Annotated in this window: 52 protein-coding genes, 7 tRNA genes and 1 pseudogene (1 of these 60 running past the window's edge); 50 read left to right on the top strand and 10 right to left on the bottom strand. The window is 39.5% G+C overall.

What is annotated here, in order from left to right:
- The first annotated feature begins 41 nt into the window (after nucleotides 1-41).
- From ACNO7B_RS00855 to ACNO7B_RS00870, 4 genes are all read left to right on the top strand, one after another.
- Nucleotides 42-116, top strand: a tRNA-Asn gene (locus ACNO7B_RS00855).
- A 1-nt stretch (nucleotide 117) separates the two neighbouring features.
- Nucleotides 118-190, top strand: a tRNA-Thr gene (locus tag ACNO7B_RS00860).
- 760 nt (nucleotides 191-950) lie between these two features.
- Entirely contained in the window at nucleotides 951-2390 is a 1440-nt protein-coding gene (locus tag ACNO7B_RS00865; protein WP_417901042.1) for a SulP family inorganic anion transporter, read from the top strand.
- 61 nt (nucleotides 2391-2451) lie between these two features.
- A complete protein-coding gene (locus tag ACNO7B_RS00870; RefSeq protein ID WP_417901043.1) occupies nucleotides 2452-3417 on the top strand; it encodes a bile acid:sodium symporter family protein in 966 nt (321 codons plus the stop codon).
- A gap of 41 nt (nucleotides 3418-3458) precedes the next feature.
- On the opposite strand, the gene ACNO7B_RS00875 is transcribed toward ACNO7B_RS00870, so the two are convergent.
- From ACNO7B_RS00875 to murQ, 6 genes are read right to left on the bottom strand one after another with little or no spacing between them, the layout of a single operon-like run.
- Nucleotides 3459-4667: an exo-beta-N-acetylmuramidase NamZ domain-containing protein gene (locus ACNO7B_RS00875; RefSeq protein WP_373368009.1), complete on the bottom strand. Its 1209-nt coding sequence runs from the start codon at nucleotides 4665-4667 to the stop codon at nucleotides 3459-3461.
- 50 nt (nucleotides 4668-4717) lie between these two features.
- Nucleotides 4718-6637 carry a glycoside hydrolase family 3 protein gene (locus ACNO7B_RS00880; protein ID WP_417901044.1) on the bottom strand — a complete coding sequence of 640 codons (1920 nt, stop codon included), beginning with the start codon at nucleotides 6635-6637 and terminating at the stop codon, nucleotides 4718-4720.
- Between the two features lie 13 nt (nucleotides 6638-6650).
- Nucleotides 6651-8006: a penicillin binding protein PBP4B gene (gene pbp4b / locus ACNO7B_RS00885; RefSeq protein WP_417901045.1), complete on the bottom strand. Its 1356-nt coding sequence runs from the start codon at nucleotides 8004-8006 to the stop codon at nucleotides 6651-6653.
- Between the two features lie 12 nt (nucleotides 8007-8018).
- Nucleotides 8019-9398 (bottom strand): PTS transporter subunit EIIC, encoded by a 1380-nt coding sequence (locus tag ACNO7B_RS00890; RefSeq protein WP_113747568.1) that lies wholly within the window; start codon nucleotides 9396-9398, stop codon nucleotides 8019-8021.
- Nucleotides 9395-10264 (bottom strand): MurR/RpiR family transcriptional regulator, encoded by an 870-nt coding sequence (locus ACNO7B_RS00895; protein ID WP_242731429.1) that lies wholly within the window; start codon nucleotides 10262-10264, stop codon nucleotides 9395-9397. Before ACNO7B_RS00895 ends, ACNO7B_RS00890 begins: the two co-directional genes overlap by 4 nt.
- A 12-nt stretch (nucleotides 10265-10276) precedes the next feature.
- On the bottom strand, nucleotides 10277-11188 hold the full coding sequence (murQ, locus tag ACNO7B_RS00900; RefSeq protein ID WP_268360540.1) for an N-acetylmuramic acid 6-phosphate etherase: 912 nt from the start codon (nucleotides 11186-11188) through the stop codon (nucleotides 10277-10279).
- 220 nt (nucleotides 11189-11408) lie between these two features.
- Between murQ and ACNO7B_RS00905 the strand changes: the two genes are divergently transcribed.
- The 32 genes and pseudogenes from ACNO7B_RS00905 to ACNO7B_RS01060 all read left to right on the top strand — a co-directional run bounded on the left by ACNO7B_RS00905 (nucleotide 11409) and on the right by ACNO7B_RS01060 (nucleotide 39804).
- A tRNA-Glu gene (locus ACNO7B_RS00905) sits at nucleotides 11409-11483 on the top strand.
- 6 nt (nucleotides 11484-11489) lie between these two features.
- Nucleotides 11490-11565: transfer RNA gene (locus ACNO7B_RS00910), tRNA-Val, on the top strand.
- Between the two features lie 3 nt (nucleotides 11566-11568).
- Nucleotides 11569-11641, top strand: a tRNA-Thr gene (locus tag ACNO7B_RS00915).
- 28 nt (nucleotides 11642-11669) lie between these two features.
- A tRNA-Tyr gene (locus ACNO7B_RS00920) sits at nucleotides 11670-11754 on the top strand.
- Between the two features lie 4 nt (nucleotides 11755-11758).
- Nucleotides 11759-11830, top strand: a tRNA-Gln gene (locus ACNO7B_RS00925).
- A 136-nt stretch (nucleotides 11831-11966) separates the two neighbouring features.
- The gene (rocF, locus tag ACNO7B_RS00930; RefSeq protein WP_039170230.1) at nucleotides 11967-12878 is read left to right on the top strand and encodes an arginase; all 912 of its coding nucleotides are present in this window, start codon (nucleotides 11967-11969) and stop codon (nucleotides 12876-12878) included.
- Between the two features lie 184 nt (nucleotides 12879-13062).
- Nucleotides 13063-13626 carry an RNA polymerase sigma factor SigW gene (sigW, locus tag ACNO7B_RS00935; RefSeq protein WP_007498553.1) on the top strand — a complete coding sequence of 188 codons (564 nt, stop codon included), beginning with the start codon at nucleotides 13063-13065 and terminating at the stop codon, nucleotides 13624-13626.
- A 14-nt stretch (nucleotides 13627-13640) separates the two neighbouring features.
- Nucleotides 13641-14267, top strand: coding sequence for an anti-sigma-W factor RsiW (gene rsiW, locus ACNO7B_RS00940; RefSeq protein WP_008344028.1), 627 nt, complete (start codon nucleotides 13641-13643; stop codon nucleotides 14265-14267).
- Between the two features lie 204 nt (nucleotides 14268-14471).
- The gene (cdaA, locus tag ACNO7B_RS00945) at nucleotides 14472-15293 is read left to right on the top strand and encodes a diadenylate cyclase CdaA (protein ID WP_060780693.1); all 822 of its coding nucleotides are present in this window, start codon (nucleotides 14472-14474) and stop codon (nucleotides 15291-15293) included.
- Nucleotides 15286-16692, top strand: a complete 1407-nt coding sequence (locus ACNO7B_RS00950) for a YbbR-like domain-containing protein (protein WP_035704327.1) — start codon at nucleotides 15286-15288, stop codon at nucleotides 16690-16692. Before cdaA ends, ACNO7B_RS00950 begins: the two co-directional genes overlap by 8 nt.
- 25 nt (nucleotides 16693-16717) lie before the next feature.
- On the top strand, nucleotides 16718-18064 hold the full coding sequence (gene glmM / locus ACNO7B_RS00955) for a phosphoglucosamine mutase (protein ID WP_007498543.1): 1347 nt from the start codon (nucleotides 16718-16720) through the stop codon (nucleotides 18062-18064).
- A 579-nt stretch (nucleotides 18065-18643) separates the two neighbouring features.
- The gene (gene glmS / locus ACNO7B_RS00960) at nucleotides 18644-20446 is read left to right on the top strand and encodes a glutamine--fructose-6-phosphate transaminase (isomerizing) (protein ID WP_007498541.1); all 1803 of its coding nucleotides are present in this window, start codon (nucleotides 18644-18646) and stop codon (nucleotides 20444-20446) included.
- A 500-nt stretch (nucleotides 20447-20946) separates the two neighbouring features.
- The gene (locus ACNO7B_RS00965) at nucleotides 20947-22377 is read left to right on the top strand and encodes an Eco57I restriction-modification methylase domain-containing protein (protein WP_249855964.1); all 1431 of its coding nucleotides are present in this window, start codon (nucleotides 20947-20949) and stop codon (nucleotides 22375-22377) included.
- A 2-nt stretch (nucleotides 22378-22379) separates the two neighbouring features.
- Entirely contained in the window at nucleotides 22380-24668 is a 2289-nt protein-coding gene (locus ACNO7B_RS00970) for a sensor histidine kinase (RefSeq protein WP_249855963.1), read from the top strand.
- 12 nt (nucleotides 24669-24680) lie between these two features.
- Nucleotides 24681-25346: a hypothetical protein gene (locus ACNO7B_RS00975; RefSeq protein WP_249855962.1), complete on the top strand. Its 666-nt coding sequence runs from the start codon at nucleotides 24681-24683 to the stop codon at nucleotides 25344-25346.
- A 6-nt stretch (nucleotides 25347-25352) separates the two neighbouring features.
- The gene (locus ACNO7B_RS00980) at nucleotides 25353-25964 is read left to right on the top strand and encodes an HNH endonuclease (protein WP_249855961.1); all 612 of its coding nucleotides are present in this window, start codon (nucleotides 25353-25355) and stop codon (nucleotides 25962-25964) included.
- Between the two features lie 557 nt (nucleotides 25965-26521).
- A pseudogene (locus ACNO7B_RS00985) lies at nucleotides 26522-26876 on the top strand (DUF2200 domain-containing protein).
- A gap of 161 nt (nucleotides 26877-27037) precedes the next feature.
- The gene (locus tag ACNO7B_RS00990; protein WP_025206634.1) at nucleotides 27038-27229 is read left to right on the top strand and encodes a PLD nuclease N-terminal domain-containing protein; all 192 of its coding nucleotides are present in this window, start codon (nucleotides 27038-27040) and stop codon (nucleotides 27227-27229) included.
- A gap of 14 nt (nucleotides 27230-27243) precedes the next feature.
- Nucleotides 27244-28161, top strand: coding sequence for an ABC transporter ATP-binding protein (locus ACNO7B_RS00995; protein ID WP_417901046.1), 918 nt, complete (start codon nucleotides 27244-27246; stop codon nucleotides 28159-28161).
- Nucleotides 28158-28922: an ABC transporter permease gene (locus tag ACNO7B_RS01000; protein WP_417901047.1), complete on the top strand. Its 765-nt coding sequence runs from the start codon at nucleotides 28158-28160 to the stop codon at nucleotides 28920-28922. Before ACNO7B_RS00995 ends, ACNO7B_RS01000 begins: the two co-directional genes overlap by 4 nt.
- A gap of 155 nt (nucleotides 28923-29077) precedes the next feature.
- Entirely contained in the window at nucleotides 29078-29797 is a 720-nt protein-coding gene (locus ACNO7B_RS01005) for an ABC transporter ATP-binding protein (RefSeq protein WP_008343922.1), read from the top strand.
- Nucleotides 29766-32231, top strand: coding sequence for an FtsX-like permease family protein (locus ACNO7B_RS01010; RefSeq protein ID WP_417901048.1), 2466 nt, complete (start codon nucleotides 29766-29768; stop codon nucleotides 32229-32231). Before ACNO7B_RS01005 ends, ACNO7B_RS01010 begins: the two co-directional genes overlap by 32 nt.
- 5 nt (nucleotides 32232-32236) lie before the next feature.
- Entirely contained in the window at nucleotides 32237-32749 is a 513-nt protein-coding gene (locus tag ACNO7B_RS01015) for a PadR family transcriptional regulator (RefSeq protein ID WP_007498534.1), read from the top strand.
- A 126-nt stretch (nucleotides 32750-32875) separates the two neighbouring features.
- The gene (locus ACNO7B_RS01020; RefSeq protein WP_417901049.1) at nucleotides 32876-33274 is read left to right on the top strand and encodes a RidA family protein; all 399 of its coding nucleotides are present in this window, start codon (nucleotides 32876-32878) and stop codon (nucleotides 33272-33274) included.
- Nucleotides 33275-33525: 251 nt separating this feature from the next.
- Nucleotides 33526-33693 (top strand): sporulation killing factor, encoded by a 168-nt coding sequence (skfA, locus tag ACNO7B_RS01025; protein ID WP_017366484.1) that lies wholly within the window; start codon nucleotides 33526-33528, stop codon nucleotides 33691-33693.
- 64 nt (nucleotides 33694-33757) lie between these two features.
- Nucleotides 33758-34993, top strand: coding sequence for a sporulation killing factor system radical SAM maturase (skfB, locus tag ACNO7B_RS01030; RefSeq protein ID WP_417901050.1), 1236 nt, complete (start codon nucleotides 33758-33760; stop codon nucleotides 34991-34993).
- Nucleotides 34986-36476, top strand: a complete 1491-nt coding sequence (locus tag ACNO7B_RS01035) for a CPBP family intramembrane glutamic endopeptidase (RefSeq protein WP_270109821.1) — start codon at nucleotides 34986-34988, stop codon at nucleotides 36474-36476. Before skfB ends, ACNO7B_RS01035 begins: the two co-directional genes overlap by 8 nt.
- Before the next feature lie 17 nt (nucleotides 36477-36493).
- Entirely contained in the window at nucleotides 36494-37216 is a 723-nt protein-coding gene (locus ACNO7B_RS01040; protein WP_019744076.1) for an ABC transporter ATP-binding protein, read from the top strand.
- On the top strand, nucleotides 37209-38630 hold the full coding sequence (skfF, locus tag ACNO7B_RS01045; protein ID WP_417901051.1) for a sporulation killing factor system integral membrane protein: 1422 nt from the start codon (nucleotides 37209-37211) through the stop codon (nucleotides 38628-38630). Before ACNO7B_RS01040 ends, skfF begins: the two co-directional genes overlap by 8 nt.
- A gap of 18 nt (nucleotides 38631-38648) precedes the next feature.
- A complete protein-coding gene (locus tag ACNO7B_RS01050) occupies nucleotides 38649-39164 on the top strand; it encodes a HEAT repeat domain-containing protein (RefSeq protein ID WP_268449869.1) in 516 nt (171 codons plus the stop codon).
- On the top strand, nucleotides 39164-39583 hold the full coding sequence (locus ACNO7B_RS01055; protein WP_039963282.1) for a TlpA family protein disulfide reductase: 420 nt from the start codon (nucleotides 39164-39166) through the stop codon (nucleotides 39581-39583). The genes ACNO7B_RS01050 and ACNO7B_RS01055 overlap by 1 nt, the downstream gene beginning before the upstream one ends.
- A gap of 23 nt (nucleotides 39584-39606) precedes the next feature.
- Nucleotides 39607-39804 (top strand): hypothetical protein, encoded by a 198-nt coding sequence (locus ACNO7B_RS01060; RefSeq protein ID WP_041091718.1) that lies wholly within the window; start codon nucleotides 39607-39609, stop codon nucleotides 39802-39804.
- A 118-nt stretch (nucleotides 39805-39922) separates the two neighbouring features.
- Here the strand turns inward: ACNO7B_RS01060 and ACNO7B_RS01065 are convergent, their stop codons facing one another.
- Entirely contained in the window at nucleotides 39923-42925 is a 3003-nt protein-coding gene (locus ACNO7B_RS01065; protein WP_417901052.1) for an amino acid adenylation domain-containing protein, read from the bottom strand.
- A gap of 386 nt (nucleotides 42926-43311) precedes the next feature.
- Here ACNO7B_RS01065 and ACNO7B_RS01070 point away from each other — a divergent pair, with 386 nt between their 5' ends.
- From ACNO7B_RS01070 to ACNO7B_RS01135, 14 genes are all read left to right on the top strand, one after another.
- The gene (locus tag ACNO7B_RS01070) at nucleotides 43312-44439 is read left to right on the top strand and encodes a DUF418 domain-containing protein (RefSeq protein ID WP_417901053.1); all 1128 of its coding nucleotides are present in this window, start codon (nucleotides 43312-43314) and stop codon (nucleotides 44437-44439) included.
- A 175-nt stretch (nucleotides 44440-44614) separates the two neighbouring features.
- Entirely contained in the window at nucleotides 44615-44986 is a 372-nt protein-coding gene (locus ACNO7B_RS01075) for a GntR family transcriptional regulator (protein WP_417901054.1), read from the top strand.
- A 5-nt stretch (nucleotides 44987-44991) separates the two neighbouring features.
- A complete protein-coding gene (locus ACNO7B_RS01080; RefSeq protein WP_417901055.1) occupies nucleotides 44992-45867 on the top strand; it encodes an ABC transporter ATP-binding protein in 876 nt (291 codons plus the stop codon).
- Nucleotides 45851-46456: an ABC-2 transporter permease gene (locus tag ACNO7B_RS01085; RefSeq protein WP_008343909.1), complete on the top strand. Its 606-nt coding sequence runs from the start codon at nucleotides 45851-45853 to the stop codon at nucleotides 46454-46456. The genes ACNO7B_RS01080 and ACNO7B_RS01085 overlap by 17 nt, the downstream gene beginning before the upstream one ends.
- Before the next feature lie 184 nt (nucleotides 46457-46640).
- Entirely contained in the window at nucleotides 46641-46859 is a 219-nt protein-coding gene (locus ACNO7B_RS01090) for a helix-turn-helix transcriptional regulator (protein ID WP_017358703.1), read from the top strand.
- Nucleotides 46856-47155, top strand: a complete 300-nt coding sequence (locus tag ACNO7B_RS01095) for a hypothetical protein (RefSeq protein WP_017366494.1) — start codon at nucleotides 46856-46858, stop codon at nucleotides 47153-47155. The genes ACNO7B_RS01090 and ACNO7B_RS01095 overlap by 4 nt, the downstream gene beginning before the upstream one ends.
- A 55-nt stretch (nucleotides 47156-47210) precedes the next feature.
- On the top strand, nucleotides 47211-48155 hold the full coding sequence (locus ACNO7B_RS01100) for an alpha/beta fold hydrolase (protein ID WP_410685385.1): 945 nt from the start codon (nucleotides 47211-47213) through the stop codon (nucleotides 48153-48155).
- Between the two features lie 105 nt (nucleotides 48156-48260).
- A complete protein-coding gene (locus ACNO7B_RS01105) occupies nucleotides 48261-49151 on the top strand; it encodes a helix-turn-helix domain-containing protein (protein ID WP_410685386.1) in 891 nt (296 codons plus the stop codon).
- Between the two features lie 394 nt (nucleotides 49152-49545).
- Nucleotides 49546-49845, top strand: coding sequence for a circular bacteriocin, circularin A/uberolysin family (locus ACNO7B_RS01110; protein ID WP_017366497.1), 300 nt, complete (start codon nucleotides 49546-49548; stop codon nucleotides 49843-49845).
- Between the two features lie 41 nt (nucleotides 49846-49886).
- The gene (locus ACNO7B_RS01115) at nucleotides 49887-51377 is read left to right on the top strand and encodes a hypothetical protein (protein ID WP_410685387.1); all 1491 of its coding nucleotides are present in this window, start codon (nucleotides 49887-49889) and stop codon (nucleotides 51375-51377) included.
- Complete coding sequence (locus ACNO7B_RS01120) at nucleotides 51367-51975, top strand: ATP-binding cassette domain-containing protein (protein ID WP_051626190.1); 609 nt, start codon at nucleotides 51367-51369, stop codon at nucleotides 51973-51975. Before ACNO7B_RS01115 ends, ACNO7B_RS01120 begins: the two co-directional genes overlap by 11 nt.
- Nucleotides 51953-52468: a stage II sporulation protein M gene (locus tag ACNO7B_RS01125; protein ID WP_017366500.1), complete on the top strand. Its 516-nt coding sequence runs from the start codon at nucleotides 51953-51955 to the stop codon at nucleotides 52466-52468. The genes ACNO7B_RS01120 and ACNO7B_RS01125 overlap by 23 nt, the downstream gene beginning before the upstream one ends.
- A 30-nt stretch (nucleotides 52469-52498) precedes the next feature.
- A complete protein-coding gene (locus ACNO7B_RS01130) occupies nucleotides 52499-53008 on the top strand; it encodes a hypothetical protein (RefSeq protein WP_017366501.1) in 510 nt (169 codons plus the stop codon).
- A 573-nt stretch (nucleotides 53009-53581) separates the two neighbouring features.
- Complete coding sequence (locus tag ACNO7B_RS01135) at nucleotides 53582-54970, top strand: amino acid permease (RefSeq protein ID WP_039169359.1); 1389 nt, start codon at nucleotides 53582-53584, stop codon at nucleotides 54968-54970.
- A gap of 40 nt (nucleotides 54971-55010) precedes the next feature.
- Here ACNO7B_RS01135 and ACNO7B_RS01140 read toward each other — a convergent pair whose 3' ends face one another.
- From ACNO7B_RS01140 to ACNO7B_RS01150, 3 genes are all read right to left on the bottom strand, one after another.
- Nucleotides 55011-55892, bottom strand: coding sequence for a glycerophosphodiester phosphodiesterase (locus ACNO7B_RS01140; protein WP_065459717.1), 882 nt, complete (start codon nucleotides 55890-55892; stop codon nucleotides 55011-55013).
- Between the two features lie 92 nt (nucleotides 55893-55984).
- Complete coding sequence (glpT, locus tag ACNO7B_RS01145; protein ID WP_008343899.1) at nucleotides 55985-57319, bottom strand: glycerol-3-phosphate transporter; 1335 nt, start codon at nucleotides 57317-57319, stop codon at nucleotides 55985-55987.
- Nucleotides 57320-57537: 218 nt separating this feature from the next.
- A protein-coding gene (locus ACNO7B_RS01150; RefSeq protein WP_008359353.1) for a SurA N-terminal domain-containing protein crosses the window boundary here: on the bottom strand, nucleotides 57538-57671 show its final stretch. Its footprint extends 637 nt past the window's final position; the window shows 134 of its 771 coding nt (coding positions 638-771); the start codon falls outside the window, past its right edge — the gene reads right to left on this strand; its stop codon occupies nucleotides 57538-57540.

Consider the following 57671-nt stretch of genomic DNA (forward strand, 5'->3'; position numbering starts at 1 on the left):
TTTGTTTATATCCTTCCAATGGAAGAAGTTACTTTATCCATTCCGCAGTAGCTCAGTGGTAGAGCTATCGGCTGTTAACCGATCGGTCGTAGGTTCGAGTCCTACCTGCGGAGCCATGCTTCCATAGCTCAGTAGGTAGAGCACTTCCATGGTAAGGAAGAGGTCAGCGGTTCGAGCCCGCTTGGAAGCTTTCCTCTAAATATTGTTCTGACAAGGTTTCTCGATTATGAGAAGGCTTTTTTTTATGTCTTTTTTAATTGCTAGGGGACGCAATGGGGACGCATTATCGAATTTGCAATAAGTTTGATATAGCTTCTGCATAACCTAAACGATGATAGACAGATTTGATATTAAACCCAGATATTTTGCCGATTTGATTTATTAGCATAGTAGCATGAGTGTGACGCATATCATGCAAATGAATTTTCTTATGTCGTGCTTTTTTGCGAATCGCTCCCACTATTTATTTAAATACAAAAAGGTAGTTGAGAACGTACAATGCTAATTCGTCTAGTTGATGACAGAGCAAGGCATTCTATTGGTCAACGTTGTGCCATATAAAAGATGGAACGGTTCGAAGATAAAAGCAGCTCTTCAAAAAGCATTGAAAAAGTGAAAAAGGTAAAGCCTCTGATCATAGAGAACAGGAGCTTTTGTTGTTTGCTTTAAATGTTGGACATGCTCAGTGACAAATAGACTCATGAATGGAATAAATCGATTGGTAAGTAAGCTTTGTATCAATTTTCTACACATTCCTTCTTTTTGTGCTTGATTCCTTAGTTCCTTTCCTATATTCTTACTAAAGTGATGATTATCCTCTCTAACAAAAGACTCTGTACGTTCCTCTTTTTCCCCGAAAGTGAAGCATTGTTTATTTTCCTTTCCTCATCTCCAGGTTTGAATGATCTTCTTTTCCGTGTACGGTATGTATATAAAAAGGAGTAGATGGTTTGAAAGATTTATTTGTAAAGCAAGAATGGTTTGGATATGTGCGTCAGGATGTGCTGGCGGGTATTTTAGTGGCTCTGGCTTTAATTCCTGAGGCGATTGCGTTTTCGATTATTGCGGGCGTTGATCCAAAGATTGGGTTGTATGCTTCGTTTTGTATTGCCATTGTCATTTCGTTTGTTGGTGGACGGCCAGGTATGATTTCGGCCGCTACAGGGGCTATGGCTCTGGTTATGGTTAATTTGGTAGCCGATCATGGATTGCAGTACTTGTTTGCGGCTACGATTTTAACAGGACTGATTCAAATTTTGTTTGGACTTTGCCGAGTGTCTCGTCTGATGAAATTTATTCCGAGGTCTGTGATGGTTGGTTTTGTCAATGCGTTGGCAATTATGATCTTCATGGCACAGCTGCCGCATTTCGTTGGGGAATCCATGGCTATGTATATCATGACAGGTGGAGCATTGTTGATCATTTATGTATTGCCGATGGTCACAAAAGTTATTCCCTCTCCACTTATTGCAATTATTGTGATGACGATGATTGCTGTATTTGGGCATATTGATGTCAGAACGGTTGGAGACATGGGAGAGTTGCCTAGCTCTTTGCCAACTTTTCTTATTCCCAATGTACCGTTTAGCTGGGAAACACTTGCTATCATTTTTCCTTATTCCTTAGCACTTGCGATGGTTGGTTTACTTGAATCTTTATTAACAGCACAAATTGTAGATGATATGACGGAAACGTCTAGTCGTAAAAATAAGGAAGCGAGAGGCCAAGGAATTGCCAATGTGGTGGCAGGATTTTTTGGCGGTATGGCTGGCTGTGCGATGATTGGTCAATCTGTGATTAATACAAAGGCAGGGGGACGAGGCCGGCTTTCTACCTTTGTGGCTGGTGCATTTTTAATGGTATTGATTTTTGTGCTCGGTGATGTGGTTGTTCAAATTCCGATGGCTGCTCTTGTGGCTGTCATGATCATGGTTTCTATTGGTACCTTTGATTGGAGTTCATTCCAGCAGCTGAAAAAGAACCCAAAAACAGATTCTCTTGTGATGCTTGTCACGGTCGTGACGGTGGTGTTCACTCATGATTTATCCAAGGGTGTTTTTGCAGGGGTGCTGCTTAGTGCCGTATTCTTTGTGGCTAAAATATCAAAACTCCATATTACCTCTACAGAAAGCCAAGCTGGTACATGGGTTTATCGAATTAAGGGTCAAATTTTCTTTGCTTCCGTGACTGAATTGATTCAAGCCTTCCATCATGGAAACGACCTGAACACGGTTGTGATTGATTTGTCTGAAGCGCGTATATGGGACGAATCAGGTGTGGCCGCAATTGAACGTGTGAAGGAAAAATATCGTACAGCTGGTGTAGAGGTGGACGTAGTTGGAATGGATACGTCTAGTCAAAAACTTATGAAACAAGTGATCGGATCTTAAAAAGACTTTTCTGTTTGTTACAATAGAACAAGGAAGAAAGTGAAGGATGGAGGTGGCCGGCATGCTTGTCCGTTTGAATCAGGTGCTCGGCCGGATGATGCCGCTCATTACGCCTGTCAGCGTGCTATTTGGTGTATTATTGGCGGCGTATTTAAAAGATTTCACCTTTTTGGTGCCTTGGGTGTTTGCTGTGATGACATTTTCAGGGAGCTTGTCATCTACTTTTTCAGCTTTAAAACATACGGTGATGCATCCATTGCCTTTGATTTTATCGTTTATGATTTTGCATGTGCTGATGCCCCTTTATGCATGGTCAGCGGGGCATTTGATATTTGCGGGCGATTCTATGACGATCACCGGTTTGACGCTTGCGATGGTGATTCCGACAGGTGTGTCTAGTTTAATATGGGCGGCAATGTATAAAGGGAATGTGGGGTTAACGTTATCTATCATATTAATTGATACATTGCTTTCGCCATTGATTGTACCAGTAAGCTTGTCAATCTTCGTTGGTACACAGGTCCACATGGACATGGTGGCGATCATGAAAGGACTATTCGGTATGGTGGTGCTGCCCTCTATTTTAGGGATGCTCGTTCGTCAGTATGCAAAGCCATCGGTGATAAAAGCAATGAGTCAGACCTTGGCTCCTTTTTCAAAATTAGGCTTGTTTGTTGTCGTATCGATTAACAGTTCTGTTGTCGCCCCATATTTGCGTGAACTGGATGCTGCATTTTTTAGCAAAGCAGCGACTGTCTTTTTCATTGCAATGAGTGGGTATGCGTTTGCGTGGTTGATTGGAAAGGCGATGAAATGTACCCAAGGAGAAATTGTGGCGATTGTGTATACGGGCGGTATGCGGAACATTAGCGCGGGTGCTGTGCTTGCCATTAGCTTTTTCCCGCCTGCTGTTGCTGTTCCTGTCGTGATTGGCATGCTGTTTCAGCAAGTGCTTGCAGCCTTGTTTGGCTTTTTACTTCATCGTTTCGAGCTGAAAGTACCTGCTGTGACTAAGTCTTTATCATGAAAAAACCTCCAACCTTTAAGAAGGTGGAGGCTTTTTTGCGATTAATAGATGAGGTATTTCTTCCGTTTCTTTTCGAATGTCTTTAGATCATGGTGGTATTGTTTCATGATGTGTTTGATGGAAGTGCCTTTATTGATTTCTTCTTTGATCCAGCTATTCCCGATGAGTTTATCAAAGCTGCCTGTTTGTAGGAATTGAAAGTCATTAGGATACAAGTCATGTATTGCTTTGATGATGGATAGACCTGTTTTGACTGCTTCGAATGATTTTCGGTCTGTGACATAAAGCTGTACCCCGTGAGACAAAGTCCCGGCATGTTTTGAAAAGGTAGGGGTAAATGAGACAGGTCTAAATTGAACGCCTTTTAGTTTTAACCCATTTAAATGATCTGCTAGCTCATTGCTATTGATATATGGAGCGCCAATGAGTTCGAACGGTTTTGTCGTTCCTCTGCCTTCAGAAACGTTTGTACCTTCGATTAACCCTGTTGCTGGGTAAACAAAGGTACTATCAACGGTCGGCATGTTAGGTGAAGGGAGGACGAACGGCAGCTTCGTGTCATCGAACGTCATGGATCGTTTCCAATGTTTCATTTTGATCACTTTTACATCAGCGTTGATATGAAACTCTTTGTTAAACATGTATGCAAGTTCTCCAGTTGTCATCCCATGTCTTAATGGGATGGGATAGAGACCTACAAATGAGGCGTGTTCTGGTTCTAATACAGGTCCTTCTACTTTTAGCCCGCCTATTGGGTTTGGACGATCTAAGACAACAAATGGAATATTGTTTTCCTTAGCTGCTTCCATTGCATACGCCATCGTGTAAATATAGGTGTAATAACGAGTACCAACGTCTTGAATATCAAATAGCAGGACATCTACATTTTTGAGCATTTCAGGAGTTGGCTTTCTTGTTTTTCCATAAAGAGAATAAACAGGCAGGCCCGTTTTTTCGTCGGTATACGATTCGACGCCTTCTCCTGCTTGTGCATCACCACGGACGCCATGTTCAGGCCCATACAAGGCAGTCAGTTTAATATCGGGGTGTTCAAATAGCAGATCGACACTGCTTTTCATGTTTGCATCAATGCCTGTAGGATTCGTAATAAGCCCTACTTTTTTCCCTTTAAGCCAAGAGAGGTTACTTGAGAGTAATGTTTCGATACCTGTTTTGACTGTTGCTTTTTTTCCTTTTGTATCTGTTCGTTCTGAATCTGCGGGGGAGGCGGCGGTCAATGTGCTGATCATGAGAATGCTAGCGAGTATCAAGCTTGCTGTCTTTTTCAAGAGAATCCCTCCTATTTGATCTGTTTGCCTTTTAAATTGAGTCCATAGCCAAATGGGTAAAGGGTTTGATTAGGATGAGTGACTGATGGGATAGCGACGGGCAATTTTCCTTTAGGTGAGGCCGCTCCAAAAATCACTTCTAGTCCCGCAGGAATATTTGGTTGATTGAATTGTCCGTTTGAGTACCCTTTAAAACCGTAAACAGCCAGTAAGGCGTCGGCTTCCTCGAAATTTGCAGCATCATATGGGTTTCTAAGACTCATGATGACCAATTTTTTGTTTTGTGCTGCTGCTTCATTCATGACAGCACGAGGGAAGGCCGTTGCCCATTTTTTCGGATCCTGTACACCGTCATCAATGACGCCATCATTCACAGCCGGGTCATTTTGGACAACGTAAGAGCCGGTAATGACATAGTCAGCATCTTGAATGAGTTTGGCTGTTTCTTTGGAGAAGCTCTTATCTGCAAATGCGTATGATTGAATTTGCACAGGTTTGATCTTTTTCTGTTTGATCAGAGATTCAATTGTGACGGACATTGCTTTTGTTTGATCTTCGTATGGTGCCATGAGTACGATTTTGTCATTCTTTTTAGGCTTAAAAGGCAAGGTTTTGTCGTTGTTTTTAAGTAGAGTGATTCCTTCACGTGCCATTTTTTGTTCTGCTTTTCGGTGCGACTTTTGACCAACGAGCTGTGTGGCTTTTTTGATTTTCTTCTCAAGGCTTACTGATTTATTGGCGGAAATGATGCCGCGTTTGATCTTTAATTGAAGGATTTTTTCGACAGATTGATTGATCTGAGATATCGGGATTTCTTTTGTGAGAACTGCTCTTTTTAAAGCATTGAACACATTCTCTAGGTTTTTTTCTGTCTTTAAGGACGTGACAGGTGCTGGCATGAGGGCAATGTCGACGCCTGCTTTAATAGCCATTACCACAGCTTCTTCCTGTCCGAAGTTATCTGCAATCGCTTTCATATTGAGGGCGTCTGTGACAACCACTCCATGAAAGCCCATGTCTTCTTTTAATAAGTTTGTGATGACTTTTTTTGATAAGGTTGCTGGAACCATAATGTCCTCGCCATCTTTTTTGCTTTTATACGTTGTGTCATCAATGGCTGGGAATTGAACATGAGCAGTCATGACCATATCTGCCCCTGCGTTGATTGCTTGTTGAAACGGATACAGCTCCACCTTTTTAAGACGATCTAGATCATGTTCGACAAGCGGAAGTCCGTAGTGACTATCAACAGCTGTATCACCATGTCCCGGGAAATGCTTTAATGTGGAAATGGTCTTTTCCTTTTGAAGTCCTTTCATGGTTTGCAGACCAAGCCTCGTGACAAGTTCAGGGTCAGAGCTAAAGGAACGGACACCAATGACGGGGTTATTCGGGTTATTATTTACATCAAGAACAGGAGAGAAATTTGTATTGATACCTAGAGCGTTTAATTCTTTGCCGATGATTTTTCCAGTGTCATAAGCATTTTTCTTACTTCGAGAGGCACCAATCGACATATTTCCTGGGAAATGTGTTCCCTTTTGTAGTCTTGTGACGATTCCGCCTTCTTGATCAATGGAAATGAGTAAAGGAATGTTGGGTGATACTTGTTGAAATTCATGTGTGAGTTTGACGGTTTGTTTCGTATCAACGACATTTTCTGCAAATAAGATGACACCGCCTAAATGATATTTCTCTACAAGGTGAGAGACTTCTTTATTCATTTTTGTGAAGCCTGTAGGAGCGGATTCACCTTCTGCTTGCCAATTGCGAAAGTCTGGCATGAGCATTTGGCCAATTTTTTCGTCCAAGGACATGTCCTGAACCATTTGTTTGGCAGTTGGGAGAGGGGCGGAGCTCACCTTTTCCGTTGGAATGGAAGAGGTGAGCAGGGCCAAAACGAGTGCAGCGGGGAACAGAGCTTTTAACATCAAATTCCTCCTTTTACTTAAAAGATTCGTAGATTGCGGTCATGATGCTTCCATAAGTACCAGTTGGGAAAAGGTCACCTTCAAATTGATTTGGGTTGACTTCAGGTGAAACGACGGGTGAATGTTTTTTATTTGTCAGCAAGACGACGCCTAGATTGTGTTTTGGATCAATCAAAGTCATCGTTCCGGTCCAGCCTGTGTGTCCATACGCTTCTTTACTTGCGTATTTCCCAAACATCCATTCCATGTCAGTATTGCCGTTTTTCCGCCAGCCTAGCCCGTAAGTTGGGTTCGTGTCTGATGATTCCGTAAAGAGATCGATAGAAGCTTGGTCAAAGATGGTTGTTTTCCCATAGCCTCCTTTATTGAGCATCAGCTGAAGCAGTACGGCCATATCTGATGTATTAGAGAAAAGTCCAGCATGTCCGGAGACACCTGCCATTGAGTAATAGGCTTTCTCATCGTGGACTTCACCTAGCAAGGTATACCTGCGAATGTTTTCAAAATCAATGACACCATCTCTTGTATTGCCTAGACGCTCGGTTGCTGCAAAATGCTTTGGCTTGAATCCCTTTTTCAGCGGATTGAACATGGTATGTTTGAGACCAAGCGGTCGATAAATCGTCGACTCTACATATTGATCAAGTGGCATACCGGTTTTTTTCTCAATGATCATGCCTAACAGCATGTAATCAATATCACTATAAATATGCTGAGTACCTGGCTTGTATTGCAGAGGCACCTTTGGTAGCCATTTCATGGTTGTTTGTCTATCTTGAGAGAAAAAAGAGCCCGCTTGCTCTTTGCTATAAAATAAAACACTGGAAGGCAGTCCGGCAGAATGGGTGAGAAGATCCTTGACTCGAAGCTGATCTTTGCCGGTTACCTTTGCATCTGGTTCATCTTGAAAGTCAGGCAGGATGGTTTGTATTTTTTCATTTACATCTAGTTTTTGTTCATATACTAGCTTTTGCAGGGCATAGTTGGTGGCATACATTTTTGTATTGGATGCCAAATCGAACAGTGTGTTCTTTTTCATTTTCTTATAGAATTGGAGTTCTGTTGTCCCTTTATATTTTTGTCTGTAGCCATAGGCTTTTTGATGGACGATCTGACCATCCTTGATAATGATGAGTGCTGCCCCTGGAAATCCTGCTTTGATATCGTTTTGAATCATGTGATCAACCTTCCTAAGCTGCCTAGAAGAAAAACCTACTTGTTCCGGTCGTTTTGCTTTTTTTAAGACGGGATATTCTTCAGGTGCTGTTTTAGACAAAGACGATACAGGATGGGAGCTAGTTGCAAATGTTTGTACTGGTAACCCAAGGAGCATGAACAGACTTGTGATGATGAGAAAATATTTCTTCAAGAGCTAGACCTCCTATTGCTTATTTTCCTCGAATTCAACAGCCATATCATCATGAAATCCAAATAAGTATGTGAAGATAAATCCAGCGACATATGCAATGAAGAGTCCTATTAAGTAAAGTAGCATTTGATGTGTGTGAACGATAAAGGTTAATGGGAGACCTGATACCCCGATTGCTTTAGTGGCGATTTGGAAATAGGCTTGAAATGCTCCGCCGATTCCAGCGCCTAGACAAGCAGTGAGGAAGGGTCTTCCGAGCGGGAGTGTGACACCGAAAATGAGCGGTTCCCCAATTCCAAGCATTCCTGAAGGAAGTCCGCCTGCAATGGCTCTTTTCAGCTTTTTCTTTTTTGTTTTCATATAAATGGCAAAGGCAGCACCGACCTGTCCTGCGCCTCCCATAGCGAGGATTGGCAGAAGCGGGTCATCTCCAATTGAATTAATCAGTTCCATATGAATAGGTGTTAGGCCTTGGTGAAGTCCAGTGACAACAAGAGGAAGGAAGGTCGCACCAAGAACAAATCCGGCAAAAATACCGCCAATGTTTAATAGATAAGTAAGTCCAGAGGTGATGGCATCAGATATAAATCCGCCGACTGGCATGAAGATAACGTACGTGAAAATGCCTGTAATGAGTAGTGTGATGGTTGGTGTGACGATGATATCGAGTGATTGCGGGACGAAGCGTCTGATCCGGGTTTCAACAAGTGCCATAAAAATAGCTGCAAGAAGAACACCGATAAGTCCGCCTCTGCCTGGTAGAATATTAGTGCCAAATAACATAATATCAGCGGCAGCTGGGTTAATGATGAGAATACCTGCTAATGCGCCTAATGCAGGAGAGCCACCAAATTCTTTTGCGGCGTTTGTTCCTACTAATATACCGAGATAAGCAAACAAGCCTGAGCCTATAACGGTTAGGATAATCGCAGCTTGAGATTTTTCATCGAGCCAGCCTGCTTGCACGATCGCTTTTGTAATACCCGTAATAAGACCCGATGCAACGAGTGCTGGAATAATGGGAATGAAAATGCTGGCGATCCGCCGTAAGAACAGCTTGAATGGTGTGCGGTTCTTTTGTGAAATGGCTTGTTTGTTTTTCTGTGCTTCGTTGTTTAAGTCATATGAACCTGAGGCATTGAGCAGCTGTTCAAACGCACTTGATACTTGGTTGACAACACCTGTGCCTAAAATGATTTGCAGTGTTTCCGCTTCGACGACGCCAATGACGCCATCGAGTTCTTTGATCGCGGTGGTTTGCACTTTTTCACGATCAATGGGTGTAATTCGGAGACGTGTCATACAATGTGTGTGGGAAGAGATGTTTTCAGAACCACCACAGAGTGAAAGGATTTCTTTCGCCAACTGCTGATATTTTTTTTGATGACTCATGTTGAATCCCCCTTTGTTTTTCGTTTCATGGAGCGGATGGCATGCCTTGTTTTGTCAATATATTGTGCTGTCTGTTCATATTGACGGGAGGCTAAACTGAGGAACAAGACATCGATTAAATAGAGCTGTGCCATTCTAGAGGAAGTGGCAGCACTGCGAAAAGGTGCTTCATTGGAACCGGACGTTGATAGATGGACATCACACAATGCAGAAACGCTTGTATGCCCTGGATGCGTTAAAGCAATGGTTTTCACTTCGTTTTCTTTTGCGAGCTGTAGGGCTTGGATGATGTCTAATGTTTCTCCTGAGAAGGATATACCGAACACAATGTCATTCTTTCCAGCATTTGCGATGACCGTAGATGCGATGTGCATGTCAGTGAAGGCTGTGGCTGCATAATTGATTCTGAGAAATTTCTGCTGGGCATCAGCTGCGACGATGCCAGATGCACCCACACCGATAAAATGGATTTGGTTTGCATTCAGTAGCAGTTGAACAGCTTTTTCTAAAGCTTCTACATTTAAAATAGAGGCTGTATCTTTGATCGATTGAATGGTGTTTCCTGCTGTCTTTTGAATAATGGATTGAAGTGGTTCATCTTGTTCGATATCCCGGTAGCCTTGTTTATCAGTGTGCATTAAGTCTCCAGCGATCCGCATTTTCAAATCGTGATAGCCATCCAGCCCGAGAGACTTACAGAGACGGATGACGGCAGAGCTGCTTGCGCCGGCAGCCTGACTGATTTCATTCACTGTGCTTTTAATGACTTTGTCAGGATGGGCAAGGATATAGTCTGCAATGATTTTTTCAGATTGGGGAAGCTTTGATTTCATTGTGTGTAGTAGGGTGAGTCCGCCTGCTGACATGAGTTACCTCCTTTAAGATTGATGACGTAAGATAGCTTTGTCGATGTGACCATCTGCTTTGTTGAGCAGGTCTTTGGCTGTCTTTTTATCTGTTTTGGTTTGGAGCATGACGATGGCTGTTTTAACTTCTAAATCGGCTGCTTCAAGGGCTTTTACGGCTTGTTCGTAGGAAGCATTGGTCACATGCTGAATGATGGTGATGGCGCGTTCTTTTAGTTTATGATTGCTTACTTTTACATCTACCATCAGGTTTTCATATACTTTGCCTTGTCTGATCATGACAGAGGTGGAAAGCATATTTAAAATCATTTTATGAGCGGATGCGGCTTTCATTCGTGTTGACCCAGTGATGACTTCTGGTCCTACGACGACTTCAATGGCGCAGTCTGCTAGTTCGCTAATCTCTGCTTGTTCATTGCAGCTGAGGGCTACTGTTTTTGCTCCAATGGTTCTAGCATAGTTTAAAGCGCCAATGATATAGGGTGTTCTACCGCTCGCCGCGATGCCGACAACCGTATCTTTTGATGTCAGGTGGATGTGTTCTAAATCTTTTTGACCAGCTTCTTCACTGTCTTCCACATCTTCTGCTGCATGTGAAAAGGCAGAGTCTCCACCGGCCATGATGCCTACGATGACATCAGGTGAAATGCTATAGGTAGGTGGACATTCGACCGCATCCATTACCCCAATTCTGCCGCTTGTTCCAGCGCCTAGATAAATGAGTCTGCCCCCATTCGAGATGGATTCAAAGGCAAAGTCACTTGCTGTCTTTACGTCTGGAAGGACACGGTTGACGGCTTGAGCGACCTTCATATCTTCCGCATTTATCATTTGGAGTATTTCTAGCGGGCTTGCTTGTGAAATTCTCATGGTGTTAGGGTTTCTTGATTCTGTTGTCAAAGAACGCAGTTGAGATGGTTGCATGTGACATACCTCCTTATTTCTTCATTTTCAGTATATTGAGTATGACATGAAATTTCAATATTATATTTAAATACTGAAATTATATTTCAATTGAAATGTTGTGCTGATGAGGGTTGAATAGTTAGAAAATAAAAAAAATAAAAATCCCCTTTACAAAAGGGGGACAACCTGTATATAATAACTTTTGTCAGCTTCACGGAAACAGTAAACTTGACAAACTGGCCCGTTGGTCAAGCGGTTAAGACACCGCCCTTTCACGGCGGTAACACGGGTTCGAATCCCGTACGGGTCACCATCATGTGGAGGATTAGCTCAGCTGGGAGAGCATCTGCCTTACAAGCAGAGGGTCGGCGGTTCGAGCCCGTCATCCTCCACCATATGCCGGTGTAGCTCAACTGGTAGAGCAACTGACTTGTAATCAGTAGGTTGGGGGTTCAAGTCCTCTTGCCGGCACTGTTTTTCTTTTATCAATTCCATATGTGGAGGGGTAGCGAAGTGGCTAAACGCGGCGGACTGTAAATCCGCTCCCTCCGGGTTCGGCGGTTCGAATCCGCCCCCCTCCACCATTTTTGGGCTATAGCCAAGCGGTAAGGCAACGGACTTTGACTCCGTCATGCGTTGGTTCGAATCCAGCTAGCCCAGTTAAGACACCTTTTTTAAAAAGGTGTCTTTTTTTATTTTGACGATTGGAATGTATAACTATTCAAAATATTGTTGAGTTGAGTCAGAAGGCACCGAGAAAGTAAAATATAAGCATGAACGGAAAGGGGATGTACATATGGGAGATCAAAAGAAGGTCACGATTGTTGGGGTGCCGATGGATCTCGGTCAAATGAGAAGGGGCGTCGATATGGGGCCGAGTGCCATTCGCTGTGCTGGTGTAAAAGAAAAATTGGAATCGCTTTCATTTGATGTCGAGGATCTAGGGGATATTCCCGTTGAGCAAAGAGATGATGAGAAAGGTCTCTATACAAGTGAAAAACTGAAAAACTTAACGGAGAATGCTGGCGCGAACCAGCTTCTTGCTGAAAAGGTTAGCAGTATTGTGCAGTCAGGTTCGTTTCCGCTGATTTTAGGCGGGGATCATAGCATTGCAATTGGTACACTAGCCGGTGTAGCCAAGCATTATGAAAATTTGGGTGTCATTTGGTATGATGCACACGGTGATTTAAATACAGAGGAAACCTCTCCTTCTGGAAATATTCATGGGATGCCGCTTGCTGTCAGTCTCGGATTTGGGCATGCTGATCTAATCAATATTGGCGGTTATACACCTAAAGTAAAGCCTGAGAATGTGATCTTGATTGGTGCTCGTTCTTTAGATGAAGGAGAGCGGGCATTAATTAGAGAAAAAGGCATTAAAGTGTATACGATGCATGAAATAGATCGATTAGGGATGACGAGAGTAATGGAGGAAGCCATTGCGTATTTAAAAGAAAGAACAGATGGTGTTCATTTGTCGCTTGATTTAGACGGCCTTGATCCAGCGGAGTGCCCTGGCGTGGGAACGCCGGTTGCTGGCGGCATCAGTTATAGAGAGAGTCATCTTGCAATGGAGCTTTTAGAGGAAGCAGGTATTTTGACATCTGCTGAGTTTGTTGAGGTGAATCCGGTATTAGATGAGAAAAATAAAACAGCAGAAGCGGCAGTTGCATTAATTGGTTCTTTAATGGGTGAAAAGCTATTATAGAGCGGGACTTGTTCCCGTTCTTTTTTAATTTTGGGGAAATTTAAGGATATGTTAAGGTTTTTACCGGCTGATAAGCGTAACATGCTGTCAAAAATTTGTTACACTATTTTTTAGAGGAGAATGAAACCTTTTGGAACGAGGTTCGTATACATAAAGACCGGTGAAGGCAGAGGTTGAATATACTATGGAAACAATGATTAAAAAGAGAATTAAGCAAGTGAAAAAAGGCGACCAGAACGCATTTGCAGACATCGTAGACCTGTATAAAGACAAAATTTATCAGCTGTGCTATCGTATGCTTGGGAATGCACATGAAGCAGAAGATATTGCGCAGGAGGCGTTTATTCGTGCCTATGTGAATATTGAGAGCTTTGATGTGAATCGTAAGTTTTCCACGTGGCTGTACCGCATTGCAACCAACCTGACCATCGACCGTATTCGTAAAAAAAAGCCGGATTATTATTTAGATGCAGAGGTTGCAGGGACAGAAGGACTGAATATGTATTCTCAAATTGCGGCTGACGGCATTTTGCCAGAGGACGAGGTGGTGTCGCTTGAATTATCGAGCACCATTCAGCAAAAAATTTTAAGATTACCCGATAAATATCGCTCGGTCATCGTATTAAAGTATATTGATGAACTCTCGTTAAAAGAAATTAGTGAGATTCTGAATATACCAGTTGGTACGGTGAAAACGAGAATACACAGGGGTAGAGAGGCTCTCCGGAAACAGTTGAGAGACCTTTGAGTGAGGTGATTTTGATGAGCTGTCAGGAAAAAATCGTCCTGCTTATGCATCAGTATTTAGACGGGGACATAGAGCCCGAAGATGAAAAAGAATTAAAGAGCCATCTGCAATCGTGTGAGGAATGCCGTACTCATTTTCAGCAAATTGAGAAATCCATCGCGCTCGTGCAGAGTACATCTCATATAGAAGCACCATCTGATTTCACTGCAAAGGTGATGGCAGGTCTTCCAAAGGAGAAAAAGCGTGTGTCGATTCAAAGATGGATCAAAGCTCATCCGCTAATGGTCGCCGCTGCCCTCTTTGTCATATTGATGGGAGGCAGTCTGTTTACAAGCTGGAATACGGATCATAATTTCAGTGTGTCAAAGCAGCCGAATCTCGTGGTTGAAAATGATACAGTGACGGTACCTAAAGGGGAAACCGTCAAAGGTGATGTCACTGTGAAAAATGGCAAGCTGATTGTAGAAGGCAAGGTTGATGGGAACGTAACAGTCGTCAATGGAGAACAGCTGACTGCTTCTGCCGGACAAGTCACTGGTCAAATCAATGAAATTAATGAAGTGTTTGATTGGGTTTGGTACAAAATGAAATCTACAGCACAAGATGTGATGCGGGTCATTGGTCCAGAGGAGCAAAAGTAAATCAAACAGTTTGAGAGCAGTCTCTAAGGGGACTGCTCTTTTTCTATTGATGAACAGACTTGAATGCCAGCCAGATATGGCAACTATTTTCCTTGCTGAAACAAAATGTGGTATAATAGCCACGCTATGTACTTACACATAGGCTCTTTTTTTATAAAAAATAAATCGAACGAAGAATAACTGAAAATTCTGGAGGACGAGGAAATGGCTTTAGGGGATATTCCTTTTTTGCAGTACCTCGGTAATGCTGTTGATATTCTCGTTGTTTGGTATGTGATATATAAATTAATGATGGTCATCCGCGGAACAAAAGCGGTTCAGCTTTTAAAGGGAATTGTCGTCATTGTTCTCGTCAGGATGGGAAGTGCGTATCTCGGTCTTAACACACTTCAATGGCTGATGGATCAAGCGATTACGTGGGGGTTCCTTGCGATCATTATTATTTTTCAGCCAGAGCTAAGGAGAGCGCTTGAGCAGCTTGGGCGCGGCCGTTTCTTCTCTAGAAGCGGAACACCTGTAGAGGAACAGCAGCAGAAAACGATCGAGGCAATTACAAAAGCAATTAACTATATGGCAAAACGAAGAATAGGCGCGCTAATAACGATTGAGCGCGATACTGGAATGAATGATTACATAGAGACCGGAATTCCTTTAAATGCAAAGGTCAGTTCTGAGCTGCTGATTAATATCTTCATTCCGAATACACCGCTTCATGACGGCGCTGTGATTATGAAGCGTGATGAGATTGCAGCTGCAGCGTGTTATTTACCGCTGTCTGAAAGTCCTTTTATCTCTAAGGAGCTCGGTACACGTCACCGCGCGGCAGTTGGTATTAGTGAAGTAACGGACAGTTTAACCGTCATCGTCTCCGAGGAGACAGGCGGCATTAGTGTCGCAAGAAATGGTGATCTCCATCGAGAATTGACAGAAGAAGCGCTTGAAGAAATGCTGATTGCTGAGTTTAGTAAGAACAGCAAAGATGCTTCCTCGACCAAATGGTATTGGAGGGGCAAGAAAAATGGATAAGATTTTGAATAATCGCTGGGCCGTTAAGTTTCTTGCATTGGTCTTCGCTTTATTGCTGTATGGTGCAGTTAATTCAGCGCAAGCGCCCACGCCGAAAAAAATCGGTGAATCCTTTTTCCCAACATCGACAACAGACGAAGCAACCTTAACGGACATTCCTGTTAAAGCATATTATGACGACGAAAAGTATGTAGTCACTGGTGTGCCGCAGACAGTCAATGTCACGATTAAAGGATCAACTAGTGCTGTGAAAACAGCAAGACAAACGAAAAATTTTGAAATTTACGCAGATATGCAAAACCTGACGACAGGTACACATAAAGTCGAATTGAAGGCAAGAGATGTATCGAAAGGAATCACGTTAACGATTAATCCGTCTGTGACGACTGTGACGATACAAGAAAAAACGACAGCTGAATTCCCTGTTGAAACGGAATTTTATAATCAAAATAAAATCAAAGACGGCTATTCACCAGAGCAGCCTATTGTGAATCCGAAAAATGTCACGGTTACTGGCTCAAAAGACGTGATCGACAAAATTTCTGTCATTAAAGCATTTGTGAACTTAGAGGATGTCGATCAGCAAATTGAGAAAGAAGCGAAGCTCACTGTGTATGATAGCAGTGGGAATGAGCTACCAGTCGAAGTGAGTCCGTCTGTGGTAGATATTACGGTCCCGATTACGAGTCCAAGCAAGAAAGTTCCGTTTAAGATTGAGCGGACGGGCAGCTTGCCAGATGGGATCAGTATCTCAAGCATCGAGACAAGCCCAAGTGAGGTGACAGTCTACGGTTCTCAAAAGGTGCTGGATGCACTTGATTTTATTGACGGCGTTAAGCTCGACCTAAGCAAGATTAAAGATGATACAGAGATTGATGCCGACATTCCACTGCCAGATGGTGTGAAAAAGGTATCGCCTGAAACTGTTAAGATCAAAGTGAAGGTTGCAACAGCTGAAGAAAAAAAGATCGATAATGTCCCAATTTCTGTCGTGGGTCTGAGCAAGGATCTTAGCTCTGCATTTGTGAGTCCGTCTTCAGGGCGTCTCACACTAACAGCAAAAGGTTCAAAGAGTGCAATCGATAAACTAAAGGCTTCAGATATTGAAGCCTATATCAATGTCGGGGACTTAAACGAAGGAACACATGAGGTCAAAGTACAAGTGAATGGCCCTCAAAATGTGACATGGACTTTATCTAGATCGAAGGTCAAAGTGAAACTGACTTCTACTGATACAGAAGATCAGCCGGCTTCTACGAATGATCGGAAAGATCAATCATCCGATGATGATCAGGAAGAGAAGAGTCAAAAGGAATCTACACAAGATAAAGCAAAAAAAGAATCAAGTCAAAGACAGCGGGTCAAAGAAGATAACAAAGAGGACGCAGCGTCCTCTTGAATGGTAAAAAAGGAGCGATTGAAACATGGGCAAGTACTTTGGAACTGATGGTGTAAGGGGTGTGGCTAATAGCGAATTAACGCCAGAGCTCGCATTTAAAATTGGGAGATTTGGCGGCTATGTGCTCACGAAGGATAAAGAACGTCCAAAGGTACTCGTTGGACGAGACACGCGTGTATCTGGTCATATGTTAGAAGGAGCACTCGTAGCAGGCTTACTTTCAATTGGGGCTGAAGTCATGCGTTTAGGTGTGATCTCAACACCTGGTGTGTCTTATTTAACGAAGGCAATGGATGCAGAAGCAGGTGTCATGATTTCAGCTTCGCATAACCCAGTTCAAGACAACGGAATTAAATTTTTCGGTGGTGATGGTTTTAAACTGTCAGATGAACAGGAAAATGAAATTGAGCAGCTAATGGATCAGCCAGTTGATGAATTGCCACGTCCAGTGGGAGCCGATCTTGGAACCGTGAATGACTACTTTGAAGGCGGTCAGAAGTACTTGCAATTCTTGAAGCAGACAGCGGACGAGGATTTCACAGGCATTCACGTAGCGCTTGATTGTGCACATGGTGCAACATCTTCTCTTGCAACACATTTATTTGCAGATTTAGATGCAGATGTGTCAACAATGGGAACATCACCAAACGGATTGAATATCAACGATGGCGTAGGTTCTACTCATCCAGAGGCACTTTCTGCTTTTGTGAAAGAAAAAGGAGCCGATATTGGTCTTGCGTTTGATGGCGACGGCGACCGCTTAATTGCAGTCGATGAAAAAGGTGATATTGTAGACGGCGATCAAATTATGTACATATGCGCACGTTATCTAAAGGGTGAAGGCCGATTAAAGGATGACACGGTCGTGTCAACGGTCATGAGTAACCTTGGTTTCTATAAAGCGCTTGAGAAGCAAGGCATTAAGAGCATTCAAACCGCTGTTGGTGACCGCTATGTGGTCGAAGCGATGAAAAAGGATGGCTATAATGTCGGAGGCGAGCAGTCAGGCCACTTGATTTTCCTTGATTATAATACGACAGGTGACGGCATGCTTTCAGCGATCATGCTGGTGAATACACTCAAAGCAACAGGAAAAACATTGTCAGAGCTTGCAGCTGAAATGGAGAAATTCCCGCAACTTCTAGTGAATGTGAAGGTATCTGATAAATATAAAGTGGAAGAAAATGAAAAAGTAAAAGCTGTGATCCAAGAGGTTGAAAAAGAGATGAACGGTGACGGACGCATCCTGGTTCGTCCATCTGGAACAGAGCCGCTTGTACGTGTCATGGCAGAGGCGAAAACAAAAGAGTTGTGTGATGAATACGTGGCTCGCATTACGGCTGTTGTCAAAGAAGAAATGGGTATTGAGTAATTGATCAAAGCAAATCGCAAAGTAGCGGTTTGCTTTTTTTTCGAATAAACGTCATAAGAGGAAAGTTCTATACGAATCATATAAGCGAGGGCAATTTGCTGTTTGCTTTCATACATAAGAGAGCACATCAAAGGTAGAACGTGACAAGCCTCATCGCATATAGTGTAGGGAGGTCTCACTTTCTCACATGAAAGGGATCACCCGCTAAATTGTGATTGACGGAGGTCAGACCTTATAGTACAATCATCCTTGTGTTACTGGATTTTTATTCTAGCAGGAAAGGCAGGGTAGATGTTCAGCCACTCTTATAATTATAGCGCCCGAACTAAGCGATCGAACGAGACAGATGCTTAGTTGACGAGGATGGAGGTTATCGAATTTTTCGGCGGATGCCTCCCGGCTGATCAAATATAGAGATCACAGCCGTAAGTGTTTCTTTAAAGCAAAGAGGTGACTCTTTGTACAAAGGGAATACACATGATCTCCCAAAATAAACATGTAGAGAGGGACGAAGAAATGTCCCTTCTATTTTAGTAGGCTTTCTTTGTCCCTTTCACATGATCGGGAGGAAGAATATTTATGTGTGGAATCGTAGGTTATATTGGTCAGAATGATGCGAAGGAAATCTTATTAAAAGGTTTAGAGAAGCTTGAGTACCGTGGGTATGACTCAGCAGGTATCGCTGTGGCAAACGAAGATGGCGTGCATGTGTTTAAAGAAAAAGGACGTATCGCTGAGCTTCGTGAAGTCGTTGATGCAAACGTGGCATCTTCAGCAGGAATTGGACATACACGTTGGGCAACACACGGTGTACCAAGCCATCTAAATGCGCATCCGCATCAAAGTGCTTCTGGCCGTTTTACGCTTGTTCATAACGGTGTCATCGAGAACTATGTACAATTGACACGCGAATATTTACAAGACGTCACACTAAAAAGCGACACAGATACAGAGGTTGTTGTTCAAGTCATCGAACAATTTGTGAATAGAGGTCTTGATACAGAGGAAGCTTTCCGTCAAACGCTTCTTCAACTAAAAGGCTCTTACGCAATTGCCCTTTTCGATAACGAAAACAAAGAAACAATCTATGTGGCGAAAAACAAAAGTCCATTATTGGTTGGTTTCGGCGAAGATTTCAACGTTGTGGCTTCTGACGCAATGGCGATGCTTCAAGTAACAAACGAATATGCGGAATTAATGGATAAAGAAATGGTCATTGTTACTAAAGACGAGGTTATTATTAAAAACCTTGACGGTGATATCATGACACGTCCTTCTTATATCGCTGAGCTAGATGCAAGCGACATTGAGAAAGGCACATATCCTCACTACATGTTAAAAGAAACGGATGAACAGCCGCTAGTGATGCGCAAAATCATCCAAGAATATCAAGACGAAAACGGCAAGCTGTCAGTCGCTGGCGATATCGCAAGCGCAGTAGCAGAAGCAGACCGCATTTATATTGTGGCTTGCGGAACGAGCTACCATGCTGGACTTGTCGGTAAACAATATATTGAAGACTGGGCGAAAGTACCTGTAGAAGTTCATGTAGCAAGTGAATTCTCTTACAACATGCCGCTTCTATCGAAAAAACCGTTGTTCATCTTCCTTTCTCAATCTGGGGAGACTGCGGACAGCCGTGCTGTACTTGTTCAAGTCAAAGAACTTGGTCATAAAGCATTAACGATCACAAACGTACCAGGATCTACGCTTTCTCGTGAAGCAGACTTCACATTGCTTCTTCATGCAGGACCAGAAATCGCAGTGGCTTCAACAAAAGCTTACACAGCGCAAATCGCTGTTCTTGCGATCCTTGCATCTGTTGCAGCTGAATTAAATGGTCAATCTCTTGACTTTGATCTTGTGAAAGAGCTTGGGATTGTGGCAAACGCAATGGAAGCCCTTGTCGATCAAAAGGATGAAATGGAACAAATCGCTCGTGACTTCTTCACAGTGACACGTAACGCATTCTTTATCGGAAGAGGACTTGACTACTATGTGTGCCTTGAAGGTTCACTCAAACTAAAAGAGATCTCTTACATCCAAGCAGAAGGCTTTGCTGGCGGAGAACTCAAACACGGCACGATTGCTTTAATTGAAGAAGGCACACCGGTCATTGCCCTTGCCACGCAAGAGCACGTGAACCTCAGCATTCGCGGTAACGTCAAAGAAGTCGTTGCACGCGGCGCAAACCCATGTGTCATCTCACTAAAAGGCCTAGAAGACGAAGGCGACCGTTTCGTCCTTCCAGCTGTACACCCAGCACTTGCACCACTTGCATCTGTTGTTCCATTACAGCTAATCGCTTACTACGCAGCCCTTCACCGCGGGTGTGATGTGGATAAACCACGTAACCTTGCGAAGAGTGTGACGGTGGAGTAGGGATGATGTTTATAGTATTAAAATGAAAATAAAGTTGCACCCCTATACCCCTTTGGATATGATATTCTAAGGGGTTGTTTTTATTTCAAAAATAGCGATTTATGTTTATCACAGGGTGAAGAATTTAGTATTGTTGTGTACCTATGTTTGAGTGAGCTTTAAAATTTGTTTAGGTTTTATGAACATCTTAAAAATGTGGTTAACTTTGAAATAAATAGTAATAGGTGAATTCTTTTTAGATTTAAATTGTAATTATGTTCAGGAACATAATGCATTTGAAATACTTCAAACAAATAGTGATAGATAACTAAAATAACATATTTAAAAGGCAAGGTTTAAGGCTACACTGAAAACAGTTTTGAAATAAGTGTATCTAACAATAAGGTGCAAATAAATTACATATACAAGTGATTTAAGGAATTTAAATATAATAGATATTAATACTCGAGGTGAATAGGTCTATTCATCTTTTTATAATATAAATTTAAAAGGGGAAGTAAATGAACAAAAAGTGTCAAGTTTTTACACCTATAGAGATTGTTGTAGAAATGTTAGATAGAGTAGGGTATATTTCAGATTTATGTGGAAAGAAGGTAATTGAAAACGCTTGTGGAGATGGTAATATATTGATAGAGGTTGTTAGGAGGTATATAGAGGATTGTTTAGAAAGAAGTTTTCTGTTAGAAGAAATAAAAAGTGGATTAGAATTAGATATATTTGGGGTTGAAATAGATCCAACTCAACAAATTAGTTGTATAGAAAATTTAAACTCTATGGCTGCGAATTATGGTATATATAATGTTTCGTGGAATATCTTAAATAATGACATATTAAAGACAGAACTAGACATGAAGTTTGATTATGTAATTGGAAATCCTCCTTATATTAATTATAGAGATTTGGATGCAGACACAAGAGTTTTTATCAGAGAAAATTTCAAATCATGCTCAAAAGGAAAGTTTGATTATTGTTATGCTTTTATTGAGGCTAGCTTAAATAGTTTAACTGATAAAGGAAAAATGGCATATCTTATTCCAAGTAGCATATTTAAAAATGTATTTGCTCAAAAATTAAGAGATATGATGCTCCATGATTTATCCAAAATATATGATTTTACAGTACAAAATATATTTCATAATGCACTAATTTCATCAGCAATACTAATTTTTGATAAAGAAATAGTATGTAATGATGTTGAATATTTTGATATCGAAAAAGTTAAATCAATAAGAATAAATAAAAGAAATTTAACTGGAAAATGGGTTTTTTCTGAGGTGGGAGAAGATGAAGCTCGATTAGAAAAATATAAATTTAGTGATTTTTTTACTGCTTCAATTAGCATTGCAACATTATTAAACGAGGCATTTGTAATAAGAGATTTTGAAACACAGAGGGAATATATTAAAGTTAGAGATTTAAAACTAGAAAAAGAGGTACTACGTGAAGCAGTCAGTCCCCGTGGGCTAAATTATAATCGAAATGAGCTAATCATATTTCCTTATTTTTATTCAAATGGAGAATTACATAGATATTCTCTGGATACATTTCAAAAAAAATTTCCAAAGACAACACGATATTTAGAGATATTTAAAGATAAGTTGCTTAGAAGGAACTCCGATAAAAATGTAAAGTGGTATGAATATGGAAGAACCCAAGCACTTGCACATTTGAACCAAGAAAAACTTCTAACCTCTACTATTGTAACAAAAAAAGTAAAGATTTATGAGTTGAATAAAGAATGTATTCCATACTCAGGCATTTATATCGTATCTAAAGGTGATTTAAATTTAAACATAGCTAAGAGATTACTAGAAAGTGAGTCATTTTATCAATATGTTAAATCTATTGGAATTAATGCTAGTGGTAGCTCATTAAGAATTACTGCTCGAGATATTAATAATTTTGAGTTTTTTAGACAGGAGGTGCTGTAATAATGGAGAAAATGAAATATAAAATTTCTTCACGAGCAACTATATTATTAGGACGTGAAAGTGTTGCAAAGGTAGATGGGGCAATCATTGAACTGGTAAAAAACACTTATGATGCAGATGCTACACTATGTTTTTTATGTTTTGATATTGAAAGAGATTGTATTTATATTTTGGATAATGGGGTTGGTATGACAAAAGATATAATAGAAAATTGTTGGATGATGATCGGAACTGATAATAAAAGAGAAAATTATAAGTCAGTTAAAAATAGAATTAAATCAGGTGAAAAGGGAATTGGGAGATTTGCTTTAGATCGTCTGGGTAGTAAATGTGAGATGCTAACGAAAAATACTAACGAAAAATTAATTCTTTGGAAAAATGACTGGTCTAAATTCGAAGAAAGCGGAAAAACCATTGATGAAATAGAAGCGGAATTCGACTATTTAGATTTAAATTTTAGTGATGTTATACCAAAAGAGATATTAGAAAATATTTATGACTTAGAAAAACAATTGAATATTAAATATAATTTAGAAACTGGAACAATTTTAAAGATTAGCGACTTAAGAGATAATTGGACTATTGAAAATATAGAGGCTTTATTTGATTTTCTTGGATTTTTAATACCTCCATCAGAACAAAAAGAGTATGTTATTTGTGTACAAAAACCTCTAGAAAAAGGGTATGTTGTTATAGAGAATCCAGTTTCTGATGAATTTGATTATAGAATAGAGGCAGATTTTAACGGAGAAAATTTTAAACTTTCTTTATATAGAAATGAGTATGATTTAAATAAAATTCCGGAGGAACTTTTTAAGTTAGAAGAGTTTCAAGTTGAGCCTTATAGAAAAGAAGATTTCAAAGTAAAGAAAATTTTTATTGAGAAGTCTATTTCCCAACTATTAAAAATTAGTGATGTAAAAGAAATTGAAAAAGTTAAACAAGTTGGCCCATTTAAGTTTGAGTATACATTTATGAAACTAGGGATGACTAGAAAGGATAAAAAAGAGTTCTTTTATAAAGAAATAGGTAACAACAGGAATAAATGGATGGAATTACATAATGGGATAAAGATTTATAGAGATAATTTTCTAGTCAGGCCTTATGGAGATCAAAAATCTGACTCTTTTGATTGGCTCGGAATAGATGCGAAAAGAGCAACTAACCCTGCAGCTATCGGAGATCCTTCTGGGCGTTGGCATGTTCGTAATAAACAAGGGCAAGGAACAATATTTATTTCAAGAGTAAGGAATAGCAAAATTTTAGATAAGTCCAGCCGTGAAGGATTAATAGAAAACGAGTATTTTGCTCTTTTTAAAGAAATGATATTAAGCATTATATCTTTGTTTGAGAAAGACCGAGCATATATAGCTAGAAATATTAAGAAGTATAATGACATCATAAATCAAAAGGATGCAACAAAGAAAGAAGCTAATAAGATTGCCAAAGAAATAATTGAAAAACATCAACAGTCAGAAATAGACAATGAGAAGAAAACCACTGATATTCCCCCTATAATAGAGAAAAAGACAGAAACTCTTGCCAAAGCAGTTGAATATTATCGTGAAGAAAGAGTTGAATTAATATCAGAAAATAAATTGTTACGTGAATTGGCTACAAACGGACTTATTACAACATCCATTGTGCACGATTTAAAAACAATAAGGGCAAATTTAACTAATAGAGTTGAAGTGATTAGAGGAAGTATTGATAAAAATCCTTATTTATTAGAAAGAAGTTTGAAGGATTTAGAGAAATCTGATGAATTTTTAAAGTCGTGGATAAGTGTTATCATTAATCAAAAGAAAGACAGAAGAAAAAGAACTAAGAGAAATCTTAGTGAAACTATAAAATCAATTGTTAAATTAATAGACCCTATTTTAAATCAAAAAAATATTACTGTGAGAATAAAAACTCCTGAAGATGAAATATATAAAAAGATCTTTTTGTCAGATTTTGAAAGTATTGTTTATAATTTAATAATTAATTCTATTGAATCTTTTGAAAAGAAAAGCCCTAAAGAAAGAAATATTACTATTGAATTGAAAAGATTAGAAAAGGAATTTTTTTTGGTATATACTGACAATGGAAAAGGTTTAGATGAAATGTTTAATGACCCTAATGAGGTTTTTAATTATGGAGTAACAAGTAAATGCGATAGGAATGGTGTGAAAATTGGCACAGGTTTAGGTATGTACATTGTAGCGTCTACTCTTAGAGAATACGATGCTAAGTATAAAATCATAGAAAGAAAAAATGGTTTTGGATTAGAAATGATATTTAAAATTTGAAAGGGGCAAAAAATGGATATTTTTAAAGTGGGAATAATAGATGATGATCCTTCTAAAATAACTCAAATAATGTATAGATTGACTATTGGTTTTGAAAACGCAAATTCTGAGAAACGAGCAAAATATTCAAATATAATTATTAAACCTATTGAAATAGAAATTGACCAGGATATTGAAAATACAGTAAACAATATAATCGAAGAAAGTATAGACGGGTTATTAGTTGATTATAAATTGTCTTCTTATAAGAATGTGGATTATTCTGGGGTAGATATCGCAGAAGAGTTAGAGAAAATTAAGTATGACTTTCCGATTTTTGTACTTACTTCTTATGAGGATGATCTCTTTATAAATGAAATTTTTAATGCTTATCAAGTTTTTGATTTTGATAGATATCTAAATGAAGATACTGAGAGAATTGAACTTAATTTTAAAGTTATAGAACAAATTTTGAAAACAAAAAAACAACAAAAAAAATGGGAAGATGAAATATTAAATTTATTACCTAATGTAGGGACTAAAGCTGAAATTGATAGTAGATTAATAAATTTAGATGATAAACTTGAAAAATCCTTAAATGGGAAAAATTCCATACCAGGAAAAATAAAAAAAGAGCTACAGTCTGACAAAATATCAGAGCTGTTAAATAAGTTGGATGAGATTTTAGAGAAGGAGTAACGAAATTTGTTAAATATTCATCTAGTAAAGCCAAAAAGAAATTTTACAGGGGAACAATGGAAAACTAATAGTTCAAATAAAAAGAGATTGGCAAAAGATTTTAATAGTAGGTGTGGATATTGTGATGATTTAGATATGTATAGTGGGGGATATAATGTTTATCATGTAGAGCATTTCGCTCCAAAGGAAAAATTTAAAGAACTCCAATACACATATGATAATTTATTATATAGCTGTCCATATTGCAATATATCAAAATCTAATAAATGGGTTGGTTCTACATCTGTTGAAAATATATTGGGAGAAGAGGGTTTTATAGATCCATGTGATAAAGAGTATGATAAACATTTAAAGAGAACTCATGATGGGAAAATCGTTTACTTGACACCTTTGGGGTTATATATGTATAAAGAGCTAAAATTATATTTACAAAGACATGACATACTATATAATTTAGAAAGAATAAGATTAAAAAGAAATGAATTAAAAGAAAAAATTGAATTAAAGAAAAATAATGGTCAGAATTATGATAAGTTAGAATATGTATATAAAGAATTATGTGTTATTTTTTGTGAATATTATGACTTGATTTTTGAAGATGATCTAATACATAGCTAATTTAAGATGATCAACCTTTTCTATAAAAGAATTAAATATAGTTCAAACTAAAGTCTATTTAATTCGATTCTCATTTGTCAAAAGCATGAACTTTTCTTTGTATAAAATCGATGTTTGTAGCACCTTTTTAAACCTTTATTCAAAACTTATATTTGATACCTCTTTAGATAAAGGGGTACTTGTGTTTAAAAATATCCGGGAAATTATTCAATTGATCGAACGCTGTCCATTTATTAATGGTACAATATATGTTTTTAAAAATATAGATCGTTTTTTAAGGGGAGATGTTATTTTTATTCGAAACTTAAAAAGTGTTTTTTTCTTAACGGTTATATCTTATTGTTTATTAGCTCTTATTTAATAATTGGCGGTCCTGGATCAAGCGGGGGACCAATTGGTGTATTCCTTAGATTTTGTATCGTTCAATTTTTAAAATATGAGGAGGATAAAAAGGAAGAGCAAAGTTTTATATCATCGTTTTAAAAATGGAGTTAAGTATATTAAAAGCACCTTAAGTAATACAGTTTAAATATTTAACGAAGAAAGAGAGCAGATACATGACCAAACCTAAAATCTACACAATGAGCTTTGCAAAAGTCTATCCTCTCTACATCGCAAAGGCAGAGAGAAAGGGACGAACGAAGGCTGAGGTTGATACGATCATTTGTTGGTTAACGGGGTACAGCCCCGCAGAGTTACAGGAGCAGTTGGACAAGCAGATAGACATTGAAACCTTTTTTGCTGAGGCTCCTGAGCTTCATCCTTCCCGCAGCTTAATTAAAGGAGTCATCTGTGGTGTTCGAGTAGAGGACATTGAGGAAGAAACCATGAAAAATATTCGGTATCTAGATAAGCTAATTGATGAGTTACAAGGGAAAGAAAATAGAAAAGATTTTGCGAGATTCGTCATGAACATCACAAGCAAGCCCAGTGAAGGAACCCTCACTGGGCTTTTTTATATTTATAGACCATTCGACCAATAAAAATAAAATCCATTTGAACGAATTCTCTCTTCATGTCGTCAAAAGAAGTAATACCAAAACAAATTGACGTTTGAAAAGGGAGTGGCGTGGATGGATATGAAGATGATTTTACCTCTTATTTTTCTGCAAGCGATTTTAATGGTGATTGGTTTGTTTGATTTGTTGAAAAGAGATCCATCGAGGATTAGGGGAGAAGTGAAGTGGGTTTGGGCTTTGGTGATTGTATTTGTGGCGAGTGCTGGTCCTATTGCGTATTTCATTTTTGGTCGTAAACAATCTTAGTAGGGGGGATTCGCTTGAATATGTTGGAGTGTCAAGGCCTGACGAAATCGTATGGACGGCATGAAGTGTTAAAAGATGTCTCGTTTTCTGTTGGGGAGGTTGGATGTGTTGGCTTTTTAGGAGCCAATGGAGCGGGAAAGACAACGACGATCCGGATTTTGACGGGGCTTGCTCGTCCTACGTCTGGCATTGTGAAGGTGGCAGGTTTTGATGTCACAAAGGACATGGATCAAATCAGTCAGGTGATTGGGTACTGTCCGCAGCATCCTGCATTTTATCAAGATATGACGGGGCAGGAGTGGATGCATTGGGTTGGCGGGTTATTTCATTTAGAGAAAAACACCATTCGTTCTAAAACAGAGGAACTGTTGAAGCTTTGCCGTGTGTATGAGGCGAAGGATCGTGTAATTGGCAGCTATAGTGGAGGCATGAAGCAGAGACTTGCTATTGCGCAGGCACTGATCAACAGCCCGAAGGTTCTGATCTTGGATGAACCTGTGTCTGCACTTGATCCCATGGGGAGAAAAGACATCCTGACTTTGATTGAGCGTCTAAAGCATGAGATGCTGATCTTTATGTCGACCCATATTTTAGATGACATTGAACGTGTGGCTGATCATATTATCATGATCAACAGCGGCAAAATTGAAATGTCCTCTTCGATGAAACAGATCAAAGAAGACTATATCCAGCCAGTGATTGAATTTCAATTAGAACAACAGAATACGAAACTAGTGGCTTTGTTAAAGGAGCGGGATTGGGTGGAGGAATGTATTGAGAGAGGAGACACTTATCAGGTGCGAGTCAAAGATCAACATACGGCATTGAAGGAGCTGCCGAGTCTCATCACTGAAACTGGCGGTGTTCTTCTCCAATATCGATTATCTCAGCTGACGCTTGAAGATATTTTCATGAAGGTTGTGACGGCATGATGATGTTGAAAAAGGAATTTAGGGAGTTATTCACTAGTTATAAAATCTTATTTGTGCCGATCATTTTTACGATTTTAATGATTACACAGCCTATTACGCTCAAAATACTGCCGGATCTTTTGTCGAAATCAGCGAATTTACCTGAAGGGTCTACATTTTATATACCAGAGCCTAGTGCTGGAGAGGCTTTAGCCAGTGCATTGAGTAAATTTGATTCACTCGGCGTGTTTATCCTCATTATGATCGTGATGGGGACGATTGCTGGAGAGCGTGGCTCTGGGGTGACGGCGATGATTATGGTGAAACCGATCAGTCGAATGAGTTATTATGCCTCAAAAATATGTGCCTATGCCTGTTTAACGTTGTTTAGTTTGATAGTGGCGGTGCTTGCTTCCGTTTATTATGTGGACATCCAATTTGGGCATGTGGATTGGGGCGATGTGTTAAAAGGAACGCTTTTGTATTATCCGAACCTACTGCTCATTGTAGTATCGACCATTTGTGCATCGGCGTTCTTTAAGCGTTCAGTGACTGCGGGCGGCGTTTCCCTTTTGATCAACCTCATCCTGTTTACCGTTCCTTCGTTTTATGAGGATACATTAGGGAAGTTTGCACCTAAAGGCGTCACAAGTGCGGCTGAGGAGATGATTCATAGAGGGACTTATTCAGATCAGGCACTTACTAGCTTTCTAGGTGTATCGGTATTGATTGGTTTCTTTTTTCTCATCGGATGGTTTCTTTTTAGAAAACAAGAATTATAGCATGATGTACCCTTTGGATATGAAAATCTAAAGGGTTTTTTATGTATTTAGTAAGTAAAAAATAAGACATAAATACATATTATCATGATTTAAATGTTGAAATAATATATACTTAGTATATAATTACTCCGTAAAGGGATGGGAGGAGTTTGCAGATGATTCAGATCGAGAATGTGAAGAAGGAATTTTTTCAAGGCCAGGAGCGGACTGAGGTGTTGAGGGGCGTTGATTTGACGGTAGAAGAAGGGGAGTTTGTAGCGGTGATGGGACCGAGTGGTTCTGGAAAAAGTACATTACTTCAGCTGTTAGGCGGGCTTGATCTGCCTACTGATGGAGAGATTTTGATAGATGAGCATCAGTTGAGTGAGATGAATGAGAAAGAGAGAACGATTTTTCGCAGAAAACAGATTGGGTTTGTGTTTCAAAATTATCAGCTGCTGCCTACGTTAACTGTCGAAGAAAATGTGGCGTTTCCGCTGCATGCAGATGGACGTTTAACAAAGGAGAATCAACAGACGGTTGTAGAGCTGTTAGAGGCTGTTGGCTTGAATGGACTTGGGCGGAAACGGGCTAGTTTGCTGAGCGGCGGTCAGCAGCAGCGTGTAGCGATTGCAAGAGCTCTAGTCAATCAGCCGTCAGTGCTGTTAGCAGATGAGCCGACGGGGAACTTGGACCGGCATAGAGCGGAGGATATTTTGGCGTTAATGTGCAAGTTCAATCGAGAAAGCAAGCAGACGATTATCATGGTGACGCATGATATTTTCGCAGCAGGATTTGCGGATCGAATCATCCTTTTTAAAGACGGTGTTATTGATCAAGTGATCTCTAGAAAGGATGATGATTATGCTCAGTATGTGGCGAATTTCATGGCGTAACATGATTCAGCATAAAAAGCGGTTCGCCATTTCTGTCTTAGGCATCATGGTGGGAATTGCTTTTGTCACGTCGATGCTCATTGCCGATCGAACGACAAATGATGTGTTTCATTACTATGAGCAAATGTATGTCGCTGATGCAGATTATTGGGTGTTGAGTGATGATCATACGTATGATGAGGAACAGATCTCCTCCATTTTAAAGCATCCTGATGTGACAGGATCATTGTTAGCACTGGATAAACAGACGTTTTTTGAGGTAGAAGGTGATCACTCTCTTAACCAACGGGCAGTGCGCATTACCGGAGTACAAGATCAAACGAGCTCTTTACTGAAGCTGCCTGTGATTGAAGGGCGCTTGGATAATCAGGGGTTGGTCATACCAGATGTTGTGGCAAAGCTGCTGAATAAAAAAGTGGGAGATACCATTCGTTTTTCTGGTTTGGGCGAAGCGAAGGTATCTGCCATTGTGGAATATACACAGCTGCTTTCAAGTCCGAGTGACTGGAAGAGTGCAGAATCATCGAGTTTTCGTGTGATGGCGCCGCTTGATTTATTGAGAGAATGGACGGGACTCGATCATCAACTTTCTTATATGAGATTTCAGACGAATGATGGCGGAGAGCAGCTCTTTCAATCTTTACAGAAAGAGTTCAAGGATGCCGATGTTTTTGTCCAGCCTGTGGTGGCGGATGACCGGCAAAGTAATGACATTGGCGGGTTGTACACGTTCTTTTACCTCATCGCAGGGCTGTCGATGTTTATGAGCGGTTTTATCGTGTTTAATATGATTTATACGAGTGTGATGGAACGGAAAAAGGAATTTGCGATTATGAAGAGCTTTGGTTATACGCAGGGCTCTGTTTCTAAGCTGATGTTGATTGAGGTTTTGATCTTGGCATGTATTGGAACAGCCATTGGGGTGCCGATTGGCGTTTGGCTTGGAGATGTGTTCATGCAAACACTGCTTGGTGTGTTCGCTTTTGATATGGTGTATTCGTTAAATTGGCAAGTGCCTGTTGTAATAGCAGTGATCATTGGTATTGTGTTCCCTGTGCTGTTTTCGTTATTTCCGATCTATCATGCAGGGAAAACGTCTGTGCTGCTGACTTTAAAATCCACTACCCAAACTTCTACACCGAAAAAACAATCGGTCATTAGAGCGGTGATAGGGATAGGCTTGCTTTCATTTGTATGGGTGGATCATCCGGCTGCTTATCTTGCCATTTTAGCCAGCATGGTTCTGTTATTCCCATTTTTCCTGCTCTTTTTGAACCGGTTGTTGGCGCCTCTTTTGAAGCTGGTTTTTGGCTATCCAGGTCATCTATCAGCGCAGCATGTCACGCAGCAACTGAATCGAAATGCCAATACGGCGGCGATTCTAGCTGTTGGGATTGCTGTGATCTTGCTTTTAAGTGCGGTCATTGAATCGGCTCCAGATGGCTATGAAAAAGAGATCCGTCAAACGTACGGCGGTGATCTCAGGGTTACCTCTGAAGCGCCATGGACGAAAGCGGATCAAGAAAAGCTGTCATCCTATGAGTCTGTTGAGCGGGTGGAACCGATGATGGAAGCGGCTCCTTTGACATGGGAAACGGCCCATGGAGAGAAAAGACAATTTTCTATCATCGGTGTGGATGAGAAAGGACCTTCTTTTATAGAAGGTGACAATAAAGGCGATTTGTATCAACGATTATCAGAAACGCCTTCTATCGTGTTAGGAGAGCGTGCGTTTGATGAATGGGGTGGGCGTATTGGAGAGAGTGTGTATCTCAATGCACCTTCTGGCCGGCAGCAGTTACAAGTCATTGATGTGGTCAAGACTTCTCATCATTCGGGTTATGTGGCATTTGTCGATCAGACATTTTTACAAGAGGATTTAGGGTGGACGCAGCCCCTTGATATCCTGCTTACGTTAAAAGACAAAGGTGCCGGTGAGACTTTACGAGATCAGCTATGGGAAGACTTTGGGCAGCGGCTTTCAAAGGTGAAAACAATAGAGGATGAGATTGAATCAACGACATCGGCTTTAACTGGTATGAACGAGTTAATTTCTATGATGCTCATTTTCATTATTGGGCTCGCGAGCATTGGAACAGCCAATACTCTGCTGATGAACACGCTTGAACGCACATCTGAGATTGGCACCATGCGGGCGCTTGGGCTGACAAAGCAGCAGGTGAGAAAAATGATCGTCGGAGAAGGTGTGCTCATTGGGTTATCAGGTGTGATTGGCGGCATTTTATTTGGTGTGATTCTTCTATATGTCTCAAGCCAATCTGATTGGCTCAGTGGATTTGTTTCATTTCAGCTGCCATTTGTGCATGTGTTGCTGGCAGTGATCGCAGGAATTGCACTCAGTTTAGCGGCTTCATGGATTTCTAGTGCGACAGCGAGTAAAATAGAGATGATATCATCTCTCAAAGAAGGTTAAATCATATGTCAGTGAAATACGGAATTTTAACATCGCTCTGTCAGCAGCAACATCATGGATATGAATTAAAGCTAGAGCTGGAGTCATTGCTCGGAATAAAAGGAAAAATCAACCCTGGTCAAATCTACACGACGCTTGATCGGTTAATTCGTGATCAATTGGTGACAGCAGTGGGAATAGATGACCAAGATCGAAAGCTGTACGACGTGACGGAAGAAGGCAGACAAGAGCTGGAATCATGGCTGTTGGCACCTGTTCCATATCATGCTGCAAAGGATGATTTTCACTTTAAATGGGGCTGTGCACGGAAAATCAGATTTCATCAAGAAAAAGAAATGCTTCAGCAGCAGAAAGCCGTCATCATGAAAGATGTGATGGAACTCACGAAGCTGAAAACGGAATGTCTTGTGCAAGGTGATGAGAGTCGGTACTTATTGATTTCTGGCACGCTGCTTCATTTAGAGGCGGATTTGAATTGGATTCATCAAATTGAGCATCGGAGCGGGTCATCATTTTAGAGAGGTCTTTCTTTTGAAGAAAGGTCTTTTTTTTGGCTTCGTTTGGAGCATATGCAGATAGGATGGGAAGAAAGTTTGGTATGATAGGTGGAAATTGATTGTATTTTCAGAAAAGGGGTTTGATCAATGAAAACATCACGTAATCCTGAGACCATTCATGCGCCAGTTGCACCGTACATCCATCAAATAGAGACAACAGGGCCGCAGCGGTGGTTAACCTTATCAGGGCAAGTGGGGATGGAAGTCGATGGAACCATCCCAGCGAGCCCGATGGAGCAGCTCGAACTAGCGTTAGAGAATGTGAAACGCAATGTAGAAGCGGCAGATATGAAAGTAGAAGATATAACGAAGCTTGTGTTTTATTTGGTAGGTGAGTTTGATGCTGAGAATAGAAAACGAATCATGGGTCAGTTTTTAGGAGATCACCTGCCTTGTATGACGATGATTTATGTGGTGGCTTTGGCTTCACCTGCTTTAAAGGTCGAGGTGGATGCATGGGCTTGTCGGGATATGGACTTGGTTTAATGATTATCTTGATGAGGTAGATAATGAAAAATTTTTGCATAAGGGAAGTATGGGCTAAAAGATTGGATTTTCATATCCAATCTTTTTTATATTTAGTTCTCTCTAATTTATTGATATAAAAACCTTTTAAGTATATTTTTAGAATATTTTACACAATTCCCCTTACTTCGACATTTTTCATATGGTAATATCAGGGTGCATAGCGATTGGGTCTATTGACACTATGCAAATTTTGAGAGGAGGTTTTACTTATGACAAGAAACCAAAAAGAATGGGAATCTGTGAGTAAAAAAAGCCTTAAGCGTCCAGGTGGTACTTCAATTGTTAAGGCGGCTGGATGTATGGGGTGCTGGGCCTCAAAAAGTATTGCAATGACACGAGTTTGTGCACTGCCACATCCTGCAATGAGAGCTATTTAATGAATAACATAGGGAGTTAAGCATATATTGCTAGCTCCTTATTCTATAAAAGGGGTGTCTATTTATGTCAAGTAATCAACTAGCAGAATACGATTTACCTGAACTAGCGATTCATTTGCAGCCTCATGGCGCAGTTATGATAGATAGAAAATCAATGTATTATTTTAGATTGAGTGGAAGAGGGGCTCAGCTTGCATTTTTATTATCTAAGAATAAAGACGTGAGCAAAACTGCTCGTATCTGGGAAATCGTTAAAAAGGAAGAGCTAACAGCTGATCAGTTGCGTGAAGAATTGAGTGCCCATCCTTTTACAGAAGCTTGGACACAAGGGTTATTGAATCAACCTATTCAATTTACAGGATCTTTACAGTCCTATTTGCCAATTAGCTGTACTCTCCAATTAACAAACGCTTGTAACTTAGGTTGTTCCTTTTGTTATGCTAGTTCCGGTAAGCCCTATCCTGAAGAATTAACATGTTCCCAGTGGATTAATGTGATGCAAAAACTAGCTGCGCAAGGTGTGGCTGATGTCACTTTAACAGGGGGAGAAGCCAAACTCATAAAAGGTTTCAAAGAAATTGTGATGGTTGCGAGTTCATTATTTACGAACGTAAACGTTTTTAGCAATGGCTTAAACTGGAGACAAGAAGAAGTGGAATTACTCAGTCATCTAGGAAATGTATCTGTACAAATTAGTATTGACGGTACGAGCGACACTCATAATTCCTTAAGGGGAAGGAAAGGTGCTTTTCAGGAAAGTATGGAAACCATCCAGCGGTTAACAGAAGTGAATGTTCCTGTAATTGTTGCAATGACCATCAATGAAATGAACGCTGATCAAGTAGCAGAGGTTGTTGATCATTGTGCAAAAGCAAATGCCTCCATTTTCCGTGCTGGTAAGACATTATCAGTAGGACGTGCTACAAAGAATTTTAAAGCGCTAGAAACTTCGTTTGAGCAGCGTGTTCAAAGCCAGTTACAGCAGGCACGTTCTAAGTGGGGACACCATTTGAATATAATCGATTGGGAGCATGAAGAGAGTTCTTTTACAACTGATTTTTGTACACCGGGTTATTTGGCTTGGTATATAAGGGCAGACGGTTATGTGACACCTTGTCAATTAGAGGATATTCCTTTAGGTCACATTCTAACGGATTCTTTTTCTGATATTGGTTCACCAACACGTCTATTGAAATTGAAATGTGAAGCGAAAAACTGTAAATGTATAGGGAAAGTTGAACTAACTGAGCCAGATCTCCCCTTTGAAAATGAAATGAGAGCAGGCATCGCTCATGAATAGTATGACTTTTATTTTGTGGTCAGGTCTTGGAGTGATAGGGCTCTTCCTGTTTGCGAAGTATAGAGTGTCAACAATAGAATCAAACCTTTTAGATAAAATTGAGGCAAGAAAAGTTGGTATCGATTTTATTAGAGAGTTTGTGGGCATAGACGTGGAAGCTTGGGAGGTATATTCAGTCTATTGGTATGATCATGAAACAGTGAATAAGTTACATCATTTAGGTTTACTTAAAAAAAATCGACATATACTTCATGAAATGGGATTGGTTGAGTCTTGGCGTGTTCGTTTTGTTCACCAAAACCAATCATTCGTGATAGGAGTAAACGCTAAAAGGGAAGTGACTTTTTTTTATGCAGATGTAAGGCAAACTTCATTATCTAAAAAAGACGGTCAGATTTCACTAGAAGGTTTAAAAGATCAATTGACTTGTTCTTCAAAGGGGTTATGGGCTAAGACAAAACCAACTGGTTCTGGTTCAAAAGAAGAGGATTTTCGTGAAATTAAAACATATTGGTATCTTGCTGAAAAGGAAGATATCCGACTTAAGGTAACAGTTGAAATGCAATCTGGTGTGATCACTTATATCGGCACGGATACAGAGATTTTAACGGATCAGATGAATAAAGTAATAAGAGATGAACAAGTTGAGTCTACTTTTGGTCTCTCAGGTATGTTAGGATCAGCTGCTGCGATGATCATGGCTATATTAGTTTTAGTTTTAATGAATGTTCAAATTCACCTCACATTAAGTCTTATGCTGGGTTTCATGATTGTACTAGTGCAATCTCTCACAATTAAGGAGGATATACAGTTAACGATAGTAAATGCTTACGATGCTAGGATGAGTGTTCAAACTGTTAAATTACTTGGTATACTCTCTACTTTGTTTGCAGGATTATTGACAGGATTTGTAGTATTTATATGTTCATTGGCAGGAGGCGCTCTTGCGAATGAATTAGAAATGAAATTTTTAGATGAAATCGTTGGACAAACTTTTATTGGTCTTAGCGCTGGGTTAATTAGTCTAGGCATCACATCACTGGTCTTTTACCTGTTAGAGAGAATGAATAAATTACGTATTTCTCCGGAACTATCAAATAGAAGTATGTTTTTATCTGGATTTACTTTAAGACAAGGGCTTAATATGAGTCTGCAAAGTTCTATTGGGGAAGAAGTAATATACCGACTCTTAATGATTTCTCTTATATTTTGGTTTAGTGGGAGTGCGATATTGTCCATTTTAATATCATCTTTTTTATGGGCAATTATGCATCAGGTCACTGGGTATGATCCAAGATGGATTCGCTGGGCGCATCTTTTTGTTTTTGGATGTTTTCTTGGTTTTCTTTATATGCATTATGGATTTATTTGTGTACTGGCGGCACATTTTATTCACAATTTTGTGCTTGTTTGTATGCCCTTATGGCAATTTAAACTTCAAAGATATCTACATACCAAAAAGCCTCAGCATACATCACTCTAATAAAAGGGAGAGATTTGATGCCATTTATGGAGGTTCAGAATGTAAGCAAACGATATAGCAATGGTGATGGGATAGAGGGCCTTTCATTTTCCATTGAAGCAGGGGAGGTTGTGGCACTGCTTGGGCCTAATGGTGCGGGGAAGACGACAACCATTCGATGTTTAACAGGTCTCTATCAACCTGATCAAGGGGAAATACTCATAGAGGGATTTCCTCCTGGTCATTCCCATGTCCAAAAACAAGTAGCTCTTATTCCAGATCAGCCATATTTGTACCCAGATTTAACGGTTGCTGAACATGTTCAATTCCGTGCGAGGGGCTATCATAAAGGTTTAAAACAGATCAAAGAAAAGGTATTTGAGGCGTTGAAAGAAGTACATATCGAAATGAAGATGAACGAATTGTGTGGAAGGCTTTCAAGAGGTCAAAAACAGCGTGTCGTCTTAGCAGGGGCCATTGTGCAAGATGCCTCCCTTTTTATTTTAGATGAGCCGACTGTTGGGTTAGACATCCCTTCTAAACAATGGCTGTCAGATTGGCTGATACAGAAGAGTCTTCAAGGTGGTTCGGTTCTTGTGTCCACTCATAGTCTGGAGTTTGTGCTAGATACGGCAAGCAGGGTGATATTGATTCGAGACGGTGCCATCATGAAAAGTATCGCTGTTCCTAAGCGGCAGGAAGAACAAATGAAGTGGCGGGCAGAAGTCATTCAACTTCTAGGGGAGTGGTCTAGTGAATAACACGCTTTCCCTTTTATGGATGAAATCCCAAAGGCGCTTGATCAGTAAAAATCAAGAAAAGAAAATGCCCTTTCTGATCTTGCTACTTATGATGGCTGCCATCGGTTTTCAGCTGAGCGCAGTCTCAAGCATGGGCGATTGGAATGCAAGTACAGCTGGATGGATCATTGTCGTTTTATTTGTTCTTTATACTGGCTTTGGCTTGTTTTCGAATCGATTGCCTAGTCAGATGAACGATATCATGTGGTTGTATGGAAGTGGTGCTTCCTTATGGACGGTTGTGATGAGTGTATGGGTATATCACATTTTTTGGCGATGTGCTCTTCTCATTGTTTCTGCTGTGATGGCTGATATTCTCCTTCTTTGTTTAACGAAGCAGTACTTTTTTCTACTTGGTAAATCACTCCTGTTAACAGCGCTGTTATGTATGATCGAAACATGGATGATTGCGGTATCTTGTGCAAGAACCATTCAAGTATATAAGCGAGTGCTCTTCATTGGTTTTATACTGATGTTTGGTTGTCTTTCATTGCTTATTATGAATCAATTGATATTGAAACAGTCGTCAATGATGGAGATATCTGCTTCTTTGATGTATCAAGTCGGACACATGATAGTGGAGTTTTCATTCATTTCTGTATTGATATTACTTGGAGTGATGATTTTATCTTTCATGATGATGTACAGGTCGAGTCATCGTATAGAGATGATGGAGTCGTTAGTCAAAGAGGCGGCATTTTGGGAGGAATTTGAGGGGAAACAGGTTCATGTAAATCCAATAAGTCCAAAGAAAAGCAAGACGTGGTGGGGGCTTTCATCATTAACGGGCATCTGGGCTTTCCTTTGGCTAGAAATATTGATGATCAAAAAGTATGCTACCTTCCACCTGTTATCTACCATGCTGTTGATCGGTACTTACTATGTCGTTAGTTCTTATTTTTCAGATTGGTTGACTCTATTCTTTCTGGTCATTGGTGCATCTGTCCTGCTCAGTTCATATTACGCGGGGATTGTAAGACACGGGCAAACGGGAATGCTGTATCTTTTTCCGGGTGCTTTATATCAAAAAATTCTTCTATTGGAAGTGTTTCAAACCCTTTGGTTGTATGGTGTCTACTTAATTTCTCTTATCTTGTTAGAGATTCATGATGTATTGTATTGGGCCATTTATGGCGTAGGGGTATATATTTGGTTTTTGACTATACGGCTCTTTGCCTTTACGCAGCCTTTGAGACGAGAAGCGAGTCTTTCTTTGGGCATCTATTATCGATCATTGCTCATCGGATCTGTCATAAGTGGTGCGGTCATTATTGGGATTCATCTATTCACTAATGGCTGGTTTACAACGATGACATGTGTATTTGCTGGATGTGTATGTTATGTGATTTGTTATCGATGCCGCGGGACTCATTAAAAAGAGGAGTTGATTGTCATGAAACCAGAAGATAAGCTATCCCAATCGGTTCAACGTTTAGTCAATACCAATGAAGTAACGATCGTTCAAGCCATGGGGGAGTTAAGGAAATCAGGAAAAGAGGCAGTGCCAGTGCTTGTTGAAGCCTTAAAAGAAGAGGGTTCTTTGCGGAATATTGCAGCAGCGGTTCTTGGTGAATTTGGAGCAGATGCAGGGGATGCAGCAGAAGCTCTTGCTGAACTGTTAGAAAGTGAAGAAGAGGAGACAAGAATGGCGGCTGCGATCTCACTCATGAGAATTGGTCAGCCTAGTTTGCCATTTCTTCTGTCTTTGGCAAAGCGTTATGAGGGTCCTACTTGTTTTTGGGCGTCGTGGTGTATCTCTTGGATTGACCCATCAAAAATCGAAAAAAATATGTACGAGTGCCTAAAACAGGAACAAGAGAATCCATCAGGAAATGTGGCCCCTTTTGCCGCAGAAGAGGCACTAGGAAAAATCATCGCTTTTCAATTAAAAGAAAAGGGGGATGAGTAGTGGAAACGCAAATACTTAAATGGCCTGAGCACCTTCCTTGGATTCATTCTTCACAGCAGCGGTGTTTACCTGAAGGGCATACTCAGCTTCTTTATTTTTGGTCAGTTAACTGTCCGCATTGTGAAGAATTAACCGACCACATTCTACATAGTGTGGATCAGTTGAGTATCCATTTAACCTGTGTCCATGTTCCATATACGGAAGAAGAAAAATCGATAGAGGTTGTTTCGAAATATGCGGAGGAAAAGAATCTCATTGCTCCCATTGTGTTGGATCAAGATTATGAGATTGTCACAAAATATAAAATTCAAGGATTGCCAAGTTTTTGCCTCATAGATAAAGAGGGACAATTAATTGATCGGAAAATGGGAGATACCGGCTGGGAAAAGATATTAAAAAAACTAGAAAAACGATCATAATTAGAGTTATGGAGGGGAGCGTTTTGTTTCAATCAAACCAAGAATTGAAAAAAACGGTGGTCTTTTATGCAGGTGTGGGAGCTGTTTTGCTGATTCTCATGATGTTGAAATGGCTGCCGGTTTCTGCAGACTGGGAGTTGCCGTTAATTTTGTTTGGATTGGGGATTTTGTTTTATGTGAAGCGTGTGCTTTTTAAAGAAGAAAAAGATCATAAGGCATAAGTTTTCTACCGAGGTGATCTAGAAAGGTACAGTTGATGAAAGGTAAGTAATAAAAGGTTGGATGTTGAATCCAACCTTTTATTACTTCCCGTATTGAGTTTAAAATAAGGGAATGCTTTTATATTCTCAGAGCAGTGTTTGAATCAAATTTTAAAAATCCAATGTCCTCCATGTATTTGAAATAGCGTTTGATTAAATGATCATCCATAGGGGGATAGGTCATTCCATGTGCTTGGAGAACCGTTTGAGTATTTGTTGAGTCAAAGTGCGCCATGTTTTCGTATAGTTCCCAGACTGTTTTGTCTTGTTCTACCTTTTCAGTGAGCATTGGAAGAAATGGCGTAAGGGCGTTGTCTGCGTTTTGATCGCTTGCTTGAATGAGAGCTTCTACCCAAGCGTTATATGCTTTCTTTTCTAATGGATAGCCTATTTCTTCTGTTATTTTTTGGAAAAAATCACTTAATTCCATGCTTTCTTCTTGAGGTGGAACGAGGTGATAGGCTTTGCCGTAGTTGGCTGGATCCTTGCATATGGTTGTAATGGCTTTTGAAACAAAGTCGACGGGTACGAATTCTTTTCGTTGATTCGGTAGCTCACCGTAAGCCTTTAATTGGATGCATCCTTTGATTAGTCTCGCCATGTAATCCTCTGTATTATGAACGCCTGTTTGACTGTCGCCCATGATGAAGCCGGGGCGAAGGACTGTGATCGGCACGCCACGTTTTTTTGCTTCCCACATGATTTTTTCTGCCACCCATTTACTTTGAGAGTACCCAATGTCCTTTTCTACAATAGGAAGATAAGCATCGATGGATGTATCTTCAAAAAGAACGGTCGTGCCATCTAGATACCCGGCAGGTCCGAATATGGCAATGGTCGATAAGAAATGAACAGGCTTTACCTGTTCTGTGCAGGCGAGTTTGATGATATTTTCTGTGCCGGTGACATTTGTATCCTTGTGCATGTGATAGGGCTGAACGTAATTGACTTTTGCTCCATTATGATAGATGGCATCAATGGTTTGGGCGAGTTGTTGAAATTCCTCTGTTGAGAGCCCTAGTTGAGGCTTGTCCAAGTAACCTACAATCGGTTTTAGTTGTTTCAGATAATGTTCGTCCCATAGGTGATATTTCTCCATATTTACTTGTATTCTCTGTCTTGCGTGCTGTTTGTCTCTTGCTCTGATCACACAATAGATTTGGATGGAGGGATTCATTCGAACAAGCTCTTTAATGAGATAAGCGCCTAGAAAGCCGGTTGCTCCTGTTAATAACACGGCATTCTGCTTAAAGGATTTAGAATCGAATAGGTGCTTTGGCTGAATCTTTTCATCTAAAAATCCCTCTGATGTGAGCTGTTGTTTCGGCTCAGGTGTTTGATTTTGTAGCATACGATGAACTTGTTGAATCGTAGGATGTTCATAAAGGGTGCTGGCAGGTAGTTCAACGTGTAATGTTTCCTGCATACGCATTAAGGTTTTGGCGGCAAGGATGGAGTTTCCTCCTAAGTCGAAGAAGTGATCGTTTGTGCCAATGGGCTCTACCTTTAATAGGTCTGTCCATATTTCACAGAGTGCTTCTTCGGTTTGATTGGTTGGTGCGACATATTCAGTTTGCAGTTTGGGTCTGTCGAAATGATATCTTGGTAGTGCTTTTCGATCGACTTTTCCATTTGTGGTCGTAGGGAAGTTTGTCAATAGAACATAATGTGCAGGGCGCATGAAATCAGGGAATGTTTTCTTTGCATAAGTTTGAATGGTATATAGATCCCATGTCTTTTTGTTGGATGGAATGATGTATGCAATGATGCGTTTATCCCCAGGTATAACTTCTGTGGCTGTCACCAAACAGGATTTAACACTTGGGTGCTGGATCAACACATGCTCAATCTCGCTAAGCTCAATACGAAAGCCTCTAATTTTGACTTGGTCATCCTTTCTACCAATATATTCAATCAGCCCATCAGGTTGTTGTCGAACAAGATCCCCTGTTTTGTAATAGGTTCTTCCATCCCGTTCGATGAAACGTTCCTTTGTTAGGTTTTCTCTTCGCCAGTAGCCTAATGCTAGTCCATCTCCTGAAGTGATGAGTTCCCCTATTTGTCCTTGAGAGACAGATTCACCTTGTTCATTTGTGATGTCAATGATGGTTCCTGCTACAGGTCTGCCAATTGGTATACTGACGAGATCATCCCAGGTGTCTGGCAGTTGAAAGGTTGTTGTGAAGATTGTATTTTCTGTCGGGCCATAGCCATTAATGATGGTCGTATGTGGGAGCTCTTTTAATGCTTGATGAACGACTTGAGGAGACATGACATCTCCGCCAGAGACGATGTATTTAACTGTTTTGATATCGTTCAGGTGTGACTCCATCATCAAGTTGAACAATCCAGTAGTTAAAAAAAGAATGGATACATCATAATTTTTAATGGTTTGACTGACGAGTTCAGGAGTCAGTTTTCCAAAAGGCGGAATAGCAAGTGTCGCTCCATTTAATAAAGCGGACCATATTTCAAATGTAGAGGAATCAAAAGAGATGGGAGATAGTAATGCTAACGTATCAGAAGAATCAACGGGCAGAAAGGAAGGGTTATGCGTTAGGTGCATGATACATCTATGTGTAATGACAACACCTTTTGGTTTTCCTGTTGTACCAGAGGTATACATGATATAAGCGGCATCAGAAGGTTTGACATCAAAAGACGGGTTTGACGTTGATTGTGTAAGGATGAGATGTTTTTCTTTATCTAAGTAGATAGTAGGAATAGGCAAGGAGGTTATGCTTTGAGTGACATGTGATGTTGTGAGTAAAAACGATAGTTCGGCATCTTCAACCATAAATTGAATACGTTCACTAGGGTAATTTATATCTATAGGCACATAAACGGCTCCTATTTTGGTGATAGCGAGAATAGAGACAATCAATTGTGGTGATCTTTCTAAGGCTAGGCCAATATGAGAAGCTTTCGTTACGCCCATTTTGATAAGGTAATTGGCGAACTGGTTACTTTGTTTCTCAAGTTCAGCATATGTGATGTTCTGATGGTTGCAAGCTAAAGCTGGATGATGCGGCGTGTGAGTGGCGTGGTGTCTCATGATATCACATAAATTTTGATCATTCATGATGATATTCCCCCTCTAGAATTTGATAGATTAGGAATGTTATTCCTAAATCCACCCAAAGTGTATATGAAGAAATATTCATTGTCAATGAAGGTCATATTAACAATGAAATGTAAAATTTATATAATAATTGAAATAATATGCAGATATATTGTCCTATTTAGAGATAAAATGTATGGGACCCTCGGCTTTTTCCTTGAATGAGCGTTTTGATGATCAAGAGGAGATGAAAATAGGGGGAAATTGAATCATAAGATAGGCTGGATTCACTGATAGGATGAAAGATCACTTTTTTATTAGAAATATATATACTATTTCGAAAAATATTTGGTAAAATATACAGGTATATCTTAAATTTGTTATATATTGTTTAAGGAGCTGTCGTGTTGAAGGGATCTAGGGTTGAGTTTATTGATAGTTTACGTGGTTTTAGTTTATTAGGTATTTTGATAGTGAATATGCTTAATTTTCAATATGATTATGATTTTGAGAAGATGTTTGATCCGAGCATATGGGGACAGGAGTTTGGGGTATATGTGACGGAAATCTTGTTCCAAGGGTCATTTTATCCGATTTTCTCCTTTTTGTTTGGGTATTCTTTTATCAAACTGATTGAATCTACAAAGGCCAAGGGGCTGAATACGAATGCCATCGTCGTTCGCCGTGGCTTTGGTCTTATTGTGCTTGGGATGTTGCATTACATATTCATTTGGAATGGTGATATTCTCTTATATTATGGAGCATGTATGTTTTTCTTGATGATGTTTTTAAGCAGCCGGATCAAAACAATGCTGATTTGGTCAGGTGTGTTAGGTGCTTTGTCATTAGTTGTTTTACCATATCTGATGACCTTTGTTTATGGAAATGATGATTTATTAACTGATGTGTATGCGAAGGGTGCATACGGTGATATTTTATTGAGCCGGGTGACGATTGAAGACGATATGATGATTGTGACCATTATTATGGCGATCGTGACCATTACGTTGATGCCGATCTTAGGTTTTCTATTCGGTACGATTATGGTGGGGCCATTTGCACTGCTTGGCATGGCCATTGGGAAAAAAGGTCATCTGACAGAAGAAGATCGAGGAATGGCGTATCGTAAAGGCTGGATCTGGATGATTTTGATCGGGCTCGCTTTAAAATGTGCGACGTTTATTGATGCCCCTTGGAGTGAAATGGTGCTGACGTTAGGAGCCTATGTCCTGACGATCGGTTATATTCAAGCTTTTATTGTCTTTTACTATTCAAAGGCTGCACAAGGGTTAAAACGTCTGCTTGCAGGACTTGGCCGATTGTCTTTATCAAACTATTTAGCACAATCTATTATTTGTACAACGATTTTCTATTCTTACGGACTTGGGTTATTCGGACAAATGGGCTCAATGTTTGGACTGATACTTGCTGTTGGATTATACACAGCTCAGCTGTTCATCAGCTATCTCTATTTGAAAAAGTGGAGAAGAGGGCCTGTGGAATGGCTTATGGGAAAATGGGTATATTGGAGATAAGTTGATTTGTTGAGGAACCGCATGGCTGAAGAGCTGTGCGGTTTTTTTAGTTGGATCGCATTCAAAAAAGTTCATAAAAGCAGTTGAATATTTTTTCAATGTGTATATAATGTATATATAGTTTATATACAATTTTTCATTGCGAATACCAGTACAGAAAAAAGAGGTTTTTTATATGCAAATTACGATTTCTAACCATTCTAAGGAGCCTATCTATGAGCAGATTACGACGCAAATCAAATCGTTGATCTTAACGGGGGAGCTTGCAGAAGGTGCAGCCCTGCCGTCTATCCGAAAGCTGGCGAAGGATTTACAAATCAGCGTCATCACAACAAAACGTGCATATGAAGAGTTAGAGAAGGCAGGATTTATTTATTCGATTGTCGGTAAGGGGTCATTTGTTGCCGAGCAAAACCTAGAGGTCATGAGAGAGAAAAAATTGAAGGTGATTGAGGAACAGCTTGGAGCGGTTGTTACAAACGGCAAGGAATTAGGCTTATCTGTTGATGAATTGCAGCAGTTATTAAAGTTCTTGTATGAGGAGTGAGATGAGTGGAGCATGTGATTGAATTCAAAGGAGTATCAAAACGGTTCAAAGACTTTTCTGTGCAGAATCTCGATTTACAGGTCAAAAAGGGCTTTGTTACTGGGTTTATTGGAGAAAATGGAGCCGGTAAGTCGACCACGATTAAAATGATCATGAATTTGTTAAAACCAGATTCTGGTGAGATTAAAATTTTTGGATTAGATTATCACACGCATGAAAAAGAAATAAAGGAACGAATCGGGTTTGTTTACGACGCCAATGTGTTTTTTCCAGGGCTGAACTTAAAGGACATCAAACGTATTGTGGCACCTGCCTATAAACGCTGGGATGATAGGCTATTTTATCAATATATTGAACAGTTTGGCTTGCCGCTTCATAAAGCGATTAAAACATTTTCAAAAGGGATGCAGATGAAGGCATCGCTTGCGATTGCGCTGTCGCACCATGCAGAGCTGATTATTATGGATGAACCAACTGCTGGGCTAGATCCGGTCTTTAGAAGAGAGCTGCTCGGCACGTTACAAGAATTGATGATTGATGGAAATCGAACGATTTTTTTCTCAACGCATATGACGACTGATTTAGACCGGATTGCGGATTATATTGCGTTTATACAAAATGGAAGATTAGTCTTTCAACAGTCGATTCATGAGGTGGCGGAGAATTATGCGCTGGTGAAGGGGAGCCTGGATTTGCTGGATCGAGATACAGAAAAGGCGTTTATCCATATTCAGCGTACGGCAGCCGGATTTGAAGCATTAACAGATCGGATTGATGAGGTGAAACTTATTTTTGGGGATGCTGTTGTGATTGAACCGGCGTCGCTTGAGGATATCATGTTTTATTTGAAAGGCGGGGTTGCGCATGTTTCATTTAATTAAGCGTGATGTGATTTTGCAAAAGAAGCAGTTACTTATTTTTATTCCGTTTATCTTATTTTTCATTTTCATGGATGTCCATCCAGTATTAACGTTTCTAGTCGCTAGTGTCTTCATTCCATTTAACACATATGCTTATGATGAGAAGGCAGAAACGAATATTCTATTAAATTCCTTGCCCTATACACGTAAAGAAATTATCGCATCACGTTATCTTGGCGCCATTTTCTATATGAGTATTGCGATCGTGCTGACAAGTGCTGCATTATTTGTGTTTGGGAAGCTGTTTTCGCTGTCAGATATTGCGATTGGCAGCGGGTTGTTTTTATTGTTCGCAGCATGTACGTTTCCATTGTTTTATATCTTAAAGCCTGGTTATATCACAACGGCAGTGATCATTGGCTTTATCGTATTATCTGCTATGGGACCGCCTGTTGTTCTCTATTTAGCAGAGCAATTCAGTGGGATCACTGATTTTATCATGAATTTATCGATCCCTATTGTATATACGGGGTCAACTGTACTGATTATGCTCATCTACTTGCTATCTTGGGGACTTTCTACTGCGATTTACCAGAGGAAAGTGTTTTAAATCAGATGATCACATCATTTATAGAGAATCATTCATTTTGAGGTAGGCCTTTCAAAATGGATGATTCTTTTTTGCATCCGGTGAAATTGACATCCTGCAGAAAACAGGTTATTGTTATTTAACATAATGTTAATTATTTTTAACATTATGTTAAATAAAACATCCTTTAAGAAAGGAATCTGAAATGGAAATTAAAAATAGAATGAAAGTATTACGGGCAGAAAAAGACTGGACACAAAAGGATTTGGCAGAGAAGTTAGGTGTGACTCGTCAAACTGTGGCAGCGATTGAAAATGGTAAATATTCTTTGTCTTTAAAACTAGCATTTCAAATTGCGAGAACATTTGAAGTTGATTTATATGACGTTTTTCAAGAGGTCGACAAGGAGGAACAACAGCGATGATGACAACGATCATACTTTATTCTCTGATTATCCTTTCTATCTTAAGTACGGTCTTTCAATTTAAGAAAAGCCGTGAATATAAACAGGATGAACGGGGTCAATTTATTTTAGCGAAAGCTGGAAGTTTTTCAATTGTAGGTGTGGCATTAGCCTATATATTGGTGGCTGTCATTCAAGCTTTTGTTCATGAATTATCATCTCCAACGGAATGGTTTTATATAGCGATTACGTTTATGTATGTATCAAGTGTTTGCGCAAATACAATTGGCATTATCTATTGTGAAAGAAAATACTAATCTTTCATCTGCGGATGCAAGCTAGGGTACTTCATCATGAAGGGAAGAAAAAATAATGAAAAAATTACTGAAAATAATGCTGATTGTTCTATGTACCATTCTGACTGTCTTGGTTGTATTTGTAGCAAGTGTTTATGTTGTTAATCTAATTAGTAAGGAAAGAGAACAGGGGAAAATAGAAGCTTATGGGCAAAAGGTCTTGGTGGATGGGAAGCAGATGAATGTGCTCATTCAAGGCGATGGGAAAGAAACGATTGTCCTTCTCCCAGGCTATGGAACTGCTTCACCCGTGCTTGATTTTAAACCGTTAGTCAAGGAGTTATCGCCATATTATAGAGTCGTTGTGATTGAACCGTTTGGTTATGGTTTAAGTGACGACACAGATAAAGTAAGGACAAGTCAAAACATTGCGGATGAGATTCATGAATGTTTGCAAAAACTCAACATTAAAAAATATACGCTGATGGGTCATTCGATTGCTGGCATTTATGGATTAGAATATGTGAATCAATATGAAAAAGAAGTCCAAGCCTTTGTCGGCATTGATACGAGTGTTCCTAAACAGGAAACGGATGAATTGCCAGTTTCTAGCTTGCAGCTGCTCAATCAATCTGGCTTTTACAGATTGTTATTGAAAGTGAATCCAGATCAACTGGTGATGCCTAACGTGGATCAACAAACGAAAGATCAAATCAAAATGCTGACCTTTCGAAATTTCTTGAATGAAAGCCAAGCGAGTGAGGCGGAAAATTTCACAAATAACTTTAAAAATGCAGAGCGTTTACATTTTCCTAAGCGTCTCCCTGTTGTTTTCTACCTAGCAGATCAAACGGAGGAAGAAACACCAAGCTGGAAACCAATGCATGAAGAGCTGATGAAAAATGTAGACCACGGAAAAGTCGTTACTTTTAAAGGCGGCCATTATTTGCATCATACGAAATCAAAAGAAATCGCAGATGATGTGAGGGGGTTTCTATCGAACAACGAGCGCTCACGTTAGCGTTCTTCCCCCTCTGCTTCTGTTTGAGTTGAACAGATGAAACATCGCAATTTTGATCAAAACGAGTGAACTGATTTGTTTTATGATCAAGAAGAGGTGAGGGAGATGATGTATAGTCGGGTGACGCAAGAGGTGATTTCTTATTTGGAGTCGCATTTGATGGATGAGCTGTTGCTGAGACAGGTGCCTGAGAAAGTAGGATATTCACATTTTCATTTGCTGCGTGTGTTTAAACGAGAAACCGGGCTGTCGATGGGGGAATATGTGCGGAAACGAAGATTAGCTACGGCTGCACAGCTTCTTTTGTTTACGGATCAGGGGATTTTAGACATCGCTTTTTCGTTACAATTCCAATCGCAGGAAGCCTTTACGCGTGCTTTTAAGCATCTGTATTCCTTACCTCCCGGAATGTACAGGTCCATGATGAGAGACATGCAAATGAAAAAGGAGGAAGATTCGATGACATTACATGAAGCAGTACCTGGCTGGGGTTTGAGTGGTTCACATCCGCATATGTATGAGATGGGTGTTGATACAGCAGAGTTTCATACGGGAAAGCAATCAGGTGTTTTATCATCTAAAGAAGGCGTACAAGATGGACAGTTTGCGACGATGATGCAGGGGTTTCAAGCAAAAGAGTATACAGGCAAGCGGTTGAAGCTCTCTGCTTTCTTGAAAACAGAGAATGTATCTTCAGCAGGAATTTGGATGCGGGTAGATGACGGAAAGGGTGATACGGTGCAGTTTGATAATATGCAGAATCGACCTGTGACAGATTCTACGGAATGGAATCAATATGCGATCGTATTAGATGTTCCTACGCGCAGTGAATCCATTTATTTTGGAGTGCTGCTCAGCGGTCATGGAACAGTCTGGGCTGACGGTTTTCGATTTGAGGAAGTGAATGAGAAAACACCTACGACAAATATGGCGGAGGCTTCGGCTCTGCCAGATGTGCCGATGAATTTGCATTTTGAGCTTGAGGAGACCGTGTGAGCGGTCTCAGCTCGTAGAGAAACAAAGATTCTCTACGAGTTTTTTTGATATGATCTACCTTATGGAACTGATTGAAATTAACTAATCCGTGTTACAACTTTTTTAGGTATTATAAAAGGCTACTGTGAGCTGGACCTAGTAGTAAATACTAGAATTATAGTGTGTAGACAATCTTTTTGATGAAATGATTTCGGGGTCTTTAGGTTTATTTTTTACAATGTCTCCTATTTCAAGAACGGTCTTTATTCTTATTTCCATTTTAATTGATAGATCTAGCATAATAGTATTAATTTACTAATTATAATATAATTTGTATTTAATGTTGAAATTATACAATTTAAATGACAAGATATAAATAAGGGGGAGAAAATAATCAAAGAAAAGGGGAAAACTTATGAGCTTAACAACACGTAAAAAATTATTTGGATTAGGTTTTATGTCATTAATCGCAACAGTCGCTGTAACTTCTGTTGCTTTTATGAGTATTAATCAGAACTTTTTAGTAGCGAAGCTTGGCATTGAACTAAGTACAGCTGAAAAAATTGCAGACCTTATTATGGCAGGCGGAACAATTGCATCTATTATTGGCATTGTTGGCGCAGCCACAGGTGTAGGACTTGCTCTAGCTGGAGCAATCGGTGCTTTAAAAGCAATAGCAAAGGCACAGGGAAGAAAAGCAGTTATTAACTACTAAGCTTTGTCTTCTCCCCCAATACACTATATTAGGTGATATATATGAGATTAGCTTTACTATTTGAAAAAATGTATCTTAGGAAGAAAATAGATGAAGCATCATTACCACAATGGTTAGGTCATGCTACATATTTATTTCTATCTTTAAGATTTTTCATCATTTATCCTGCAATAGGCATAGGTTTATTTTTTGTTTTAAAAGCTCGTATATTAGACATGACCCTTATAAGTACGTTATGTTGCATCTTAGCAATTATAGATGCGAGAGATTTCCCTATAAAGAATTATTTGATTTACACGTTACATCAAAATGTAATTGTGGATAGTACAGAATCATTTAGAAAAATTTATCGGCATATTTATTTTTATTTTTTCGGTAAAACTGTCTTTAAATTCTCCTTGGTTTTTTTTGTGCCTATGTTTATGGTTGAGAATCAATTAAACATTATTTATTTTGTGTTATTAGTGATAATCATCATTATAACAGTGATGAACTTTTCTTCTTATCATTTTTATAGAAGCTACTTTCAAAAAGGTATTGGCCAAAATATACGGTTAGTCAAGCTCATTTTAGTATGTTTTACTGCGTATATCGTACTGTTAGCCATGTTCCATTATTTTAAATCGGAGATTATACAAGTCTATAATCATTTTCAATTTGATCTATTCAACATCTTGACTGAACTATTAATTACCTGTTTAGTTCTATTTATTTTGTCTATGGTGTTTCACCATCATAAGGTGTTTCGAAAAATTGGTAAAGAAGAATTAAATGCAAAGGAAACTGTTGTTCAGCATAAGGTGGGGTTTAAAAAGAGAGTATTCTTTAACAAAGATATCTTACTTATAAAAAGAACTTACTACAATAAACTCAGGTTTTTGAAATATTTATATGTCCTACAAGTATGTGCCTTAGCGATAGTTCCGGTATTGGTTAGTTTATTATTAAAAGGGAATGATTCCTATATTCTGTTATCCATCATATTTATCGCTGTGGCTTTCTCAAATTTTATAACAGATTATTTAAAAAAGGTGATTAGCCCTGATATTGAATTTTTTGCATTGCCACCAAATACTGCATGGAATATTTCTTTAAATGAAATCTTGGTTCAGAAAGTATATATCTATTTCATTTTATCTGGAATTCCAGTAATCTTTAGTGTCATAACTATGGTCATCTTACATATTCCTTATTCATTCATTACTGGCGTTGCTCTTTTAATTGTTTTTGTATTTATCAACATGGGGCTAGCTGCTACGATTGGTGCCATACTCTTTCCGAAAATAAATCCAGAAAGTGATTATGAAATAGGAAACTCAAGTAAGGCAGTCGTATTTGAAAATGTTTATTTGTACATAATCTCTATTTTGCTTTCCTTTATATTCATCATGGAAATTTTTAGTCTGGAGATGCCATTTCAATTAGGAAAGTACATAGTGACGTTAATCGTGATCCAAATTTCAATTCTCGTCGTCGCGATCTTGTATTTGAGAAATACCAAGGTGAAGGATGTAATGAAAAATGCAAATTAAGAAAGCATCTTTTAGTTATGGAAACAGTTTGATCTTTGAAAAGATCAATTTAGAGTTAATACCAGGCGAAATTGTTGCTGTAGTTGGTTCTAATGGCTCGGGTAAATCGACATTATTAAAATGTTTAGCTGGTATTTATGAGTTACATAGTGGTGATATCGTGAAAGAGGCCGAGGAAAATGTAGTGTTTGTGCCTGACGTACCTAGATCATATGAATATTTAACAGGATATGAATACCTTGTATTTATACAATCTGTTTCTAAGAAAAAAGATGTTGCAAAGATTCATAGTATTTTAAAGGACTATACTCTATATCCGAATAAGGATAAATTGATCAAACATTATTCTCACGGAATGAAACAAAAATTGGCGCTTTGTGCCGCACTCATCAATGAAGATATTCATTATTTATTATTAGATGAACCACTTACAGGTATTGATGAGAAAAGTCAAAAAGTGATCATTGAAAAATTTAAAGAACTTGCGAGCAAACAATGTTCGATTATATTCTCAACACATCAAATTGAAACATTAAGAGGGATATGTGATAAGGTTTTTTATTTAGAGGAGCAGTATGAAGAAATTGTTCATAAATAAAATTAAAGTTAGACTTTCAGCAGTCTCTACTCTATCATTTATACTCCTTCATGTAGTATTCGGTGTTATTGGTTTTATAATAACTAAAAAAGCACCCTCGGATGTCATGTATGTAGAGGATAGTGTGTTCCTTTATTTTACTAACAATTTTTTATACTGTATGGTTCTTGTCGTTGGTGTCGTTACAGCAGGCCTGCTCACCACCTTTCTCATCGCTTCAAATGCATATCTGCTTGGAGTGACAATGAAGGGAGCTCTATTGTTAGGGCATGATATAGGATACGTTCTTTATCATATTTTGCATGGAGTGATTGAACTTCCTGCAATTTATTTTTTCTTTAAAATCGGTATTTATCCAGTCAGTTTGTTTTTGAAATATTTCGTTTTTGATCACAGATTTGATTTTTGGAGAGATATTTATACAGTCATCCGATACTTTATTTATGGGACAGCTTTATTGTTATTAGCTGCAGTGGTTGAATTCTTATTATAGTGAACTTCTTTTGTTTATAGGGAGATGGACATGTTAAAAAAAGAAAAGCTTAATTTACTATTCATTTGGAGCGTCATTATATTCATTCATTTCATTGTATCGCTTTACATTACAGATGCTATTTCTGCCCCCTTATTAAAAAAATCATCTATCAATGTAGGGGAAAATACGGTGATTTTAATGACAATTATACTATTAATTTTAGCGTCATTAATAGATGTTGTGATTGTTTCTTTACTCATTCATATTAGCTCTGTCATGATGAACATTAGAGTAAATATGATGAAAAGCTTTTTCATTGCTAGTTTATTTAATCTCATTTTAAATGTAAACCAAGTGTTAGACACTATTGTGTTATCAAACGCAAATAATTTGACAGCAGAAAATTTCTCAACGAATATCTTCTTCAATCCGTTCTTTTATCTAGGTTTAGTTGTTGTTAGTCTGTGGTTAAGATATGTTGAGAAGAAACCAAATGTACAAATAATTGTGATTGCGGCTGTTATTTGTATATATAAATCTTTAACTGTATTTATTTAAATATACAAAAAAGGAGATTTAGTATATGTCGAATTCATCAAAAAAAAATAATAATTTAATCTTTTATATAGGTGTTGGAATGGTTATTCTACTTATAGCCTTTTTGAAGTTTAGTCATATTTCCGGTACGATGGAGGTCGTGTTGATATTAATCGGCTTAGTCTCCTTATTTACAATAAAGATTCTTACTAGAGAAAAAAAAGATAAAAAGCAGTAGAGTCTTTATTAAGCGTACGGTGTTTTAGAAATATTATGAGAATATGATTGAAGGGCATAGTCATTTGATTATGTCTTTTTGATTATCGTTGTTCGGTCTTTATTTAGTAGAAGAAGGTCGTGTTTTAAAAATATGTTTAGTTATAAAAGGTTCCTAACTTTTTATATGCAAATAACAAAATTTAAGGAATTTAAATATCTGAATATTATAATAACGGTGTTTTCCTCAAAAAAACAATTGTTTTTTAAGGGTAGATTTATTATGATAATATACATCGAAAGATTGAAGATTTTGAATCAGAATGAAAATTCTGATTTTTTATTTTTTATGTTGTTTGTTGATGAGGGGGAATAGAAGTGGCTCAAAAGGAATTAAAGAGAGGGTTAAGTGCTCGTCATATTCAAATGATTGCGCTTGGCGGCACAATTGGTGTTGGCTTATTTATGGGGTCAGCTAAAGCCATTCAGTGGACAGGTCCATCGGTTCTTCTAGCGTACGCAGTGTGTGGTATTTTTATCTTTTTTATTATGCGTGCGATGGGAGAAATGTTGTATCTTGAACCGAGTACGGGATCGTTTGCTACATTTGGGCATCAATATATTCATCCGCTTGCGGGGTATATGACAGCTTGGAGTAACTGGTTCCAGTGGGTCATTGTTGGGATGTCTGAAATTATCGCCGTAGGTGCTTATATGAAATATTGGTTCCCTGATTTACCAGCGTGGATTCCGGGATTAATCGCCATGATCATTTTAGGTGCGGCCAACTTAATTTCGGTTAAGTCATTCGGTGAGTTTGAATTCTGGTTTGCGATGATCAAGATTGTGACGATTATTTTAATGATCATTGCAGGTTTAGGCATTATTTTCTTTGGATTTGGCAATGGTGGAACAGCGATTGGTTTGTCTAACCTTTGGGCGCACGGCGGATTCTTTACAGGTGGATTTAGCGGTTTCTTGTTTGCATTGTCCCTAGTGATTGCTGCCTATCAAGGGGTAGAGCTTATTGGGATTACTGCAGGTGAGGCGCAAAATCCGCAAAAGACGCTGACAAATGCCATCAAAAGCATCATCTGGCGTATTTTGATTTTCTATATCGGTGCGATCTTTGTCATCGTGACGGTGTATCCGTGGGATCAGCTGAATACGCTCGGCAGTCCATTTGTGGCGACGTTTGCGAAAATTGGAATTACGGCAGCAGCAGGTATTATTAACTTTGTTGTCATTACAGCAGCGATGTCCGGCTGTAATAGTGGAATCTTCAGTGCGGGACGTATGCTTTATACATTAGGTGTGAATGGACAGGCGCCTGCTTTCTTTACAAAAATTTCGAAGAATGGTGTACCGTATTTTGGGACATTTGCTGTGCTGATTGGTTTAGCGGTTGGGGTGGTCTTAAATTACGTTTCTCCGCCAAATATTTTCGTTTATGTGTATAGTGCGAGCGTCCTTCCTGGTATGGTGCCTTGGTTTGTGATTTTAATTAGTCACATTGGCTTCAGAAAAGCGAAGGGGGCAGCGCTTGATCAGCATCCGTTTAAGCTACCGCTTGCGCCATTTTCTAACTATTTGACAATCGGATTCTTGCTGATGGTACTTGTGTTTATGCTGATTAATCAGGATACACGAATTTCTCTCATTGTGGCAATTGGGTTCTTGATTTTAGTGGCGCTTAGCTTTTTTGTATTTGGAATTGGTAAACGAAAACCGATTGAAACAGCTTCTTCTGATCAAACGGTGGAATAATCAAAAGCCTTGCGGAGTGGACCCGCAAGGCTTTTGTCGTTTACAGAGAAGCTTTGACACGCTGAAAGACATCTGGAAAGTTGGTGAAAAGACCGGTGACGCCGTATTGCAGAAGACGTGTCATGTCTGCTTCGCTGTTTACTGTATATGGGTGAAGGAGGAGTCCGTGGCTTCTGACCTGCTGTACATTTTCAAGTGTCAAAGCTCTAAAATTCGGTCCGACCCCCACTGCATACGATTTGATGAAGTCGAGCTGATCATCTGTAATAGACGTCATTTGCGCTCTATCTAATAGCTGTACTTTTGGAAGCCGAGGGGCGAGTTTCTGCAATTTTAATAGACTTTCTTGGCTGAAAGATTGGATGATGACCTGCCCTTTTCTCGTATGTTTTCCAAGAAGATGATGTTTCTTTAAGACGGCCAATAGTCTTTCTTCCATTTGTGGATAGATGTCTGGTTTTTTGGTTTCAATATAATAATTTTCTCGTTTACCGAAGTAGCGTAATACCTCATCTAATGTGAGGACTTGCTGTCCAATATAGTGGGCATTTTGTTTGTCGGGGTTGGCTTCGTTGAACCATGCACCGGCATCAAGCTGTTTGATTTCGGCAAGTGTGAGGTCTTTGACCCAGCCTGTTCCGTTTGTCGTCCGGTCAACCGTTTCATCGTGCATGACGATGAGGTGTCCATCCTTTGTCATTTGAAGGTCGAGTTCGAGGTAATCTGCATTCATCTTTGTGGCGAGCTTGTAGGAAGCCAGGGTATGCTCTGGGGCATACCCTGATGCTCCGCGGTGTGCAACGGTTAAAATGCGATCTGGAGATAAAAGATGTTCATGTGCCGATATGGTGGTCGGCACCCAACCAAAAGACAGTAAAGCAAAAGAGAGTAACACGAAAGCAAGTAATCTACTTTTCTTCATATTTTATCCTCCTTTTACGGTAACTGCCTCCATCATAAGAAATAGATGTAAAGGGCATGTTGGGCGGAGATGAATCTTTTATGTGATTTTCATTAAGCTTGCTCTACGCGCTTTCCTGTATTCCATGTCATGGCGAGGAACACAATCGCAAGGATACAAGAACCAACTAGTAAAATGAAGCCTCCTGTCCAGTCATAGTGATCGACGACGACACCCATCATGGCATTAGCAAAAGCAGAGCCACCAATATATCCAAAGAATCCTGTCAGCCCGGCAGCAGTGCCAGCGGCTTTTTTCGGAGCGAGGTCAATGGCTTGCAGTCCAATGAGCATGACGGGTCCGTAAATTAAAAACCCGATGCTGATGAGGGCAATGTTATCAACCATTGGATTGCCAGCAGGGTTTAACCAGTACACAAGAACCGCAATTAATACGCCGATCATAAAGAGGACGCCAGCAGGTGCGCGGCGGCTTCTAAAGAAGCGGTCACTAATCCACCCGCACAATAATGTACCAGGGATGCCTGCATATTCATAAAGGAAATAAGACCAGCGTGAATGCTCTGGTGAGAATCCTTTTGCTTCTGTTAAATAGGTAGGTGCCCAGTCTACGACCCCGTAACGGACAAAGTACACAAAGACGTTGGCAATGGCGATATACCAAAGGAATTTGTTGTTGAGTACATATTTAAACAAAATCTCTTTTACGGTTAATTCTTTTTCTTGATCTTCATATTGTTGTGCCGGATAGTCATTTCGGTATTCTTCAATTGGCGGAAGACCAGCGGATTGCGGGGTGTCCCGTACGAGAAGAATGATGACGAAGGAGACGATAATGGCGATGATGGCAGGGAAGAAAAAGATACTTTTCCACGTCGCAAACAAAACAATTCCTAATGTAATAAGCGGTGCAAGAATCCCCCCGCCGATATTGTGAGCGACGTTCCAAATGGACATTTTCGTTCCACGTTCACTCACCGAAAACCAATGCGCCATCGTTCGTCCGCATGGCGGCCACCCCATTCCTTGAAACCAGCCGTTTAAGAACATGAATAAAAACATGATCCATACACTGGATGTCACCCATGGAAATGAGACAAATAGAATATTGATAAGAGCTGATAGAAAAAGTCCAGCGGCTAAAAAGTATCTTGGGTTACACCGGTCTGAGATCATTCCCATAATGAATTTACTAAAGCCATAAGCAATTGAAACAGCCGCTAGTACAAAGCCTAATTCACTTTTTGTGAACCCCTCTTCCTGTAAATAAGGAATGGCAAATGCGAAATTTTTGCGCAACAAATAGTAGCCCGCATATCCGATAAAGATCCCCAAAAAGACTTGCAGCCGCAGCCGTTTATAGGTTTCGTCTGTTTTGGCATCATCGAGCCTGTCGATATGCGGGGCGGGTTTAAACCATTTGAACATAAACATCCTCCTCTTGTAGATATGACTGAAACAAAAGTACGAGGTCTGTCTTTGATCTTGTACTTTTTCAGAGACAAAAGAATTGATAACGCTTTCTTTTGTACTCCCATCATATCGGATGGAGAAGATGTTTATGATGAGGCTTTTGTCATTATTTTGGAAAAACCGTTCATGAAGTGATGAAAAAAATCCGCACAATGGCGGATTTTTAATAGTGGTTAAATCGATACATCAATTTTTGCAGATTTCTTTAGTTGATCAATTTCTTTTTGTACTTCTTTTTGCTTTTCTTGAGATTCTAACTGCTTCTTGATTTGTGATTTGACGTCTTTGAAATCAGGTGCTTTTTGTT

Source organism: Bacillus sp. AK25 (assembly GCF_048270685.1).
GTDB classification, from domain to species: Bacteria; Bacillota; Bacilli; order Bacillales; family Bacillaceae; genus Bacillus; species Bacillus altitudinis.

What these genes read in the sequence shown, in the direction of transcription:
- ACNO7B_RS00870 (WP_417901043.1), top strand. Translation starts at nt 2,452, where the DNA reads ATGCTTGTCCGTTTGAATCAGGTGCTCGGCCGGATGATGCCGCTCATT.
- ACNO7B_RS00875 (WP_373368009.1), bottom strand. Translation starts at nt 4,667, where the DNA reads ATGATCAGCACATTGACCGCCGCCTCCCCCGCAGATTCAGAACGAACA.
- ACNO7B_RS00880 (WP_417901044.1), bottom strand. Translation starts at nt 6,637, where the DNA reads ATGTTAAAAGCTCTGTTCCCCGCTGCACTCGTTTTGGCCCTGCTCACC.
- ACNO7B_RS00890 (WP_113747568.1), bottom strand. Translation starts at nt 9,398, where the DNA reads ATGAGTCATCAAAAAAAATATCAGCAGTTGGCGAAAGAAATCCTTTCA.
- ACNO7B_RS00895 (WP_242731429.1), bottom strand. Translation starts at nt 10,264, where the DNA reads ATGTCAGCAGGCGGACTCACCCTACTACACACAATGAAATCAAAGCTT.
- murQ (WP_268360540.1), bottom strand. Translation starts at nt 11,188, where the DNA reads ATGCAACCATCTCAACTGCGTTCTTTGACAACAGAATCAAGAAACCCT.
- rocF (WP_039170230.1), top strand. Translation starts at nt 11,967, where the DNA reads ATGGGAGATCAAAAGAAGGTCACGATTGTTGGGGTGCCGATGGATCTC.
- sigW (WP_007498553.1), top strand. Translation starts at nt 13,063, where the DNA reads ATGGAAACAATGATTAAAAAGAGAATTAAGCAAGTGAAAAAAGGCGAC.
- rsiW (WP_008344028.1), top strand. Translation starts at nt 13,641, where the DNA reads ATGAGCTGTCAGGAAAAAATCGTCCTGCTTATGCATCAGTATTTAGAC.
- cdaA (WP_060780693.1), top strand. Translation starts at nt 14,472, where the DNA reads ATGGCTTTAGGGGATATTCCTTTTTTGCAGTACCTCGGTAATGCTGTT.
- ACNO7B_RS00950 (WP_035704327.1), top strand. Translation starts at nt 15,286, where the DNA reads ATGGATAAGATTTTGAATAATCGCTGGGCCGTTAAGTTTCTTGCATTG.
- glmM (WP_007498543.1), top strand. Translation starts at nt 16,718, where the DNA reads ATGGGCAAGTACTTTGGAACTGATGGTGTAAGGGGTGTGGCTAATAGC.
- glmS (WP_007498541.1), top strand. Translation starts at nt 18,644, where the DNA reads ATGTGTGGAATCGTAGGTTATATTGGTCAGAATGATGCGAAGGAAATC.
- ACNO7B_RS00965 (WP_249855964.1), top strand. Translation starts at nt 20,947, where the DNA reads ATGAACAAAAAGTGTCAAGTTTTTACACCTATAGAGATTGTTGTAGAA.
- ACNO7B_RS00970 (WP_249855963.1), top strand. Translation starts at nt 22,380, where the DNA reads ATGGAGAAAATGAAATATAAAATTTCTTCACGAGCAACTATATTATTA.
- ACNO7B_RS00975 (WP_249855962.1), top strand. Translation starts at nt 24,681, where the DNA reads ATGGATATTTTTAAAGTGGGAATAATAGATGATGATCCTTCTAAAATA.
- ACNO7B_RS00990 (WP_025206634.1), top strand. Translation starts at nt 27,038, where the DNA reads ATGGATATGAAGATGATTTTACCTCTTATTTTTCTGCAAGCGATTTTA.
- ACNO7B_RS01000 (WP_417901047.1), top strand. Translation starts at nt 28,158, where the DNA reads ATGATGATGTTGAAAAAGGAATTTAGGGAGTTATTCACTAGTTATAAA.
- ACNO7B_RS01005 (WP_008343922.1), top strand. Translation starts at nt 29,078, where the DNA reads ATGATTCAGATCGAGAATGTGAAGAAGGAATTTTTTCAAGGCCAGGAG.
- ACNO7B_RS01010 (WP_417901048.1), top strand. Translation starts at nt 29,766, where the DNA reads ATGCTCAGTATGTGGCGAATTTCATGGCGTAACATGATTCAGCATAAA.
- ACNO7B_RS01015 (WP_007498534.1), top strand. Translation starts at nt 32,237, where the DNA reads ATGTCAGTGAAATACGGAATTTTAACATCGCTCTGTCAGCAGCAACAT.
- ACNO7B_RS01020 (WP_417901049.1), top strand. Translation starts at nt 32,876, where the DNA reads ATGAAAACATCACGTAATCCTGAGACCATTCATGCGCCAGTTGCACCG.
- skfA (WP_017366484.1), top strand. Translation starts at nt 33,526, where the DNA reads ATGACAAGAAACCAAAAAGAATGGGAATCTGTGAGTAAAAAAAGCCTT.
- skfB (WP_417901050.1), top strand. Translation starts at nt 33,758, where the DNA reads ATGTCAAGTAATCAACTAGCAGAATACGATTTACCTGAACTAGCGATT.
- ACNO7B_RS01035 (WP_270109821.1), top strand. Translation starts at nt 34,986, where the DNA reads ATGAATAGTATGACTTTTATTTTGTGGTCAGGTCTTGGAGTGATAGGG.
- ACNO7B_RS01040 (WP_019744076.1), top strand. Translation starts at nt 36,494, where the DNA reads ATGCCATTTATGGAGGTTCAGAATGTAAGCAAACGATATAGCAATGGT.
- ACNO7B_RS01050 (WP_268449869.1), top strand. Translation starts at nt 38,649, where the DNA reads ATGAAACCAGAAGATAAGCTATCCCAATCGGTTCAACGTTTAGTCAAT.
- ACNO7B_RS01065 (WP_417901052.1), bottom strand. Translation starts at nt 42,925, where the DNA reads ATGAATGATCAAAATTTATGTGATATCATGAGACACCACGCCACTCAC.
- ACNO7B_RS01075 (WP_417901054.1), top strand. Translation starts at nt 44,615, where the DNA reads ATGCAAATTACGATTTCTAACCATTCTAAGGAGCCTATCTATGAGCAG.
- ACNO7B_RS01085 (WP_008343909.1), top strand. Translation starts at nt 45,851, where the DNA reads ATGTTTCATTTAATTAAGCGTGATGTGATTTTGCAAAAGAAGCAGTTA.
- ACNO7B_RS01090 (WP_017358703.1), top strand. Translation starts at nt 46,641, where the DNA reads ATGGAAATTAAAAATAGAATGAAAGTATTACGGGCAGAAAAAGACTGG.
- ACNO7B_RS01095 (WP_017366494.1), top strand. Translation starts at nt 46,856, where the DNA reads ATGATGACAACGATCATACTTTATTCTCTGATTATCCTTTCTATCTTA.
- ACNO7B_RS01100 (WP_410685385.1), top strand. Translation starts at nt 47,211, where the DNA reads ATGAAAAAATTACTGAAAATAATGCTGATTGTTCTATGTACCATTCTG.
- ACNO7B_RS01105 (WP_410685386.1), top strand. Translation starts at nt 48,261, where the DNA reads ATGATGTATAGTCGGGTGACGCAAGAGGTGATTTCTTATTTGGAGTCG.
- ACNO7B_RS01110 (WP_017366497.1), top strand. Translation starts at nt 49,546, where the DNA reads ATGAGCTTAACAACACGTAAAAAATTATTTGGATTAGGTTTTATGTCA.
- ACNO7B_RS01115 (WP_410685387.1), top strand. Translation starts at nt 49,887, where the DNA reads ATGAGATTAGCTTTACTATTTGAAAAAATGTATCTTAGGAAGAAAATA.
- ACNO7B_RS01120 (WP_051626190.1), top strand. Translation starts at nt 51,367, where the DNA reads ATGCAAATTAAGAAAGCATCTTTTAGTTATGGAAACAGTTTGATCTTT.
- ACNO7B_RS01125 (WP_017366500.1), top strand. Translation starts at nt 51,953, where the DNA reads ATGAAGAAATTGTTCATAAATAAAATTAAAGTTAGACTTTCAGCAGTC.
- ACNO7B_RS01130 (WP_017366501.1), top strand. Translation starts at nt 52,499, where the DNA reads ATGTTAAAAAAAGAAAAGCTTAATTTACTATTCATTTGGAGCGTCATT.
- ACNO7B_RS01140 (WP_065459717.1), bottom strand. Translation starts at nt 55,892, where the DNA reads ATGAAGAAAAGTAGATTACTTGCTTTCGTGTTACTCTCTTTTGCTTTA.
- glpT (WP_008343899.1), bottom strand. Translation starts at nt 57,319, where the DNA reads ATGTTCAAATGGTTTAAACCCGCCCCGCATATCGACAGGCTCGATGAT.